The organism is Cupriavidus sp. H18C1, assembly GCF_049311595.1.
Taxonomy (GTDB): domain Bacteria; phylum Pseudomonadota; class Gammaproteobacteria; order Burkholderiales; family Burkholderiaceae; genus Cupriavidus; species Cupriavidus cauae.
Map to the genome: position 1 here is coordinate 758,155 of NZ_CP186008.1, position 56,637 is coordinate 814,791.

The following is a 56,637-nucleotide window of genomic DNA, read 5'->3' on the forward strand; positions in this document are numbered from 1 at the left end:
GGCGCAAAGCATCCGGGCCGCGTCGTCGGCTATCACTTCTTCAACCCGGTGCCGCTGATGAAGGTAGTCGAGGTGATCGACGGCCTGTCCGGCGATCCGGCGGTCGGCGATGCGCTGATGGCGCTGTCGCGCCGCATGGGCCATACGCCGGTGCGCTGCAAGGACATGCCGGGCTTCATCGTCAACCATGCCGGCCGCGGCATGAACATCGAAGGGCTGAAGGCCGCGCAGGAAGGCGTGGCCGAGTTCGCCGACATCGACGCGATCATGCGCGAGCAGGCCGGCTTCCGCATGGGCCCGTTCGAACTGATGGACCTGACCGGGCTCGACGTCTCGCACCCGGTGATGGAGTCGATCTACAACCAGTTCTACCAGGAGCCGCGCTACCGCCCCTCGCCGATCACGGCGATCCGCCAGGTCGGCGGGCTGCTGGGCCGCAAGACCGGCGCCGGCTTCTACCGCTACGCCGATGGCCAGAAGCAGCTGCCCGCCGCCGCGCCGGCGCCGGACGCGCGCCCGGCCAGCGTCTGGGTCAGCCGCGACAGCGAGCGTGGCCATGCGATGGTGGTGAAGCTGCTGACCGCGATGGGCGTCACGCCCGAGGGCGGCAACGCCCCGTCGGCCGATGCGCTGATCGTCGTCACGCCGCTGGGACTGGATGCCACCACCTGCGCGCTGCAGCAGGGCCTGGACGCCAGCCGCGTGGTCGCCATCGATACGCTGCTGCCGTTCGAGGCCACCAAGCGCCGCACGCTGATGACGACGCCCGCCACCAGCGCGGCCATGCGCGATGCCGCCCACGGCCTGTTCGCCAGCGACGGCGTGCCGGTCACGGTGATCCGCGATTCGGCCGGCTTCATCGCCCAGCGCATCGTCTCGTGCATCGTCAATATCGCCTCCGATATCGCGCAGCAGCGCATCGCGACGCCGTCGGACATCGACCTCGCCGTCAACCTGGGCCTGGGCTATCCAAAGGGCCCGCTGGCGCTGGGCGATGCGATCGGCCCGCAGCTGGTGCTGGAGGTGCTGCGCAATATGGAGCGGCTGACCGGCGACATGCGCTATCGCCCGAGCCCGTGGCTGTGGCGCCGTGCCAGCCTGGGCCTGTCGCTGCTGACCGAAGAAGCCTGACGCTTCCGGGTTCTCCCTTCCCTACCATCACGCCACCGAGCCGCCATGCCTGCCCAACTGCTGTCCGAACGCGTCGATGCGACGCTGGTGCTGACCATCTCCAATCCGGAAATGCGCAATGCGCTCGGCCCCGAGATCTACCTCGCGACCAAGGAAGCGCTGCAGGCGGCCGAGCAGGACAGCGGCATCCGCTCGGTGGTGCTGACCGGCGCCGACGGCATGTTCTGCGCCGGCGGCAACCTGAACCGGCTGCTGGGCAATCGCGCGCAGCCGCCGCAGGTGCAGGCCGACAGCATCACGATGCTGCATGCCTGGATCGAAAGCCTGCATGCCTTTCCGAAGCCGATCATCGCGGCCGTCGAGGGCGCGGCGGCCGGAGCCGGCTTCTCGGTGGTGCTGGCCTGCGACTTCGTGGTGGCGGCCAGCAATGCCAAGTTCGTGATGGCCTACGTGAAGGTCGGCCTGACGCCCGACGGCGGCGGCTCGTATGAGCTGGCACGCGCGCTGCCGCGCCAGCTGGCCTCCGAGCTGCTGATCGAAGGCAAGACCGTCGACGCGCAGCGGCTCGCGCAGTTCGGCCTGGTCAACCGCGTGACCGAGCCGGGCGAGGCACTCAGCGAAGCGCTGCGCCTGGGCCAGTCGCTGGCCGCGCAGTCCTCGCACGCGATGGGCCGCATCAAGGGGCTGATCAACCAGGCCGGCACGCTGTCGCTGAACGCGCATCTGGCGCTGGAGCGCGAGAACTTCGTCGCCGCGCTGCATCACGACGACGGCGGCGAAGGCATCAGCGCCTTCCTGGAGAAGCGCAAGCCGACCTATCGTTGAAGCCCCTGGCCCGGCGCGGCCGACCGCGGTCCACCCGCACCGATCCCGATAAAAAAGATACCGGAGACAGCATGAGCAGCAATCTTTCCCAGTTCGAGGGCACGCGCCCGGTCGCCGACCAGCAGCGCTTCGATACCGCCGCGCTCGAAGCCTGGCTGCGCGACCATGTCGAGGATTTCGCCGGGCCGCTGACGGTCGAGCAGTTCAAGGGCGGCCAGTCCAATCCCACCTTCAAGCTGATCACGCCGGGCCGCACCTACGTGATGCGCGCCAAGCCGGGACCGAAGTCGAAGCTGCTGCCGTCGGCGCACGCGATCGAGCGCGAGTACCGCGTGATGGCGGCGCTGGCGAACACCGACGTGCCGGTCGCGCGCATGTACGCGCTGTGCGAGGACGAGGCCGTGATCGGCCGCGCCTTCTACATCATGGAGTACGTCAACGGCCGCGTGCTGTGGGACCAGTCGCTGCCGGGCATGAGCCCCAGCGAACGCGCCGCGATCTACGACGAGATGAACCGCGTCATCGCCGCGATGCACACCGTCGACTACCAGGCCATCGGGCTGGGCGACTACGGCAAGCCGGGCAATTACTTCGCGCGCCAGATCGAGCGCTGGACCAAGCAGTACAAGCTGTCCGAGACCGAGAAGATCGACGCGATGGACGCGCTGATGGACTGGCTGCCGCACCATATCCCGGAGGAAGACCAGGACCTGACCAGCATCGTCCATGGCGACTACCGGCTCGACAACCTGATGTTCCACCCCACCGAGCCGCGCGTGCTGGCGGTGCTGGACTGGGAGCTGTCGACGCTCGGCCATCCGATGGCCGACTTCGGCTACCACTGCATGAGCTGGCATATCGCGCCGGGCCAGTTCCGCGGCATCGCCGGGCTCGACTACGCGGCCCTTGGCATCCCCGATGAGGCCACCTATCGCCGCATGTACGAGCAGCGCACCGGGCGCCAGATCACCGGCGACTGGAACTTCTACCTGGCCTTCAGCATGTTCCGCATCGCCGGCATCCTGCAGGGCATCGCCAAGCGCGTGGTCGACGGCACGGCATCGTCGGCGCAGGCGGTCGACGCCGGCCGGCGGGCGCGGCCGATGGCCGAGATGGGCTGGCAGTACGCGCAGAAGGCGAAGCAGCGGATCGCCTGAGCCGGGACGACATACGATCGAGGCAGACCTGACAAGGGCTGGCGCGGCGATGAGCCGTGCCAGCCCTTTTCCTTTGGACGTCATCCGGCTGAAGCCCCGCAGTATTGTCCGACGACATATAACCGACACTGACGCCGCCACCCCCGGGATTTCCCTGAATCCGGCAAAATTTCCCTAGTTTCCCGCTAGACGGCCGGGTATTTCGGCTCTTATGATGGCGACCATTGTTGTATGACGACTGACAAATAACCCGTTCCGGAGACATCATGCACGCACGCCGCCGCTTCCTCAGACTGGCCTCCACCGCCGCCCTCGCCGCTGCCGCCGCCCCGCTGGCGGCCCCCGCCCTCGCCGCCGATGCCTGGCCGAACCGGCCGATCCGGCTGGTGGTGCCCTATCCCGCCGGCGGCTCGTCGGACATCATCGCCCGCCTGATCAGCAAGCAGCTGGGCGAGGCGCTGGGCCAACCCGTGGTGGTCGACAACCGTCCGGGCGCCAACGGCAACGTCGGCGCCGCCTTCGTCGCGCAATCCGGCGGCGACAACCACACGCTGCTGCTGTGCGATGTCGGCGCGCTGGCAATCAGCCCGTCCGTCTACACCAAGCTGACCTTCGATCCGGCCAAGGACCTGAAGGGTGTCGGCATGCTGGCCTACTCCCCGCACATGCTGGTGGTCAACCCGTCGGTGCAGGCCAATTCGCTGAAGGACCTGGTCGAGATGTCCAAGCGTGGCGAGCTGAATTTCGCCGTCACCGCGATCGGCAGCGCCCCGCACCTGGCCGGCGTGGCCGTGCAGCAGGCCACCGGCGCCAAATGGCAATACGTGCCGTACAAGGGCGGCGCGCAGGCAATTGCCGATACCGTGGGCGGCACCGCGCAGGTGCTGATGAACGGCATGCTGGCCACGCTGCCGCATGTGCAGAGCGGCAAGCTGAAGGCGATCGCGGTGTCCAAGCGCACCCGCATGCCGCTGGTGGGCAATCTGCCGACCATCGCCGAACAGGGTGTGGCCAACTTCGAATCGGGCACCTGGCAGGGCGTGATGGCGCCGGCCAAGATGCCGGACGCCGCGGTGACGCGCCTGAACGCCGAGCTGGTGCGCATCATCCGTTCGCCCGAAGTGCGCGCGCAGCTGGCCGGCCAGGGCGCCGAGGTGGTGACGATGACGCCCGCCGAGACCAACCGCTTCTTCGCGGCCGAGAAAACCCGCTGGGCCGCGGTGGTCAAGCAGGCGGGCATCAAGCTGGACTGACGGCGGCCAGCCGGGAGGCTTTCGGCACTCCCCTCCCGGCCCGGATGAGCCCGGGCGTGGCCCAGGCGGCAAGCGTATACTGGCCGTTGCTATCGATTTTGACCGGTTCACGCTGTCCGCTACCTTGTCCGCCGCTGTGTCCGCCCCCCTCCCCCTCACTCTCACGACGATCCCCGCCCGCTGCCGCCCAACCGGCCCGACGACGACGCCTGTTGCGGCAGCGGCTGCAGCCCCTGCATCTTCGATTTCTATTACGAGGAAATGGAGCGCTACCGGCAGGAACTGCGCGCCTGGCTGGCGCGGCATCCCGAGGAGGCGCCCTCGCCGTGACGGCCATGATCACCGCGGCGATGCCGGGCGCTGCCGCGCCAATCGCGGTCGACGGTCCGCCGCATGGCGACGACGACGCGCTGATCGGCTTCGTACGCCGGCACCCGCGCCTGCTGGTGCTTACCGGCGCCGGCATCAGCACCGATTCGGGCATCCCCGGCTATCGCGATGCCGATGGCAACTGGCGTGCGAGCACGCCGATCCAGCATCGCGAATTTCTCGAATCGCACGCGCGCCGCCAGCGCTATTGGGCGCGCAGCATGGTGGGCTGGCCGATCATGTCGCGCGCCTTGCCCAACGACGCCCACCGCGCGCTGGCCCGCCTGCAACAGGCCGGGCACGTGGAAGCGCTGGTCACGCAGAACGTCGACGGCCTGCACCAAGCGGCGGGCAGCACCGGCGTGATCGAGCTCCATGGCAGCCTGAGTTCGGTCGTCTGCCTGTCCTGCGGCGAACGTCACCCCCGCGCCGACATCCAGCACGAACTCGAAGCGGCCAACCCGGCCATCGTGGGCTTGTCGGCCGTGCCGTCGGCCGATGGCGACGCGCATCTCGAGCCCGACGACCTGGACGGCTTCACCGTGCCGCATTGCCGCCGCTGCGCCGGCATCATCAAACCCGACGTGGTGTTCTTCGGCGATTCGGTACCGCGCGACCGCGTGTCCGCGGTCCACGAGGCATTGCAGCGCGCCGACGCGCTGCTGGTCGCGGGCTCCTCGCTGATGGTCTTTTCCGGATACCGCTTCTGCGTCGCCGCCGCGCAGGCCGGCAAGCCGGTCGTCGCGATCAATCTCGGCCGCACCCGCGCCGATCCCCTCCTCACCATGAAGGTCGCCGCGCCCTGCGGCGCCACGCTGACGCACCTGGACGCCGCGCTGGGCAACATCGCTGTCTGACTTCGCAGCAAATTCGATACGAATAAGTCGCAAATCGGAAACGGCCGTAAACGACCGACAGTTGAGACACCAATTCAGTAGCAGCATGTGACCCGTCGTTGGTTGTGGCGCGGGCGCGGACAGTGGAATTTTGTCGCGACAGCCACCACCGCCACGACCGCGAAGAATCTGGGGCAGGCACTCGGCGATGCCGGCCCCGGCCATGAAAATCTCCCCGTCACAGGCGAACACCATGACCGTCTCCTATTTGAGTTCGATGTCGGCTCGACAAAGCTATGCGGCCAAAACCTTGTTCGAAGGACAAATCAGTGTCCCACCGCTGACCCCGCAAGCCCTACCCGCCTTCATTGAGAACGCTGAACGACTTTTTCTGACGGAACACGTCAAGCTCGAAATCGACGGAAAGGCCCTCGATTTCCGCGATCTGGTCAGCCGCAGCGATAACAGGGGAGGGTGCGACCATTCTGGAGGCGATCGCCAACAAGCTGGCGGGCGCATTTACCGGCCCCGAGGATCGGCGCGTGATCGAGCTTGCGCACTACGAGGTCGCCGGCCTCGTTTCCAGCCCGGACTTCTGGGACGCCGTGGAAAGCGCCCTCCGGGAAACGGTCAACCGCGACGCGGTTGGCGGAGAGCTTCGCCTGGAAAGCGTGTCGCAGCTCGGCATGAATATCGTTCTGGCGAAAGACGGAAAAAACCTGGAATGCCATCTCATTGCCAACTGGAGGGAATACAGGCAAGGCAACGAATGGCATGCAATGTCCGATCTCAGCCCGGTGCTGAAGGCGCGCGCAAGGATATTGATCGGACTGAAGCCGGGGCGCGGCGGCCATCGCCTGGAGGCGAGCTTCGTCCATCTGCATGCCAATAGTCCGCTGCCCGAGATCCGGCAGCGGTTGCTCGACCGCCAGCCGACGCTCGGCCAGAAGCTGCTGAACGCGCTGGCCAGCATCCCTTTGCTGGGCCGGCTGTTCCGCGGCACGCAAATCAAGCTGACGATCGGGGGAAGATCTGCGGAGTCGTCGGATCGCATATTTGCCTGCGCTGCCCAGCGACCTGCACTGGCTCGGTACCGCGCACGAACGGCACCAGACCGATGAACGGACGCTCGGCAGGCATGTCATCGTCAAGAAGCTCAAACACAAACCGAACTGGGTCCGCACCCTCCCTCTCGGCGTATCGCAGATCGGAGCGGACAACCTGCCGGAGAATCAGCCGGCGCCATTGAAGACGCTGCTGGATCATCGACCGCAAGATCTGCAACGGAAGGCCCAAGTACTGCAGGCGTTGGACCAGAATGCTCAGCAACCGCGGGGGTACATCCCCGATGCGCCGGCGAATATTCCGCCACTGGCAGACAATCAAGCGCGAATTGCCGAGCTCGAATCGCAGCTGCAAGCAATGCAACAAGAATTGGAAGCGCAACGCCAATTGCGCGAGCAATCCGAGGCAGAGCGGGACACCGCCCGCTCGGACGCTGCAAGCCTGCACCAACGCGTAGCGGTCGCAGAGAGCGAGCGCATCGAAGTGAGCGGCGAACTCGAGCGTGTGAGAAGCCAATACCAGGAAGCGCAACAGAGGATCCAGGACCAGACAGCGCAACTTGCAAGACACGAAGCGAAGCGCGCCGCCAAAGCCATCGCAGCATCCCCGGTTGAACGAGTGATCCACCAACAGATGGTCGCTGCGGGCAAGGCGCCCCAGCGCAGCCGCGCGACGACATTGCCGGGGCCGAACGCTTCCTCTTCGAGCACAGTCGCGAACAACGCCGCCGAGAGCGACGAGTCGCAAGACCGGCCAGCTGCTGGCCGTGTGGCCGCGCCACAGCGGCATTCCGATTGACCGTCGGCCGCACTCCGGAGGCGGGATAGAACCTCGCTGTTGCGGCATCCGCGTGCGCAATTCCGGTTCCCGCCCGGTCAGCGGCGCATTCCCAATACCGATCGCCACCGTCCGCCATGCCATTCTCCAAACCTGTTATCGATCCCTCTGCCATGCTGCATGCCGTCACGCATGCGCCGATGCCCATTCCGACGGCTCCCCCGGAGCGCATCGCGCGCTCCAATTTCGGCATGGCCTTTGCCCAGACCGCATGGAAATTATTCGAAGAGGACCGCTGCCGCATCGAATTCGCGGGCGCGAGCCATGTCAATTCCGACAATCTCGTCGAACAAGCCAGGCTGAACAGTCGAATCCGCGACAGGCATGCTCAGTGCGCGGACGCATACAGCAGGACTCAGGCCGGCCACGAACTGATTGCCGCGATTGCGCGCGAATTGAAGGCGCAGGCGGCGCCTGGACAGAACATCGACCATGTGGCACACGCCTATACCGCCGCGGCGACCCTTTGCACCGACGAGTTCTGGAAGGCCGAGGCGATGGCGCTGCGAACGATATCCCTGCGCAACGGAATCAATCTGCCGCTGCTGCCTTCGGTGGTCAGCGCGCGCATCACACCGCTGGAAGACGGCACCGGCTGGCGCATCAACAAGCTGATGAAATGGCATTCCTACACCGGCCCGGGCGGCAACATCCATTACATGTCGAATCTGCGCCCCGTCCTCAAGATCGACCATCAGATCGAATTCCGTTGCGATGCCGACGACCCGCCATGGCGCAGCATGTTGAACTGGATCCAGGGGCGGGACCCCACACGATACAAGGTGGGCGACTGCTCTGACGCCATTCACGTGGCATGCCTGGCGCCGGCACTCGACCAGGCCCTGACGACGATGCAGCCGGGGGAGCGGCAATCCCTTGATACGCCTGTTGTCCCGGCTTTTCGACTACCTTTCCGACCTCTTTCACGACATGCTCGACGAGTGCCGCCGCCGCGAGGGGGTGGCCTACCGCAGCATCGCGGCCGGCGAGGCGGAGCCCTTCCGGCACGAGCGCCCCAGCGGAATCGGACAGTATCGGAGCGATACCGCGACCGCGGATCAGTCGCTGACGCCGATCCAGCTGCATCGGCAACGTGAGGCGGGGGGACAGGGGTCTCATACCGGTCGAATACAGACGCGCCAATGAACGCCACTATGTCGCCCGCAGGACGGACGATCGGATGAACGGCTCCGGCTGCTTTGTGTTCGAAGCGGTCGACGCCGAGCACCATGTCATGCGGCAATCGACCGCCGACGGCGATCTGCGGCCTTCGATGCAATCGGTTCTGCACGACTCGCGCGGCATGGAGCCGCCCAAACCGGTGCGCGGCGAACCGCCGCCGGACGAAGCGTCGGACTTCAGCGACGATGACGGCGAGGAGCGCGCCGGCGGCCAGCCGTGCGCAAACGACGTCGCCGAACGGGAATCCGCCCCCCTTGCCGACATCCCGGATGATCGGGCCCCCATCCCCGACTCGCGCATCGCCGCCGCCGAACCCCGGCTGCTTTCGCCGCTTGGTGCCAGCTGGATCATGATTCCTGGAATGACCACCTGAGAAGCGTAGGAGCGGCCGGCGCGACGGATCAGGAGGCGCCCGGCGCGCCGCTCTCCAGCCCCGCCATCACCGCCATCAACTGCTCGCGCAGCCACCGGTTCGCGCCATCGTTCTCCCCGCCCGCATGCCAGTACAGGTGCAGCTCGAGCGTGGGCACCTTGAACGGCAGCGTCAGCAGCCGATTGCCATAGGCCTCGTTGGCAATGCGCGCATAGCGCAGCGGCAACGTCGCGAGCAGGTCGGTGCAGCTCACGATGCGACAGGCTGCGGCGTAGTGCTGGCAGCGCAGCCGCACCCGCCGCGTCATGCCCATCCGGTGCAGCGCCTGGTCCTCCAGCCCCGCGCCGCGCCGCCGCGACGACACGTGCACGTGTTCGGCGGCCAGATAGCGCTCCAGCGTCAGTTCTTTCTTGACCAGCGGATGGTCGCGCCGGGCCAGCACCACCATTGGATCGGCCATGAACTGCGCGTGGTGGATCGCCGGCGAGACCGGCAGCAGGATGTCGATCGCGGCATCGAGCGTACCGGCCAGCAGCTCCGACTCCATCTCGCGGCGATCGAAGCGCACCGCGGCGATGTCGACGTGCGGCGCCACCGCGGCGACGCGCGACATCAGCGGCGGCAGCAGCGTCGACTCCAGCGCGTCGCGCATGCCGATGGTGAAGCGCCGCACCGTCGCGGCCGGATCGAAATGCGGCGTGTCCTGCAGCGTGCGCGCGAACGACTGCAGCGCGGTGCGCACCTCCCCGGCCAGCGAGCGCGCCAGCGGGGTCGGCGCCATGCCCTGCCCGCGCCGCTCGAACAGCGGATCGTCGAACAGCGTGCGCAATCGGCCGAGCGCATGGCTGACCGCCGGCTGCGTCAGGTTCAGCTGCCGGGCGGCCGCCGTGATGCTGCCTTCGGTGTAGATGGCGTCAAACACGACGAACAGGTTCAGGTCGATGCGGGAGAGCTGCATGCCGGCGATTGTGTCATGGAATGCAGCATATTGATACCGTCGAATCCAGAAAATTCATTTTTCATATTCCATCGAATCGGATAGAGTGCCCTCAGTCGGCGTATATCGCGCCCGCCCGCCGCCTGCCGGTCCGCTGCCCTGCGGTGGTCCGGCATCAGCGGCGGGGCCAAATCGCAGGGGTTGTGAGGAGACACCATGGATTTCGAATACTCACCCAAGGTCAAGGAAATGCGCGCCAGGCTGCTGGCCTTCTTCGACCAGCACATCTATCCGAACGAGAAGCGCTTCCACGCCGAGATCCAGGCCAACCGCAAGGCCGGCAACGCCTGGGTGCCGAGCAAGCTGATCGAGGAACTGAAGCCGCTGGCGCGCGAGGCCGGCCTGTGGAACCTGTTCCTGCCGCGCTCGCCGCGCGCGCCCGAGGGACTGTCCAACCTGGAATACGCGCCGATGTGCGAGATCATGGGCCGTGTGCCCTGGTCGCCGGAAGTGTTCAACTGCGCCGCGCCCGACACCGGCAACATGGAAACGCTGGAGCGCTACGCCTCCGAGGAGCTGAAGGACAAGTGGCTGGAGCCGCTGCTGCGCGGCGAGATCCGCTCGGCCTTCCTGATGACCGAGCCGGACGTGGCCTCGTCGGATGCGACCAATATCCGCTGCCGCATCGAGCGCGATGGCGACCACTACGTGATCAACGGCACCAAGTGGTGGTCGTCGGGCGCCGGCGACCCGCGCTGCAAGGTCTATATCGTGATGGGCAAGACCAATCCCGATGCGGGCCGCCACGAGCAGCAGTCGATGATCGTGGTGCCGGCCGATACGCCGGGGATCACCGTCAAGCGCCACCTGCCGGTGTTCGGCTATGACGACGCGCCGCACGGCCACATGGAGATCGAACTGAAGAACGTGCGCGTGCCGGCGGACAACATCCTGCTCGGCGAAGGCCGCGGCTTCGAGATCGCGCAGGGCCGCCTCGGCCCGGGCCGCATCCACCACTGCATGCGCAGCATCGGCGTGGCCGAGCGCGCGCTCGAACTGATGTGCAAGCGCAGCCTGGACCGGGTCGCCTTCGGCAAGCAGATCGCCCGCCATGGCGTCACGCAGGAACGCATCGCCGAGGCACGCTGCGAGATCGAGATGGCGCGCCTGCTGACGCTGAAGGCCGCGTACATGATGGACACGGTCGGCAACAAGGTGGCCAAGGCCGAGATCGCGATGATCAAGGTGGTGGCGCCGAACGTCGCGCTGAAGGTCATCGACTGGGCGATCCAGGTGCATGGCGCCGCCGGCGTGTCGGAAGACTTCCCGCTGGCCTCGTGGTGGGCGCACCAGCGCACGCTGCGCCTGGCCGACGGTCCGGACGAGGTGCACCGCAACGCGATCGCCAAGCTGGAACTGGCCAAGCATATGAGCCTGAATCCGGACGAGATCCAGATGCCGGTCACGCGCGGCGGCTGATGCCGTCGTCCCGATAAAGAACATCCGGCGGCCCTCCGGCCGCACGACTCCAGGGCAGCTGCGCCGGCAGCGAGCCATCCACGCGCAGCCTGTCTGCGCGTTTTTTTCTTCTGTGATTAAATGCGTCGGTCCATTCAACCGGCGCTCCGCTCCGCTGGCGAGTCGGCGGCGCCCTCTCCCGTCCAGGAGCTTGCTCGATGATCGATGTCTACAGCTGGGCCACGCCCAATGGCCACAAGGTTCATATCATGCTGGAAGAGTGCGGCCTGCCCTACCAGCTGCACCCCATCAATATCGGCGCCGGCGACCAGTTCGGCGAGGCATTCCTGAAGATCAGCCCGAATAACAAGATCCCCGCCATCGTCGACAGCGAAGGGCCGGACGGCAAACCGATCTCGCTGTTCGAATCGGGCGCGATCCTGGTGTATCTGGCCGGCAAGACCGGCAAGTTTCTGCCCGAGGACGTGCGCGGCAAATACGAAACGCTGCAATGGCTGATGTTCCAGATGGGCGGCGTCGGGCCGATGCTGGGCCAGGCGCACCATTTCCGCATCTATGCGCCGGAGAAAATCGAATATGCGGTCAACCGCTATACCAATGAAGCGCGCCGCCTCTATGGCGTGATCGACAAGCAGTTGTCCGGCCGCCCCTGGCTGGCCGGCGACGAATATACGATCGCTGATATCGCGACCTTCCCGTGGCTGCGCAGCTGGCAGAACCAGGGCGTCGAACTCGACGACTATCCCCATCTGAAGCGCTGGTTCAATACGATCGCCGAACGGCCCGCGGTCAAGCGCGGCGTCGAGGTACTGGCGCGAGAACGCAAGCCGCTGCATACCGAGAAGGAGCGCGAGATCCTGTTCGGCGCCACGCAATACGCCCGCCGTTGAGCCGGGCGGCGCCGCGGACCACGCTCGCGGCGCCGTCTTCCTCGCGCGCTGCGCAGTCCTCTCGCCGGCCGTCCCGCGGCCGGCTCCCGCCTCACTCCTGTCTTTGCCGGCGTCCCCACGCTGCGGCAACCGTCTCCCGCCACGCCGGCTGCCTCAGCGCCTGATTTGCGGCTCCCGATTTCGCCAGATTAACGCGCAACCACGAACTTATCGTTTTCGGACACGCGGATTCAGGTGAATACCTGTATGACATTCGCTCGTGTCCATGCGAAAACAGTGCATCCCGGTTCTCGTTCCGCCGTCGTCCATCCGATTTTCGACAGTAAATGCAACCTATAGGGTGAGTCCACACACTTTATGTTGGCTGACACCGATTGTGCGACGGACTCTAGGATGTCGAGTCGACCGGGCCAATCCCTTAACTTCCTTCGAGTTCACATCTTGTCCAAACCATGGTCGGCGATCCTCTCAAGCAATTTGGCCAACGCCTGACGGCCCTGCGCAAGCAAAGGGGCTGGTCCCAGGAAAAGCTCGCCCTCGAAAGCGGAATGGCGCGTTCCTATCTCAGCGGCATCGAACGCGGACTGCGTAATGTCGCGCTGATCAACATCTGCACCCTGGCCGATACCCTCGGCGTCCCTCCCGGCGAAATGTTGAAGTTCGATGGCGAAAACGCGGTGTTGACAGTCGAGGAATTACGCGTTCCATTTGGCGGCGAGGAAACCACCGCGCAACGCAATGCGCGGCGTTACATGGCAAGGCTCGATAATGACGACCAGGACCTGGTCGCCTCGGTGGCACGAGCCCTCGCCCGCAAGCGCAACAACCACACCTAGCACGCGCGCTCGACGGCGCCGCACATCGCGGCTACATCACGGCTATCGCGGCTACATCGCCAGCATGCCCTGCCGCTCGATGAAGCGGATCACCGCGTCAAGACCCTGCCCCGACTTGACGCTCCCCATCACGAAAGGCCGTTCCCCGCGCATCTTGCGCGCATCGCTTTCCATCACGTCGAGGTTGGCGCCGACATACGGCGCGAGATCGGTCTTGTTGATCACCAGCAGATCCGACTTGGTGATGCCCGGCCCGCCCTTGCGGGGAATCTTCTCGCCGCCGGCGACATCGATCACGTAGATCGTCAGGTCGGACAGCTCCGGGCTGAATGTCGCCGCCAGATTGTCGCCACCGGATTCGATGAACACCACGTCGGCATCGGGAAAACGCGCCAGCATGCGGTCGACCGCCTCGAGGTTGATCGACGCGTCCTCGCGGATCGCCGTGTGCGGGCAGCCGCCGGTTTCCACGCCCATGATGCGCTCGGCCGGCAGCGCGCCGGAGATCGTCAGCAGGCGCTGGTCCTCCTTCGTGTAGATGTCGTTGGTGATCGCCACCAGGTCGTAGCGCTCGCGCATGGCCTTGCACAGCATCTCCAGCAAGGTGGTCTTGCCGGAGCCGACCGGGCCGCCGACGCCGACGCGCAGCGGAGGGAGTGTCTTGGTACGGGTCATGATGTCTCGTCCGATTCGATGAGTAGCTGCGAATGTGTGGCCGCGGATGTTTGGCTGCGGATGTTTGGCTGCGGATGTTTGGCTGCGGATGTGTGCCTGCGGAGTGCGGCTGCGCTTACGAGCGGAACAGCCGCGAATACTGCGTTTCGTGGCGCGCCGACAGCAGGCCCAGCATCGGCGACAGCGTCGACAGAGCGGGCGGTTCGACATCGGCGCGGCGCGTTGCCTCGGCCACGGCGTCGAGCACGCAGCCATGCATGCCGCGCAGAATCTGCTGGCCCGCCACCTGCCCCAGCGGCACTGCCTTGATCGCCGCGGCGATCTGGTTCTCGGCCCAGTTGAAACAGTAGGCCGCCAGCCCATCGCCCTCGTCGACCTGCAGCGCGACGCAGGCGGCGGCGAACGCGGTCGGCAGGCACACCGGCGACATCGCCGCCAGCGCATCGCGCAGCGCGGGCTCGCCCCATGCCATCTGCCCGACCAGCCGCGCCAGCGACCATCCCATCTGCTCGGTCTCCAGCCGCAGCTCGGCGCTCTCGCGGCTGCCGTGGAACCAGTCGTTCCAGTAGCGCACGCCCTCGCGGTCGCCGGCACGCCAGGCGCGATGCAGCAGCAACCACAGCGGCGCTTCGGCATGCGCCTGCACGTGCAACAGACTGTCGCGAATCCACTGCCCCGCACTATCGGCATCCCGCACGATGCCGCAGTCGATCGCCGCCTCCAGCCCCTGCGAATAGCTGAACCCGCCGATCGGCAGCGCCGGCGAGGCCAGATGCAGCAGCGAGAGCAGTTGGGCAAGGCGGGTCATGGCAGCGCGATCGAGTCAGTGCCGGTGGCAGCAGCCGGCATGGTGCCCGTGATCGCCATGCGAATGATCATGGTCATGCGGGTGACCATGATCATGCGGGTGATCAGGGCCATGCGGATGCTGGTGCGGATGTGAGTGCGAGTGCGAGTGCGAGTGCGAGCCCCCATGATGCTCATGAAACACCGCCTGCGCCGCCGCATAGTCCTCGGCGAAGGTTGCGTCGTGGCCGTGCTTGTGGCCGCCGCCGTAGGCGCCGGCCTCCGGTTCGAACGGCAGCTCGGCGCGCTCGGCCTGCACTCCCAGGCGCATCAGCATGTCGGCCAGCACCGGATCGTATTCGAGCCGCAGATAGTCGCGGCCGATCTCGACCGGCGTGTGGCGGTTGCCCAGGTGATAGGCGGCGCGCATCAGCGCGTGCGGATTGTCGGCACGCACCTGCAGCACCGATTCCGCGGCCGCCTGCACCTCGACGAACGTGCCGTCGGCGCTCACCAGCAGATCGCCGCCGCGCAGCACCGTGCCGCGCGGCAGGAAGATCGCGGCTTCCTCGCCGTTGTCGAGCACGGCGCGCAGGCGGCTCTTGCTGCGGTCGCCGAAGGGCAGCACCAGCTTCGGCGCGCGGCGCACCAGCACCGGCGCGATGCCGTGCGGCGCGGGAAGATGCTTGTCGATCTTGTGCATGGTCAGAACAGGAAATAGCGCTGCGCCATCGGCAGCGAGGTGGCCGGCTCGCAGGTCAGCAGCTGGCCGTCGGCGACGACCTGATAGGTCTCCGGATCGACGGTGACGGTCGGCTGCCAGTCGTTGTGGACCATGTCGCGCTTGCTGACCGTGCGCGTGCCGCGCACCGCGGACAGCGTCTTCTGCAGCCCGTAGCGCTCGCCCACGTTCGCGGCCAGCGCGGCCTGCGACACGAAGGTCAGCGACGAGCGGTGCAGCGCGCCGCCGGCGCTGGCGAACATCGGCCGATAGTGCACCGGCTGCGGCGTCGGGATCGACGCGTTCGGATCGCCCATCGCCGCGGCGGCGATCATGCCGCCCTTCAGGATCAGGCTCGGCTTGACGCCAAAGAACGCCGGCTTCCACAGCACCAGGTCCGCCCACTTGCCGACCGCGATCGAGCCGACCTCATGCGCGACGCCGTGCGTCAGCGCCGGATTGATCGTGTACTTGGCGACATAGCGCTTGACGCGGAAGTTGTCGTGCCCGCCGCGCGCATCGTGCGGATCGCCGGGCAACTTGCCGCGCTGCACCGCCATCTTGTGCGCGGTCTGCCAGGTGCGCAGGATCACCTCGCCGACACGCCCCATCGCCTGCGAGTCGCTGGAGATCATCGAGAACGCGCCGAGGTCGTGCAGGATGTCCTCGGCCGCGATGGTCTCGCGGCGGATGCGGCTTTCGGCGAAGGCGATGTCCTCGGCGATCGACGGATCGAGGTGATGGCAGACCATCAGCATGTCCAGGTGCTCGTCGATCGTATTGATCGTGTAGGGCCGCGTCGGATTGGTCGAAGACGGCAGCACGTTGGCCTCGCCGCAGACCTTGATGATGTCAGGGGCGTGCCCGCCGCCCGCCCCTTCGGTGTGATAGGTATGGATGGTGCGACCCTTGAACGCGGCGATGGTCGCCTCGACGAAGCCGCCCTCGTTCAGCGTGTCGGTATGGATCGCGACCTGCACGTCGGTCGCGTCGGCCACCGACAGGCAGGTATCGATCGCCGCCGGCGTGGTGCCCCAGTCCTCGTGCAGCTTCAGCCCGATCGCGCCGGCCTCGACCTGCTCGACGATCGGCTGCGGCAGGCTGGCGTTGCCCTTGCCCAGCAGGCCGATATTCATCGGATAGGCATCCACCGCCTGCAGCATCCGCTCCATATGCCAGGGGCCGGGCGTCACCGTGGTCGCATAGGTGCCGGTGGCCGGGCCGGTGCCGCCGCCGATCATCGTGGTGACGCCGCTCATCAGCGCCTCCTCGATCTGCTGCGGGCAGATGAAGTGGATATGGCTGTCGATGCCGCCGGCGGTCACGATCATGCCCTCGCCCGCGATCACCTCGGTGCCGGGGCCGATCACGATCGTCACGCCCGGCTGGATGTCCGGATTGCCCGCCTTGCCGATGCCGGCGATGCGCCCGTCCTTGATGCCGATGTCGGCCTTGACGATGCCCCAATGGTCCACGATCAGCGCATTGGTGATCACCGTGTCGACGCAGTCGCGCGCCAGCCGCTGGCTCTGTCCCATGCCGTCGCGGATCACCTTGCCGCCGCCGAACTTGACCTCCTCGCCGTAGATCGTGAAATCCTTCTCGACCTCGATCACCAGCGCGGTGTCGGCCAGCCGCACGCGGTCGCCGGTGGTCGGGCCGAACATCTCGGCATAGGCCTGCCTTCCGATTGTCAACGCCATCACAGCGCTCCCATGATCTTGCCGTTGAAGCCATAGACGATGCGGTCGCCATCGAGGGCGACCAGCTCGACGGTGCGCGACTGCCCCGGCTCGAAGCGCACCGCGGTACCGGCGGCGATATTGAGCCGGAAGCCGCGCGCGGCATCGCGATCGAAGTCCAGCGCGGCGTTGGTCTCGTGGAAGTGAAAATGCGAGCCGACCTGGATCGGCCGGTCGCCGGTATTGGCGACCGTCAGCCGTATCGTCGCGCGGCCCGCGTTCAGTTCGAGCTCGCCGTCGGCGGGCATCAGTTCACCGGGGATCATGGCGTCTCCTGTCGTGCTGTCGTGCTGTCGTGCTGTCGTCTGTCGGCCATCGGCTGCGGGATCAGGCCACCATCAGCCCGACGCCATACAGCGCGACACCGGCGCCGGCCGCGCGCGCGAGCCACGGCGCATGCCGGCGCAGCAGCGTGCCGGCGGCGATGCCGGCCAGATGCAGCGCCATGGTCGCGACCGCAAAGCCACCGACATACGCGAGCACCGCCGGCAGCGCGCCGGCGCTGGCCGGCAGTTCGGCGCCGTGCGCGTAGCCATGGAACAGCGCGAAGCCGCCGACCAACGCCATCGCCGCGCCTGCCGGCAGCGGCGCGCGCAGCGCGACCAGCAGGCCGACGACGAGCAGCGAGGCGGCGATCATCGGCTCGACCGCGGGCAGGCCAACGCCGGCGAGGCCGAGCGCGGCACCGACCAGCATCAGCGCGACGAAGGTCAGCGGCACGCGCAGCACGCCACCGCCCGCGCGGACCGCGCCGCGCGCGCCGACCGAGCCGACCGAGCCGACCGAGCCGACCGAGCCGACCGAGCCGAACGAGCCGAACGAGCCGAACGCACCCGCCGTGCCGACCGCCAGCGCGCTCCAGACGCCGACCGCCACCATCGCCAGCATGTGGTCGGCGCCGGTCAGCGGATGCAGCAGGCCCGAGGCCAGGCTGGCGCCGACACTGGCGACGTCGTGGCCCGGGTGGGCGAGCGCCGGCGCGCTGGCCAGCACGGCGGCCGTGGCTGCCAGATGCGTGGTGATGCGCGCCCGGCCGCGCGGCATGGCTTGCTGGAAGGAAAGGGAGCGAATGAAACCGGCCATGTTTGTCCTCGGTGGAATACGGAAAATTCAGTCAGCGGCTGGGATGCCCGCCATGCTTGGGATGCTTGCCTGCTTGCCTGCTTGCCTGCTTGCCTGCTTGCCTGCTTGCCTGCTTGCCGGCGTGCGATGCGCGCATGCGTTGCGATACGCCGGTAGTGCGTCAGACGATCGGCTGATGCACGGTGACCAGCTTGGTGCCGTCGGGAAAGGTCGCCTCGACCTGGATCTCGGGGATCATCTCGGCGACGCCGTCCATCACGTCCTCGCGCGACAGCACCGTGGTGCCGGCATGCATCAGTTCGGCGACGGTGCGCCCGTCGCGCGCGCCCTCCATGATGGCGGCGGTGATCAGCGCCACCGCCTCGGGATAGTTCAGCTTCAGCCCGCGCGCGCGGCGGCGCTCGGCCAGCAGCGCGGCGGTGAAGATCAGCAGCTTGTCCTTCTCTCTTGGCGTCAGTTCCATCGCCTGTCCTCGGTGTTTGCTTCGTTGTCTTTCGGTTCGCGCGGCACGCAGGCCATCGCGTTCACCGGTACGGCCGCCATGACGGCCGCCTGACGTTCGCCAATACGTCCGCCATAGCGTCCGCCATAGCGTCCGCCATTACGTTCGTCATCACCTCCGCCCTTACGCCGGCCATCGCGTCGGCCCTCACGTCCGCCATCGCGTCGGCCATCGCGTCGGCCATCGCGTCGGCCATCGCGTCGGCCATCGCGTCGGCCATCGCATCGGCCATCGCGTCCGTCATCACGTCGACCACAGCCGCAGCGGCCGCGCCGCTACCCCATGGATCGGCATGCGCAACGCGCTCCATGCCGCCACCATCAGCTCGCGCACCGGCTCGATGCGCGCGCCCAGCACGCGCAGCAGCAGCATCGGCTGCTCGGGGTCGGTGAGGCACGTCACGCCGGCGCGCAGATCGGCGCGATACGGCAGGCTCTCGGCAAGCCGCTCGGCCAGCTCCTGCGTCGCGCCCGCGCCGACGGCCCACAGCGTGCCGAGCACCGGCAGGCCGTCCAGCCCCACGCGCGCGTGGCGCAGCGGCGAATCGGCGTCGAGGCGGGCGTGCTCGCGCCACAGCGTGCGCGTGCCCTGCCCGATGCGCGTATCCATCCACGCGGTGCCGCGCCGCCACTGCTCGCCGGAGGCCTGCCGGCCGAGCACCAGCGCGTCCCAGCCGATTGCGCTGGCGCCGGGCGCCACCTCCACCGTGGTCGCGAGCCGCGCGCGCATCGTCGAACACGATGTTTTCCTGCGGCAGCCAATCGAGCCGCGCGCCGGCCGCGACGGAAACGTGCACGCGCTGGCTGGCGTCGCGGCCGAGCGACTTGTACCACTTGGTCGCGCCCGGCGTGGCCAGCACCGCGTGCGCGCCGGGCTCGATGTCGATCTCGATATCGAGCACGTCGCCGCCCGCGATGCCGGCCGGCGGATGCAGCACCACCGCATGGCAGATGCCGCCCTCCGGATACAGCGGCTTCTGCACCATCAGCGGCCCGGCATGCCGCCGCTCGACCAGCCCGCTGCGCTCGCCGCGCACCGCGAAGCGCAGGCGCAGGCTCGCGTGCCACGCGGCCGGCATGGCGAGCGTCGCGGCGGGATCGTCGGCGGGGAAATCGGGATGGCGCATGGACTCGGCGAAAACGGGAGAGAGAGAAAGAGAGAGGCGGCCTAGACCGCGATCATCTCCCGCACGCCCTCGTCTTCCATCCGCTCGCCCTCGCCGCTGGCCACCACCTCGCCGCGGCTCATCACCACATAGTGATCGGCCAGATGGCGCGCAAATTCGTAGTACTGCTCGACCAGCAGCACCGTCATGCCGAACTCGTCGACCAGCAGCCGCAGCGCGCGGCCGATGTCCTGGATGATCGACGGCTGGATGCCTTCGGTCGGCTCGTCGAGAATCAGCAGCTTCGGCTCGCTCATCAGCGCGCGTCCGATCGCCAGCTGCTGTTGCTGCCCGCCGGACAGGTCGCCGCCCGCGCCGCTGCCGCATCGTGCGCAGCACCGGAAACAGCTGGTAGATGCGATCGGGCACGCCGGCCGGCTTGCCGCTGCTTGCGGCGCCGATCAGCAGGTTCTCCTCGACGGTCAGCCGCGGAAAGATCTCGCGCCCCTGCGGCACATAGGCCAGCCCGGCGGCGACGCGCTCGTAGGGCGGCGCCTTGTCCAGCGTCCGGCCATTCCAGCGGATGCTGCCGCTGCGCGTCGGCACCACGCCCATCAGGCATTTCAGCAGCGTGCTCTTGCCCACGCCGTTGCGGCCGAGCAGCGTCGTCAGCCGGCCCTCGGGCACCTCGAAGCTGACGTCGCGCAGGATATGGCTGCCGCCGTAGTACTGGTTCAATCCGCTGACTTGCAGCATCGGCTTTCCCTTTTGCGTTCCCATTCAGCGCCGCAGTTCAGCGCCGCTGTTCGGCGCCCGAATTCAGCGCCGAAATTCACCGCCCCAAATACGATTCGATCACGCGCTCGTCGCGCTTGACCGCGTCCAGCGTGCCCTCGGCCAGCACGCTGCCTTCCGCCAGCACCGTGACCTTGCCGGACTCGCCCGCCAGCGCGGCGACGAATTCCATATCGTGTTCGACCACCATCATCGAGCAGCTGCCGCGCAGGCCATCGAGCAGCTTCGCCAGTTGCATGGTTTCCTCGTCGGTCATGCCGGCTACCGGTTCGTCGAGCAGCAGCAGCTGCGGCTGCTGCATCAGCAGCATGCCGATCTCGAGGCGCTGCTTCTGCCCGTGCGACAGCAGCCCCGCCGGCCGGTAGGCCTCGTCTTCCAGGCCCGTCAGCGCCAGCGTCTGCTCGATGCGGTTGCGGCCGTCGGCGTCGAGCCGCGCGCGCAGCGACGACCACCAGCGCTTGTCGGCCTTCATCGCGAGCTCCAGGTTCTCCCACACCGCGTGCTGCTCGAACACGGTGGGCTTCTGGAACTTGCGGCCGATGCCGGTCTGCGCGATGGTCGGCTCGTTCAGCCGCATCAGGTCGATGCTCTGGCCGAGAAACACGCGGCCGCTGACCGACGCATTGCGCGGCCCGGTCTTGCCGGTGATCACGTCCATCATCGTGGTCTTGCCCGCGCCATTCGGGCCGATCACGCAGCGCAGCTCGCCGTGGTCGATCGACAGCGTCAGCTTGTTCAGCGCGCGGAAGCCGTCGAACTGCACGGTGACGTCCTCGAGGTAAAGGATCGGGCCGTGCGAGACATCGATGGTGCCGCGCTCGAGCACGCGGCCCAGGCCGGTGGCATCGCCGCTTTCCGCCTGCGCGGCGTCGGGGCGTGGCGTCGGGTTTCGATTCGGGTTGGTGGCGGCGCTCATGCTTTTCCTCCGCTGCTGGCGGCCGGGGCCGCGATCGGTGCGGCGGGCGTCGTCGGCGACGCGGATGAAGAGGGTGACGCGGATGCAGCGGGCGACGCGGAGGCCGCTGACGGCGCAGACGCGCGCACACCGTCGGCACGGCGCAGGCGCGCCAGCAGCCCCACCACGCCATTCGGCAGATACAGCGTCACCAGCACGAACATCGCGCCGAGCAGGAACAGCCAGTACTCGGCGAAATGCGCGGTGAACAGCGTCTTCGCGCCATTGACCAGGAACGCGCCGATCACCGGACCGATCAGCGTGCCGCGCCCGCCGACCGCGACCCAGACCGCCATCTCGATCGAATTCGCAGGCGACATCTCGCCCGGATTGATGATGCCGACCTGCGGCACATACAGCGCGCCCGCGATGCCGCACAGCACCGCCGAGAAGGTCCAGACGAACAGCTTGTAGCCGAGCGGGTTGTAGCCGGAGAACATCACGCGCGTCTCGGCATCGCGCACGGCGGTGACCACGCGCCCGAGCTTCGAGGTCACGATATAGCGGCAGGCGATCAGCCCGCCCAGCAGCGCGAAGGCCGTCAGCACGAACAGCACGGTGCGCGTCTCGGGCGCGGCGATGGCGAAGCCCGCGATGCGCTTGAAGTCGGTGAAGCCGTTGTTGCCGCCGAAGCCGGTCTCGTTGCGGAAGAACAGCAGCATCGCGGCGTACGTCATCGCCTGCGTGATGATCGACAGGTAGACGCCCTTGATGCGCGAGCGGAAGGCGAAGAAGCCGAACAGCCAGGCCAGCACGCCGGGCACCAGCACCACCAGCAGCAGCGCATAGCCGAAGTGTTCGGTGCCGTGCCAGAACCACGGCAGCTCCTTCCAGTCGAGGAACACCATGAAGTCGGGCAGCTCGCTGCGATAGACGCCGTCGCGGCCGATCGCGCGCATCAGGTACATGCCCATTGCGTAGCCGCCCAGCGCGAAGAACAGCCCGTGACCCAGGCTCAGGATGCCGCAGTAGCCCCACACCAGGTCGAGCGCGATCGCCGCCAGCGCGAAGCACATGATCTTGCCGATCAGCGTCAGCGCATAGGCGGACAGATGCAGCGGATGGGTGTCGGGCAGCACCAGCGCGCACACCGGCACCGCCACGGCCGCGAGCAGCGCGACGATGGCGAGCGCCAGCCAGCCCCGCACGGAAAACAGCGGCTGGCGCGCGGGAACCGCCAGCGTGAAGGCACGCGTGCCGGGATCGATCGAGCTTTGCATCATGCCTCCGCGCTGCGCCCCTTGAGCGCGAACAGTCCCTGTGGCCGCTTCTGGATGAACAGCACGATCAGCACCAGGACGATGATCTTGGCCAGCACCGCGCCGTAGAACGGCTCGATGAACTTGTTGATGATCCCCAGGCCGAAGGCACCGACGATGGTGCCGGCCAGCTGCCCCACGCCACCGAGCACGACCACCATGAAGGAATCGATGATGTAGGCCTGCCCCAGGTCGGGGCCGACATTGCCGATCTGCGACAGCGCGCAGCCGCCCAGGCCCGCGATGCCCGCGCCGAAGGCGAAGGCATAGCTGTCGACCTTCCAGGTGCGCACGCCGACGCAGGCGGCCATCGTGCGGTTCTGCGTGGTGGCGCGCACGAACAGGCCCAGCCGGGTGCGGTTCAGCACGGCCCAGGCGATCGCCACCACGGCCAGCGCGAACACCACGATGACGATGCGGTTGTACGGGATCACCAGCCCCGGCATCCACTGCACGCCGCCGCTCATCCAGCTCGGATTGGCGACCTCGACGTTCTGCGCGCCGAACAGCATCCGCACCGCCTGCATCAGCAGCAGGCTGACGCCGAAGGTCGCCAGCAGCGTTTCCAGAGGCCGGCCGTACAGATGGCGCAGCACCAGCCGCTCCAGCACGAAGCCGACCGCGGCGGCGGTAAGGAAGGCCGCGGGCAAGGCCGCCGGCAGATACCAGTCGAAGGCGTCGGGCAGATAGGTGCGGAACAGCGACTGCACCAGCCACGTCGCATAGGCGCCGATCATCAGGAATTCGCCGTGGGCCATGTTGATCACGCCAATCAGGCCATAGGTGATGGCCAGGCCCAGCGCGGCCAGCAGCAGCACGCTGCCCAGGCTCAGGCCGGCGAACAGGTTGCCGATCAGCTCGGCCTGGCGCTCGCTCGCTTGCAGGTTGTCGAGCGCCTGCTGCGCGGCGGCGCGCAGTTGCGCGTCGGGCTCGCGGTATTGGCCGCCCTCGTCCCGTTCGACCAGCGGCTGCAGCCGCTGGCGCGTGGCCGGATCGCTGTCGCGGCCGAGAATGCGGATCGCTTCGAGCCGTTCGTCCCGGCTGCCGTCGGCCAGCACGGTATTGGCCCAGATCACGTCGAGCTGGGCGCGCAGCGCGGTGTCGGCCTCCGACTGGCGCGCGGCGGCGACGGCCTCGCGCGGCGCGTCCTCGGGGCGCTCGAGCAGCGCGGCGATCGCCTGCGCGCGCACGGTGGCGTCGGGCGAGGACAGCAGCAGGCTGCCAGCCGCGCCGTCCACCTGCGCGCGGAGGCTGTTGTTCAGGGTCAGCGATTGCAGCGCGCCGGCATCGACCTCGACCGGCTTGCCGGTGATCGCGTCGACCGCGCGCTCGCCCTCGACGCGCACCATGCCGACGCCGGGCGCGAACTGCAGCGTGTCGTCCTGCAGCGCCTGCAGGATCGGGCCGGCCTGCTTGGGGTCGGCCTTGGCCAGCGCGACGATGGCGGCGCGCTTGGCATCGAAATCGTCTTCGGCGAGGGGCTGCAGATCGGCCTGGGTCAGCGCGGCGGCCGCCCACAGCGCGGGCGCCGCCATCAGCAGCAGCACGGCGAGCGTGGCGCGCCACCAGGGCGCGCGGGGCAGCATGGGTCGGGACATGGAGATGGGTGGTGGTTGGATCAAGGCGATGGCCATCGAACGAACGGCAGCGGAACAAGGGACGCCGCTGCCGTCCCCCCTCTGCGGAATGCGAGAACCGACTGTGTCCCCCCTCTCCCCCTCGAGGAGGAGAGGGTCGGGGAGAGGGGGCGGGATTTGCCCCCCAACGACAGCCCTTACATCACCTTGTCCGGCTTGCCCTCGTTGCCCGCGATGAACGGGCTCCACGGCTGCGCGCGCAGCGGCTTCGGCGTCTTCCACACGACCGAGAACTGCCCGTCGCCCTTGACCTCGCCGATCATCACCGGCTTGTACAAATGGTGGTTCTCGCCCATCGTCAGCGTGAAGCCGCTCGGCGCCTTGAAGGTCTGGCCGATCATCGCGGCGCGGACCTTGTTCGGATCGGTGGACCCAGCCTTCTTGACCGCCTGCGCCCACATGTGGATGCCCACGTAGGTCGCTTCCATCGGATCGTTGGTCACGCGCTTGTCGCCGCCCGGCAGGTTGTTCGCCTTGACCCAGGCCGCCCACTGCTTGCGGAACGCGTCGTTCTCCGGATTCTTGACCGACATGAAGTAGTTCCATGCGGCCAGATGGCCGACCAGCGGCTTGGTGTCGATGCCGCGCAGCTCTTCCTCGCCGACCGAGAACGCGACGACCGGCACGTCCTTGGCCTTCAGGCCCGCGTTGCCCAGTTCCTTGTAGAAGGGCACGTTCGAATCGCCGTTGATCGTCGAGATCACCGCGGTGCGGCCGCCCTGCGAGAACTTCTTGATGTTGGCGACGATGGTCTGGTAATCGCTGTGGCCGAACGGCGTGTAGACCTCCTCGATATCCTTGTCGGCCACGCCCTTGCTCTTCAGGAAGGCGCGCAGGATCTTGTTGGTGGTGCGCGGGTACACGTAGTCGGTGCCCAGCAGGAAGAAGCGCTTGGCGCCGCCGCCCTCCTTGCTCATCAGGTACTCGACCGCGGGAATGGCCTGCTGGTTCGGCGCGGCGCCGGTGTAGAAGACGTTCTTCGACATCTCCTCGCCCTCGTACTGCACCGGATAGAACAGCAGCGCGTTCAGTTCCTCGTAGACCGGCAGCACCGACTTGCGCGACACCGAGGTCCAGCAGCCGAAGGTCACCGCGACCTTGTCGTTGCTGATCAGCTGGCGCGCCTTCTCGGCGAACAGCGGCCAGTTCGACGCGGGATCGACGACCACCGGCACCAGCTTGCGGCCCAGCACGCCGCCGCTCTTGTTGATCTCGTCGATGGCCATCAGCGCGACGTCCTTCAGCGACGTCTCCGAGATCGCCATCGTGCCCGACAGCGAATGCAGCACGCCCACCTTGATCGGCTCTTTCGATTGCGCGATCGCCAGCGGGCTGGTACCGATCATCGCCGCGGCGGCCACCGCCGACAGCTTCAACACCTCACGTCGTTTCATTGCAGCTCCCTAGCTCTGTTTGTGTTCGAGGAAGAACGCACCCCGGGAGCACTTCTGCAACTAGCGTGCCACAAAAAAGAACGCGGCCTGGGGCCGCGCGGGAGACTGCATTGGCATGACAGCACCGTGGCGGTGCGCCGGCGCCTTGCATCACGATGGTGCGATGATGCAAAGCGGTGCGACGCACCGCCCCGGGGCGTCAGGAGTAGCGGCGGCTGATCGATTCCGCGACGCAGACCGGACGGTCGCTGCCCTCGCGTTCGATCGTGACCTCCCAGGTCGATTGCGCGCCGACCAGGTCCGGGGCATTGGGCGGCGGCGCGATGCGCTCCACCTTCAGCAGCTTGATGCGCGCGCGCAGCCGGCTGCCGACCGGCACCGGGGCGGTGAAGCGCACGCGGTTCAGGCCGTAGTTGACGCCGATCTTGACGCCCGGCATCTGCATCGCGCTCTGCATCAGCGCGGGCAGCAGCGACAGCGTCAGGAAGCCGTGCGCGACCGGCGCGCCGAACGGCGATTCGCGCCGGGCGCGCTCGGGATCGACGTGGATCCACTGATGGTCGCCGGTCGCCTCGGCGAACAGGTTGACCTGGTGCTGCGTGATCTCGGTCCAGTCGCTGACGGCGACCTCCTGCCCCTGCAGGCCCTCGAGCTCTTCCAGCGAAGCGATGGTGCGCATCTTCTCTCCTTGTCCTATGTCCGGTCGGAACGACGTCCCGGTTCGATTCAGGGATTCAGGCCGGCCGGCGGCCGTACATGCCCATGCCCTTGACGGTGCAGACCAGCTCGCCGCGCTGGTTGACCGCCTCCCACTGCGTGTGCACGACGCCGCGGTCGGGCTTGGACTGCGACGGCCGCTTGTCCAGCACCGACACGAAGACGGTCAGCGTATCGCCGGCATAGACCGGCTTGAGCCAGCGGATCTCGTCGACGCCGGGCGAGCCCATGCTGGCCGACTTCGACGTCATGTTATCGACCAGCATGCGCATCATCACCGCGCAGGTCATCCAGCCGCTCGAGATCAGGCCGCCGTAGATGCTGCGCCGGGCGGCCTCCTTGTCGACGTGGAAGGGCTGCGGATCGTATTGCGTCGCGAAGCTGACGATCTCGTCCTCGGTGATCAGCCGCGAACCGAGCTCGCGTCGGCTGCCGACGACGAAGTCTTCGAAATACATGGTGTCGGACATGGGGTCTCCAGTCTGCTGGGTTGTTCTGGTCCACCAAAGCAAAAAAACCGCGCCGGACGTTGACGCCCGAGCGCGGCTTGCATTGCCTCAACGGCTGGCCATCATGCCGCCTGCTGGAATTCCGGCAGGCTGGCGAAGCGGCCAAGATGGTGGTCGACGTCGCCGAAGGTGGTGTTGATCAGCGTCAGCCGCTTGAACATGTGCGCGGCCGGCAGTTCGTCGGTCACGCCCATGCCGCCGTGGATCTGCACCGCTTCCTGGCCGACCGTGCGCGCGGCCTGGCCGACCCGCGCCTTGGCCGCGGACACATAGCGGCGGCGCTCCTCGGGGCTGGCCTCGTCGAAGCGGGCCGCGGCCAGCAGCGTGATCGAGCGCGACTGCTCGGCATGGATGAACATCTCGACCATGCGGTGCTGCAGCGCCTGGAAGCGCGCGATCGGCACGCCGAACTGCTGGCGCGTCTTGGCGTACTCGATGGTGGCGGCGGTCAGCGTGTCCATCACGCCCACGGCCTCGGCGCACAGCAGCACCGCGGCGTAGTCGGCAACCTGCTCGAGCAGCGCCCAGCCCTGCCCTTCGGCGCCCAGCAGTTCGCCGGCGGCGTCCTGGAAGGTGATATCGGCCGCGTGCAGATTGTCGATGGTGCGGTAGTCGCGGATGGTGACGCCCGGCGCCCTGGCATCGACCAGGTACAGCGAGATGCCGTCCTGGTCGGCGTTGCCGCCGCCGGTGCGCGCCGACACCACCAGCTTGTCGGCCTGGCCGCCGTGGACCGCCACGACCTTGGTGCCGTTCAGCTTGCCGCCCTTGGCGGTCACACGCACGTCGTTCAGCGTGTAGCGCGCCTCGCGCTCGTTGAACGCGGTGGCCAGCTTGATCTCGCCGCCGGCAACCCGCTCCAGCACGGCGTCCTGGCCGCCGGCCTGCTTCACCGCGTAGGCGGCCGTCACCGTCGCCAGATACGGCTCGACCACCAGGCCGCGGCCCAGCTCCTGCATCACCACCATCATGTCGATGGCGGTGCCGTTGAAGCCGCCCTGCGCCTCGGGCACCGGCAGCGCGGTCAGGCCGAGCTCGACCAGCGCGTTCCAGGCCGCTTCGCTGTAGCCGGTCTCGCCCTTGTAGGCCTTCTTGCGGGACTCGAAATCGTAGCTCTTGTCGATGAAGCGGCGTACCGCGTCAGCCAGTTGCTTCTGCTCGTCGCTGAGATTGAAGTTCATGGTTCCTGTCTCCTCACAGCCCCAGGATCATCTGGCTGATGATGTTCTTCTGGATTTCGTTGGATCCGCCGTAGATCGAGGTCTTGCGGAAGTTGAAGTAGTACGCGGCCAGCGGCGCGGCATCGTCGTAGCCGGTCACCGCATGCTCGGTCTCGCATTCCAGGTAGTCGCGGTCGAACGGCTGCGCGTACGGGCCGACGGCTTCGACCATCAGCTCGGTCAGCATCTGCTGGATCTCCGTGCCCTTGATCTTCAGCAGCGAGGCCTCGGGGCCGGGGCCCTTGCCCGCGCTCTCGCTCGACACCACGCGCAGCACGGTGATTTCCAGCGCCATCAGCTCGATCTCGAGCGCGGCGACCTTGGCGCCGAACACCGGGTCCTCCAGCAGCGGCTTGCCGTTCTTCTGCTGCTGGCGCGCGACGCGCTTCAGGAAGCCGAGTTCGCGCTTGGAATTGCCGACGCGGGCGATGCCGGTGCGCTCATGGCCGAGCAGGTACTTGGCATAGGTCCAGCCCTTGTTCTCCTCGCCGACGCGGTTCTCGACCGGCACCTTGACGTTGTCGAAGAAGACCTCGTTCACCTCGTGGTCCTCGTCGAGCATGATGATCGGACGCACGGTGATGCCCGGCGTCTTCATGTCGATCAGCAGGAACGAGATGCCCTCCTGCTTCTTGGCTTCGGGGTCGGTGCGGACCAGGCAGAAGATCATGTCGGCGTGCTGGCCGAGCGTGGTCCAGGTCTTCTGGCCGTTGACGATGTAGTGCTTGCCGTCCGGGGGTCAGTTCGGCGCGGGTCTTCAGCGAGGCCAGGTCCGAGCCCGAGCCCGGCTCCGAATAGCCCTGGCACCACCAGTCGGTGCAGTCCAGGATGCGCGGCAGGTAGTACGACTTCTGCTGCTCGTTGCCGTACTTCATGATCACCGGCGCGACCATCGCCACGCCGAAGGGCAGCACGCCGGGCGCGCCGACGCGGGCATTTTCCTCATCCCAGATATGGCGCTGGGTCGCGTTCCAGCCGGTGCCGCCGAATTCGACCGGCCAGTGCGGCGCCGACCAGCCCTTGCCCGCCAGGATCTTGTGCCAGCGCACCAGATCGTCGCGGTTGGGCCGGCGGTGATTCAGAATCTTGGCGCGAATGTCCGCCGGCAGGTTGGCTTCCAGCCAGCTGCGCACTTCCTCGCGGAAGGCGTTGTCGGCCGCCGTGTAATTGAGATCCATGCCCGTCTCCAGTGATGCCGGCTGCGGCCGGCAAATTGTTCTGGCCAACGCGCCCTCGCACCGGCGCGAAGGCGGGCACGGGACACGATTCAGTGAGCCGTCTGCTTCAGCGCATCCGGCACCACGAGCGGAAACGTTTCGATGCCCTCTTCGGCGAGCGCCTGCACTTCCTCCGGCGACGCCGTCCCGCGGATGCCGCGTTCCGGTGCCTCGTCGTAATGCATGCGCCTGGCCTCCTCGGCAAAGCGCGGCCCCACGTCCTCGGTCTGCGCCAGCACCTGCCTGACCGCCTTCAGATACAGCGATTGCAGAGCCTGCGCCGCCTGCGGGACCGCCTGTGCCTGCTGCGTCGGCGCCTGTGGCGTCGGCGCTCGCTCGGCCGCGCCGGACAGATTCAGGCGCGGGGCGCTCGGCAGCCGCGTCACCGCGCGGTCGCCGCAGACAGGACACTGAACGAGATCGCGCGAAATCTGCGACTGCGCATCGTCCTCCGAAGCAAACCAGCCTTCGAACCGATGGTCATGCGCACAGCGCAGGTCGAGCACCTTCATGATGTTTCCAGCCCGTCAAAGCAATATTAGCCGTGAATCGCAAATTTGTGAACGGTCGTTCTAATTTTTCCTGACCGGTGCCAGCCCGGAGGCTGGCCTGTCGGGAAGATGGTAGCGCTTCGGCGAATTTAAAGGTGGGCGGCGCTCAGCCCGGCACCTTCTGCTCGCCCGGCTGCCAGGCGCCCGACAGCACCTTTTCCAGCCAGAACGCGCCGATGATGGTCTTGACGTCGGTGATGCGTCCCTGGCGAACCCAGTCGATCACCTGCCCCGCCGGCACGATCAGCGTCTCGAGGAATTCGCCGTCGTCCAGCGCCGCCTCGCCGGCGGTCAGGTCGCGCGCCAGGAACACGTCGATGAATTCGGTCGAGTACGAGATCACCGGGTGAATGCGCGTCAGGTAGTCCCAGCGCGCGGCGCTGTAGCCGGTTTCTTCGCGCAGCTCGCGCTCGCCGCAGCGCTGCGCCCCTTCCTGGGGGTCGAGCTTGCCGGCCGGGAATTCGAGCATGACCTCGCGCACCGCGTAGCGGAACTGGCGCTCCACCAGCACGGTGCCGTCGTCGAACAGCGGGATCATCATCACCGCGCCCGGGTGCTCGACATACTCGCGCCCGGCCTGCTTGCCGTCGGGCAGCCGCACGATGTCCTGCTTCAGCGTCAGAAACTTGCCCCGGTGCAGCGTCGCGGACGCCAGGGGGACTTCCTTCAGATGGTCGTCGCCGCCGGCGTCGGGCGCTTCGGGACAGACCAGGGAGGCGGCTTTCGAATGGGATGACGACATGAACCCTCCGGGATGGCGAGGCCGCCGAAGGTCATGCCGGGTTCGGCGTCAGCTCGCGCGATGTTTGACCAGGTACTGCCAGGTGTAGCCGGGGAAGGCGAACACCAGCATCAGGCAGGCGGTGATCGCGTAGAACTGCCAGCCCTGGGCAAAGCGGTTGCCCAGGCCGGCCTCGACCGCGAACCCGACCGCGCCGACCAGCAGATAGTAGACGATCAGCTCGGCGAGCCGCACCCAGAACGGCTTGCGCGGCTTGCCGAGCGGAATGACCGCGAACAGGCGCTGGTTGACGAACGGCAGGTTGGCACAGGCCAATGCCAGCAGGATGACAAACCAGCCGCCCGCGGATGCGCTCATTGCGGTTTGGGTGGTATTCGCTTGGTGTGCGCGTCGGCCGGGCGCTCAGGCGCCCAGCGTGGTGCGCACGACCTGGTAGCACAGGTTCATCAGCGCGGCCGGGAAGATGCCCAGCGCGACGATCACCAGGCCGTTCAGGCTCAGCAGCGAACGCAGGCCGCCCGACGCTTCCAGCGTTTCCTCGCCGGCCGGCACGTCGAAATACATCAGCTTGACGATGCGCAGGTAGTAGAACGCGCCGATCAGCGAGAACAGCACCGCCACCACGGCCAGCCACGACATGCCCGCGGCGACCACGGCCTCGAGCACGGCCAGCTTGGCGTAGAAGCCCACGGTCGGCGGGATGCCGGCCAGCGAGAACATCATCACCAGCATCAGCAGCGCGAACCACGGGTTCTTGCGCGACATGCCCTTCAGGTCTTCCAGCGTCTCGGCCTCGAAGCCCTTGTTGGTGCGCAGCAGGATGATGCCGAAGGTGCCCAGCGTGGTCAGCACATAGGTGACCGCGTAGAACATCGCCGAGCCGTAGGCGCTGGCGGCGCCGTCGGTCTGGCCGCCGGCCACGCCCGACAGCATGCCGAGCAGCAGGAAGCCCATGTGCGAGATCGTCGAATACGCCAGCATCCGCTTCAGGTTGCTCTGCACGATCGCGGTCAGGTTGCCGATCGCCAGCGACACCACCGCCAGCACCGACAGCATGACCTGCCAGTCCACCGCCAGCGGCAGCAGGCCTTCGACCAGGATGCGCAGCGTCATCGCGAAGGCGGCCAGCTTCGGCGCACCGGCGATCAGCAGCGTCACCGCCGTCGGCGAGCCCTGGTAGATGTCCGGGATCCACATGTGGAACGGCGCGGCGCCCAGCTTGAAGGCCAGGCCGGCGACCAGGAACACCACGCCGAAGGCCAGCATCGTCGTGTTGACGCGGCCGGACTCGACCACGCGGAACACTTCGCCCAGGTTCAGCGAAGCGGTGGCGCCGTACATCATCGACATGCCGTACAGCAGGAAGCCCGAGGCCAGCGCGCCCAGCACGAAGTACTTCATCGCCGATTCGGACGTCACGCGCGAATCGCGGCGCAGCGCGACCAGCGCGTACGACGACAGCGACAGCAGTTCCACGCCGAGGTACAGCGTCAGGAAGTTGTTGCCGGTGATCATCACGATCTGGCCGCCCAGCGTGAACAGCGCCAGCATGTAGAACTCGCCGGCGTACAGGTCACGGTCGCCGAGGTAGCGGCGGGTGTAGACCAGCGTCACGAACAGCGCCAGCGCCGAGAACGAGGCCAGCACGTTGGCCATCGGGTCGATCACGGCCAGGTTCGAGAAGGCGTAGTGCGTCTCGCCGTTGGCGGCGTTCAGGCCGAACCAGACGGTCAGTACCAGCGTGATCAGCAGCGACAGCGGATAGGCGACGCTCGGGCGGTTCTTGCCGCGCGCGAGGTCGATCCAGTTGACCGCCGCGATGGCGATCGCCAGGAAGATGATCGGGGCGACAGGCGCCCAAGTCGTGGTCGATTCCATGATTCGTTCTCTCCCTGCTTACAGCTTGGACTGCGCCACGTGCGACAGCAGGTTGACCACCGATGCGTGCATCACATCGGTAAAGGGTTTCGGATGCAGGCCCATGTACAGCGTCATCGCGGCCAGCAGGCCCAGCATGACGAACTCGCGCTTGTTCAGGTCGACCAGCTCGGCGACGTGCTGGTGCTTGATATCGCCGAACACCACGCGCTTGACCATCCACAGCGAATAGGCCGCGCCGAGGATCAGCGAGGTGGCCGCCGCCAGGCCGATCCAGAAGTTGTACTGGACGCCGCCCAGGATCACCATCCACTCGCCGACGAAGCCCGAGGTGGCCGGCAGGCCGCTGTTGGCCATCGCGAAGAACACCGCGAAGGCCGCGAACTTCGGCATCGTGTTGACCACGCCGCCGTAGTCGGCAATCTGGCGCGAGTGCACGCGGTCATAGAGCACGCCGATGCAAAGGAACATCGCGCCCGAGATGAAGCCGTGCGAGATCATCTGCACGATGCCGCCCTCGATGCCGATCTCGCTGAAGATGAAGAAGCCCAGCGTGACGAAGCCCATGTGCGCGATCGACGAGTATGCGACCAGCTTTTTCATGTCGGCCTGCACCATCGCCACCAGGCCGATGTAGATCACGGCCACCAGCGAGATCGCGATGATGAACGCGGCCAGGCTGTGGCTGGCGTCCGGCGCGATCGGCAGCGAGAAGCGCAGGAAGCCGTAGGCGCCGAGCTTCAGCATGATCGCGGCCAGCACCACCGAGCCGCCGGTCGGCGCCTCGACGTGGGCGTCGGGCAGCCAGGTGTGGACCGGCCACATCGGCACCTTGACCGCGAAGGCCAGGAAGAACGCCAGGAACAGCAGCACCTGCTCGTTCATCGACAGCTTGGCCTGATGCCATTGCAGGATCTCGAAGCTGCCGGTCTTGTTGTACAGGTACAGCAGCGCGATCAGCGTCAGCAGCGAGCCCAGCAGCGTGTACAGGAAGAACTTGAAGGCCGCGTAGACCCGGTTCGGACCGCCCCAGACGCCGATGATGATGTACATCGGGATCAGCGTGGCCTCGAAGAACACGTAGAACAGCATGCCGTCGAGCGAGGCGAACACGCCGACCATGATGCCCGACAGGATCAGGAACGAGGCCATGTAGGCCGCCACGCGCTCGGTGATGACCTCCCAGCCGGCGATCACGACGATCACCGTGATGAAGGCGGTCAGCACCACGAACCACATCGAGATGCCGTCGACGCCGAGGTGGTAGTTGATGTTGAAGCGCTCGATCCACGAGTACTTCTCGACGAACTGCATCTGCGCGGTGCCGCGGTCGAAGTGCAGAATCAGCGGCAGCGTGACCAGGAAGCTGACGATCGAGCCGAACAACGCGGTCCAGCGGACGAAGCCCGGGCTGCGATCCGAGCCGAAAGCCAGCACCAGCAAGCCGAAAAAGATAGGCAGCCAGATAGCGAAAGAGAGAACCATTTTCGTTGTATTCCTTACTTGGCGCCCACCGCGCTAGCCGAGCCGAAGATCGTGATCGACAGCAGCACCAGCATGCCCAGGATCATCGCGAATGCGTAGTGATAGATATAGCCGGACTGCACGTAGCGGCTGACCGAGGCGACCCAGCCGACCACGCGCGCGGCGCCGTTGACCAGCAGGCCGTCGATCAGGCCCTGGTCGCCGCCCTTCCACAGGCCCGTGCCAAGCAGGCGCGCACCGCGGGCGAACACCGCCTCGTTGATGGCGTCCATGTAGTACTTGTTGTCGAGCAACTTGTACACGCCGCTGAAGCGCTGCTGGATGGCGGCCGGGATGTCCGGGCGCTTCATGTAGAAGAACCACGACAGCACCACGCCGGCCAGCGCGAGCCACAGCACCGGGGTCTGCAGCGAGTGGATGCCCATCGCGACCCAGCCGTGGAACATCTCGGCCAGCTCACGCATCGCGTGATGGTTCTCGCCGACGAAGATCACGTTCTGGAAGGCCACGCCGTTCTTGAAGAAGTCGCCGAACAGCATCGGCTCGATCGCGATCGCACCGATCACCACCGACGGGATCGCCAGCAGCACCAGCGGTAGCGTCACCACCCACGGCGACTCGTGCGGCTTCTCGCCCGGGGCCAGGCCATGGTGATGGTCGCCGCCATGCGCCTCTTCCTCTTCCTCGGCGTGGTCGTGGTGCAGGTGCGGCTTGCCGAAGCGCTCTTCGCCGTGGAACACCAGGAAGTACATCCGGAACGAGTAGAACGCGGTGACGAACACACCCGCCATCACGGCGAAGTAGGCGAAGCCCGAACCGGCGATGTGCGACTCGGCCACGGCCTCGATGATCGAGTCCTTCGAGTAGAAGCCCGAGAAGAACGGCGTGCCGATCAGCGCCAGCGAACCGACCAGCGAGGTGATCCAGGTGATCGGCATGTACTTGCGCAGGCCGCCCATGTTGCGGATGTCCTGGTCATGGTGCATGCCGATGATCACCGAGCCTGCGGCCAGGAACAGCAGCGCCTTGAAGAAGGCGTGGGTCATCAGGTGGAACACCGCGACCTGGTAGGCCGAGGCGCCCAGCGCGACCGTCATGTAGCCCAGCTGCGACAGCGTCGAGTACGCGACCACGCGCTTGATGTCGTTCTGGATGATGCCCAGGAAGCCCATGAACAGCGCGGTGATCGCGCCGATCACCAGCACGAAGGACAGCGCGGCGTCGGACAGCTCGAACAGCGGCGACATGCGGCTGACCATGAAGATGCCGGCGGTCACCATGGTGGCCGCGTGGATCAGCGCCGAGATCGGGGGTCGGGCCTTCCATCGAGTCCGGCAGCCACACGTGCAGCGGGAATTGCGCCGACTTGCCCATCGCGCCGATGAACAGGCAGATGCATGCCACCGTCAGCATCATCCAGTCGGTGCCCGGGAAGGTCACGGTCGCCAGCTGGTCGCGCGCGGCGAACACCTCGGTGTAGTTCAGGCTGCCGCTGTAGGCCAGCAGCAGGCCGATGCCGAGGATGAAGCCGAAGTCGCCGACGCGGTTGACCAGGAAGGCCTTCAGGTTGGCGAAGATCGCGGTCGGACGGGTGTACCAGAAGCCGATCAGCAGATACGAGACGAGGCCCACCGCTTCCCAGCCGAAGAACAGCTGCAGGAAGTTGTTGCTCATCACCAGCATCAGCATCGAGAAGGTGAACAGCGAGATGTAGGCGAAGAAGCGGTTGTAGCCGGGGGTCGCCCTGCATGTAGCCGACGGTGTAGATGTGCACCATCAGCGAGACGAAGGTCACCACCACCATCATCATCGCGGTCAGCGAGTCGACCAGGAAGCCGACCTCCATCTTCAGCGGATGGCCGTTGAACGGCAGCACCATCCACTCATAGACGGTGGCGTTGAAGCTGGCCCCATCCACCATCACGTCGCGCAGCACGAGCAGCGACAGCAGGCAGGCGATCGCCACGCCGAGAATGGTCACGGTGTGGGCGATGGCGCGGCCGGCGCGCGTCTCCGACGAGAACGATCCGAAGAACTTGGTGCCGAACAATCCCGCGATGGCCGCGCCGGCGAGCGGCGCCAGCGGAATCGCGAGCAGCAGGTTGGGGTTGAGCGTGGTTGCCATAGGACGCTTGTTGGTGTGCGGTCGGGTGCGGTCGGTTGGGTGACGTGTTTCGACAGGATCGGCTCGCGGGCATCAGCCCTTGAGCGCGTCCAGGTCGTCGACGTTGATCGTGTCCAGATTGCGGAACAGCACGACCAGGATTGCCAGACCGATCGCCGACTCGGCGGCGGCCACCGTCAGGATGAAGAAAACGAAGACTTGGCCTGCCAGATCGCCCAGATAGTGCGAAAAGGCGACGAAGTTCATATTGACCGCCAGCAGCATCAGCTCGATCGCCATCAGCAGCACGATCACGTTCTTGCGGTTCAGGAAGATGCCGACGATGCTGATCGCAAACAGGATCGCACCGAGCACCAGGAAATGGGCGAGAGAGAGCACGTCGTTCCCCGATCTTCAGTTCTTGTTGGCGGCGTCGGCTTGCTCGCCGGCGGCTTGCGCGGTCTGTGCCGGCATCGAGACCAGCCGCACGCGGTCGGCGCGGCGGGTGCGCAGCTGTTCGGACACGTCCTGCGCCTTGGTGTCCTTGCGGCGGCGCAGCGTCAGCGCGACCGCGGCGATGATGGCCACCAGCAGGATGATGCCGGCCACCTCGAAGGCGTAGATGTAGTCGGTGTAGATGACCTGGCCGAGCGCGCCGGTGTTCGAGTAGTCGGAGCCCTGCGGCATCGGCTTGAGCGGCTGCGTGGTGCCGATGAAGTTGCGCACCAGCACGATCGCCATCTCGGCGATGATCAGCGCGCCCACCACCGAGGCCAGCGGCACATAGGTCCAGAAATCGCGCCGCAGGTGCTCGATATCGATATCGATCATCATCACGACGAACAGGAACAGCACCATCACGGCGCCGACGTAGACCAGCACCAGCAGGATGGCGAGGAATTCGGCCTGCAGCAGCATCCACAGCGCGGCTGCCGTGAAGAACGACAGCACGAGGTACAGCGCCGAGTGCACCGGGTTCTTGGCGGTGATGACTTTCAGTGCGGAGAGCACCAGCACCACTGCGAAGACGTAGAAGATGGTGGTCGTGAATTCCATGGTTCTCGTCGTGCCGCACGGCACAGGCCACCCCCGGCGGCCTGCCCTTGCGGCATCCTTCTAGTGCCCCTCGCGGGGCCCGATTCAATATGAAGCCTTGCGGCCCGATGCGCGCGCCCGGCGCGATCAGCGGTACTTCGCGTCCGCCGCCTTGGCCGCCGCGATCTGCGGCTCGTAGCGGTCGCCCACCGCGAGCAGCATGTCCTTGGTGAAATACAGGTCGCCGCGCTTCTCGCCGTGGTACTCGAGAATCTGGGTTTCGACGATGGCGTCGACCGGGCAGGCTTCCTCGCAGAAGCCGCAGAAAATGCATTTGGTCAGATCGATGTCGTAGCGCGTGGTACGGCGGGTGCCGTCGGCGCGCACGTCCGACTCGATCGTGATGGCCAGCGCCGGGCAGACCGCTTCGCACAGCTTGCAGGCGATGCAGCGCTCCTCGCCGTTCGGATAGCGGCGCAGCGCGTGCAGGCCGCGGAAGCGCGGCGAGATCGGCGTCTTCTCCTCGGGGAACTGCACCGTGATCTTGCGGGCGAAGAGATAGCGGCCGGTCAAGGCCATGCCCTTGAAGAGTTCCTTCAGGAGCAGGCTGTTGAAGAAGTCCTTGATGGCGAGCAGCATGACGATTGCTTCCTAGTAATTCCACCGGGCGCGGCGCGTGCGCCGCGGCCCGGTTTGGCCCGTCCCGGCCGGCTTCGTGGCCGGGATCGGCGGCGATTTCAGTGCCAGATGTTCCAGGGCGACTTGATCCAGATCGCCACGATGATCAGCCATGCGACGGTCAGCGGAATGAAGACCTTCCAGCCCAGGCGCATGATCTGGTCGTAGCGGTAGCGCGGGAACGAGGCGCGGATCCAGATGAACACCGACAGCAGCAGGAACACCTTGATCAGCAGCCAGAAGAAGCCCGGGATCGCGTTGGTGACCACGCTGTCGACAGGGGGCGCCCAGCCGCCGAGGAACATCAGCGCGGTCATCGTCGAGATGATGATCATGTTGATGTATTCGGCCAGGAAGAACAGCGCGAAGCCCATGCCCGAGTACTCGATCATGTGGCCCGCCACGATTTCCGATTCGCCTTCCACCACGTCGAACGGGTGGCGGTTGGTTTCGGCCACGCCCGAGATGAAGTAGACGCCGAACATCGGCAGCAGCGGCAGCCAGTTCCACGACAGGATGTTCAGGCCCATGTTGGCGAAGTAGCCGGTGTTCTGGCCGTTGACGATCGCCGACAGGTTCAGGCTGCCCGACACCATCAGCACCGTGACCAGCGCGAAGCCCATCGCGATTTCGTACGACACCATCTGCGCCGCGGCACGCATCGCGCCGATGAAGGCGTACTTCGAGTTCGAGGCCCAGCCGGCCAGGATCACGCCGTAGACGCCGACCGAGCTGATCGCCATCACATACAGCAGGCCGGCGTTGACGTCGGCCATCACCACCTCGGCCTGGAACGGGATCACCGCCCAGATCGCCACGGCCGGCATCAGCACCATCAGCGGCGCGATCAGGTACAGGCCCTTGCTGACCTGCGAGGGCGTCATCACTTCCTTGAGCAGCAGCTTCAGCACGTCGGCGATCGGCTGCAGCAGGCCCAGCGGGCCGACCCGGTTCGGGCCGATCCGCACGTGCATCCAGCCGATCAGCTTGCGCTCCCACAGGATCAGGTAGGCCACGCACAGCAGCAGCGGCACCACGATGACCACGGCGCGAATCAGGATCCACAGCGGCGTCCATGCGCCACCGAAGACGGCCTGTCCCTGCGAGGTAATCCAATCGATCATCTTTCTCTCTCGCCTGTCGTATTCGCTTCTTTAAGCCGCGGCCACCGGGGCCAGTTCCACCGCCTTTTCCACCAGCACGGTGCCGAACATCGGCCCCAGGCCGACGGCGGCCGGCGTGGCCGCCGACACGCGCACCGTATTGGCGGGCAGACCTTCTTCAAGCACGGCCGGCAGCACCACGCTGCCCTGCCCTTGCGTCACGCGCACCGGATCGCCGGCGGCCACGCCGAGCGCGGCGAACAGGTCGGCCGACAGGCCCACCTGCATCGCGCGGCGCGCGGCAGCGGTCAGCTGCAGCGAATCGGCACGGCGCACGATCGCATCCGAGTGGTAGATCGGCACGTCGGCGACGCGCTCGATCGCCGGCACGGCGCCGTTGGCCGACGGCGCGGCGACCTGGATCGCGGCGGACGTGCGGTTGTTCAGGCGCGGACCGATCGCTTCGGCCAGCGCTTCGTCGCGGACCGACTCGGCGGTCTCGTAGTCGAAGCCCGGCACGTCGAGCAGATTGCCCAGCACGCGCAGCACCTTCCACGCCGGACGGGTCTCGCCCAGCGGACGCACCACGCCGTTGAAGCTCTGCGGCACGCCTTCGCAGTTCACGTAGGTGCCCGAGGTCTCGCTGAACGGCGCGATCGGCAGGATCACGTCGGCATATTGCAGCGCGGCGTCGGAGCGGAACGGCGACAGCACGATCACGGTGCCGGCCTGGCTCAGCGCGGCCAGCGCGCGTTGCGGGTCGGCGGTGTCGAACTCGGGTTCGGCGTTCAGCACCACATAGGCCTTGCGCGGCGACTCCAGCATGGCGCGGGCATCGGCCCCGCCCTGGCGCGGCAGCGCGCCGACCAGATGCGCGCCGACGGTGTTGGCCGCTTCGGTCAGGAAACCCAGCGTGGCGCCGGTGTTGTCGGCGATCCATTGCGCCAGCGCGTGCAGCGCGGCGAATTGCGGATGGCGGACCGCCTCGTTGCCGAGGAAGACGGCACGGCGCTCGCCCGACAGCAGGGCCTGCGCGGCCGCCTCGGCCAGCGCGCCACCGTCGAAACCGTCCGTACCGGCCGGAGCGGCGACGCCCTTGGCGGCCGCGACCGCGCGGGCCACGCCGGCCAGCGCGGCGGCCCAGGCCGACGGCGCCACGGCGATGCGCGCCGCCAGCGGCATCAGCAGATCTTCGGGGCTGGCGCCCAGCACGGCGACGCGTGCACCCTTCTTGGCAGCCTGGCGCAGGCGCGAGGCCAGCAGCGGCTGATCCTTGCGCAGCGAGGCGCCGATCACCAGCGCGCCCTGCAGCGTCGACACGTCCGCGATCGGCATGCCGAGCCACGGTGCGCCCGCTACCGGCGCCGAGAAATCGGCCTGGCGCAGGCGGAAGTCGATATTGTCGCTACCGAGGCCGCGCACCAGCTTGCCGAGCAGATAGAGCTCCTCGACGGTGGCGTGCGGGCTGGCCAGCGCGGCGATCTGGTCGGCGCCATGCTCGCGCTTGATGCCGGCCAGGCCGTTGGCGACGTATTCGAGCGCGGTCTGCCAGTCGGTCTCGAGCCACTGGTTGTCCTGCTTGATCATCGGCCGCGTCAGGCGATCGGCGCTGTTCAGGCCCTCGTACGAGAAACGGTCGCGGTCCGACAGCCAGCATTCGTTGACGGCTTCGTTGTCCAGCGGCAGCACGCGCATCACGCGGTGGTTCTTCGACTGGACGATCAGGTTCGCGCCCAGGCCGTCGTGCGGCGACACCGACTTGCGGCGGGACAGTTCCCACGTCCGCGCGGTGTAGCGGAACGGCTTGCTGGTCAGCGCGCCGACCGGGCACAGGTCGATCATGTTGCCCGACAGCTCGGAGTCCACCGTCTTGCCGACGAAGGTCGTGATCTCGGAGTGCTCGCCGCGGTTCAGCATGCCCAGCTCCATCACGCCGGCCACTTCCTGGCCGAAGCGCACGCAGCGGGTGCAGTGGATGCAGCGCGTCATCTCTTCCATCGAGATCAGCGGGCCCACGTTCTTGTGGAACACCACGCGCTTCTCTTCCTTGTAGCGCGATTCCGAGGCGCCGTAGCCGACCGCCAGATCCTGCAGCTGGCACTCGCCGCCCTGATCGCAGATCGGGCAATCGAGCGGGTGATTGATCAGCAGGAATTCCATCACCGACTTCTGGGCCTTGACCGCCTTCTCCGAATTGGTGAAGACCTTCATGCCCGCGGTGACCGGCGTGGCGCAGGCCGGCAGCGCCTTCGGCGCCTTTTCGACCTCGACCAGACACATGCGGCAGTTGGCCGCGATGGACAGCTTGCGGTGATAGCAGAAGTGCGGGATGTAGGTGCCCAGCTTGCGGGCCGCTTCCATCACCAGGCTGCCTTCCGCAACCTCAACCTTCTTGCCGTCGATTTCGAGTTCAACCATGTTCTGCCACGCTTAGATGTAGGCCGGAACCATGCACTGCTTGTGTTCGACGTGATATTCGAACTCTTTCCAGTAGTGCTTGAGCATGCCGCGGACCGGCATCGCCGCCGCATCGCCGAGCGCGCAGATGGTGCGGCCCATGATGTTTTCGGCAACGTTGTTGAGCAGTTCCAGGTCTTCCTGGCGGCCTTCACCATGCTCGATGCGGTTCACCATGCGGTAGAGCCAGCCGGTGCCTTCGCGGCACGGCGTGCACTGGCCGCACGATTCTTCGAAGTAGAAATAGGACAGGCGCAGCAGCGAGCGAACCATGCAGCGCGTCTCGTCCATCACGATCACCGCGCCCGAGCCCAGCATCGAGCCGGCCTTGGCGATCGAGTCGTAGTCCATGTCGGACGCCATCATCAGGTCCGCCGGCACCACCGGCGCCGACGAGCCGCCCGGGATCACGGCCTTGAGCTTCTTGCCGCCGCGCATGCCGCCGGCCAGTTCCAGCAGCGTCGCGAACGGCGTGCCGAGCGGAATCTCGTAGTTGCCGGGACGCTCGACGTCGCCCGAGACCGAGAAGATCTTGGTGCCGCCGTTGTTCGGCTTGCCCATCTTCAGGTAATTCTCGGGACCGACGGCCAGCAGGAACGGCACCGCGGCGAAGGTCTCGGTGTTGTTGATCGTGGTCGGCTTGCCGTACAGGCCGAAGCTGGCCGGGAACGGCGGCTTGAAGCGCGGCTGGCCCTTCTTGCCTTCCAGCGATTCGAGCAGCGCGGTTTCCTCGCCGCAGATGTAGGCGCCATAGCCGTGGTGGGCATGCAGCTGGAAGCTGAAGCCCGAGCCCAGGATGTTGTCGCCCAGGAAGCCGGCCGCGCGCGCCTCTTCGAGGGCTTCCTCGAAGATCTTGTATTCGTTCCAGATCTCGCCGTGGATGTAGTTGTAGCCCACGGTGATGCCCATCGCGTACGCGCCGATGGCCATGCCCTCGATCAGCGCGTGCGGGTTGTAGCGGATGATGTCGCGATCCTTGAACGTGCCCGGCTCGCCCTCGTCGGTATTGCAGACCAGGTACTTCTGGCCCGGAAACTGACGCGGCATGAAGCTCCACTTCAGGCCGGTGGGGGAAGCCCGCGCCGCCGCGGCCGCGCAGGCCCGAGGCCTTGACGTCGGCGATCACCTGCTCGGGCGGCACCTTCTCGGTCAGGATGCGCTTGAGCTGCTGATAGCCGCCGCGCTTGACGTAGTCTTCCAGATGCCAGTTCTTGCCATCCAGCCCGGCCAGGATCAGCGGCTGGATATGGCGGTCGTGCCGACAGGTCATATTACTTGTCCCCCTTGGCAGCGGCTTCGGCCTTGAGCTCGTCGACCAGCGCGTCGAGCTTGGCGTCGCTCATGAAGCTGCACATGCGGGTGTTGTTGACGATCATCACCGGGGCGTCGCCGCAGGCGCCCATGCACTCGCCTTCCTTCAGCGTGAAGGTGCCGCACGGGGTCGTCTCGTTGTAGTCGATGCCCAGCTTGCGCTTCAGGTACTCGCCGGCACGCTCGCCACCGGACAGTGCGCAAGGCAGGTTGGTACAGACGGCCAGCTTGTAGCGGCCGACCGGCTTGGTGTCGTACATGTTGTAGAAGGTGGCCACTTCCTCCACCCACACCGGCGGCATGTCGAGGTACTTGGCCACGAATTCCATGACTTCCGGGGACACCCAGCCCACTTCGCCCTGCGCCACGGCCAATGCCGCCATCACGGCCGATTGCTTCTGGTCGGCCGGATACTTGGCGATCGCGCGATCGATTTCCTTGAGAGCTTCTGCTGATAGCATGGTCGTTGCCGTGGTGTTGCCTAATGCGCCGATATACAAGCGAAGCGCGCCAGCCGGTGGCGCGGTCCGCATCAGTTGCAGCCGTCGCTGCGTTGTCCTCGCAGGCATGAGCCCCATGCCGGCTTGCCGCGGTCGGTCCGGATCGTCGTCCGGCGGCGGCACGTCGTTAGCGGTCGATCTCGCCGAACACGATGTCCTGCGTACCGATGATCGTCACCGCGTCCGCGATCATGTGGCCCTTGGCCATTTCGTCGAGCGCGGCCAGGTGGGCGAAGCCCGGTGCGCGGATCTTCAGGCGGTACGGCTTGTTCGCGCCGTCGGAGATCGCGTAGATGCCAAACTCGCCCTTCGGGTGCTCCACCGCCGCGTAGGTCTCGCCCTCCGGCACGCGAATGCCTTCGGTGAAGAGCTTGAAATGGTGGATCAGCTCTTCCATGTTCGACTTCATGTCGACGCGCGACGGCGGCGTGACCTTGTGGTTGTCGCTCATCACCGGGCCCGGATTGCGGCGCAGCCAGTCGACGCATTGCTTGATGATGCGGTTGGACTGGCGCATTTCTTCCACCCGCACCAGATAGCGCGCATAGCAGTCGCCGCCCACGCCGACCGGCACGTCGAAGTCGAGCTTGTCGTAGACCTCGTAGGGCTGCTTCTTGCGCAGGTCCCACTCGATCCCCGAGCCACGCAGCATCGGGCCGGTAAAGCCCATCTGCAGCGCGCGTTCCGGGCTGACCACGCCGATGCCGACCAGGCGCTGTTTCCAGATCCGGTTGTCGGTCAGCAGCGTCTCGTACTCGTCGACGTACTTCGGGAAGCGGTTGGTGAAATCCTCGATGAAGTCGAGCAGCGAGCCGGAGCGCGCCTCGTTCATCGCCTTGATCGCCCGCTCGTTGTGGACCTTGGACGCCTTGTATTGCGGCATCGTGTCGGGCAGGTCGCGATAGACGCCGCCCGGACGATAGTAGGCCGCGTGCATCCGCGCGCCGGAGACCGCCTCGTACATGTCGAACATGTCCTCGCGCTCGCGGAACGCGTACAGGAACACCGCCATCGCGCCGACGTCGAGCGCGTGCGAGCCGATCCACATCAGATGGTTCAGCAGGCGCGTGATCTCATCGAACATCACGCGGATGTACTGCGCGCGGATCGGCACGTCGATGCCGACCAGCTTCTCGATCGCCATCACGTAGGCGTGTTCGTTGGCCATCATCGACACGTAGTCGAGACGGTCCATGTACGGCACGCTCTGGATCCAGGTCTTCTGCTCGGCCAGCTTCTCGGTGGCACGGTGCAGCAGTCCGATGTGCGGATCGGCGCGCTGGATCACTTCGCCGTCCAGCTCCAGCACCAGGCGCAGCACGCCGTGCGCCGCCGGGTGCTGCGGACCGAAGTTCAGGGTGTAATTCTTGATATCTGCCATCGCGGGTTCTCAGTGCCGGTCAGTGCTTCAGGCCGCCGTAGTTTTCCTCGCGGATCACCCGTGGCGTCAGCTCGCGCGGTTCGATCGTGACCGGCTGATAGATGACGCGCTTCTGCTCGGGGTCGTAGCGCATCTCGACATAGCCGGACACCGGGAAGTCCTTGCGGAACGGATGGCCGACGAAACCGTAGTCGGTCAGGATGCGGCGCAGGTCCGGATGGCCTTCGAAGATGATGCCGAAGAAGTCGAACGCCTCGCGCTCGAACCAGTTGACCGAGTTCCACACGTCGATCAGCGACGGGATCACCGGCATGTCGTCGTCCGGCGCGAACACGCGCACGCGCAGGCGCCAGTTATGCGTCAGCGACAGCAGATGCGAGATCGCGGCGAAACGCGGACCGTCCCAGGCGCCGTCGCCATAGGTGGAATAGTCGACGCCGCACAGGTCGATCAGCTGCTCGAACCGCAGCGACGGATCGTCGCGCAGGATGCGGGCCACCTCGAGGTAGTCGTCGGCCTTGACGATCAGCGTCAGCTGGTCGAACGACTCCACCAGCTTGCCGATGCGATTGCCGAGCGCCTTCTCCAGCGCGGTCTTCAGGGTATCGAGCTTGGCCATGTCAACCCTTGCGCGCGATGGTGTTGGTGCGGCGGATCTTGTTCTGCAGCTGGATGATGCCGTAGATCAGCGCTTCGGCCGTCGGCGGGCAGCCCGGCACGTAGATGTCGACCGGCACGATCCGGTCGCAACCGCGCACCACCGAATACGAGTAGTGATAGTAGCCGCCGCCGTTGGCGCACGAGCCCATCGAGATGACCCAGCGCGGCTCGGCCATCTGGTCGTACACCTTGCGCAGAGCGGGGGCCATCTTGTTGCACAGCGTGCCGGCCACGATCATCACGTCCGACTGGCGCGGCGACGGGCGGAAGATCACGCCGAAGCGGTCCATGTCGTAGCGCGCGGCGCCGGCATGCATCATTTCCACGGCACAGCAGGCCAGGCCGAAGGTCATCGGCCACAGCGACCCGGTGCGGGTCCAGTTGATCAGCTTGTCAGCGGTAGTCGTGACGAAGCCTTCGTTCAGAACGCCTTCGATTGCCATTTCACATCACTCCCAATCGAGCGCGCCCTTTTTCCAGATGTAGACGAAGCCCACGATGAATTCCAGCAGAAACACGCCCATGGCGATGAAACCCGGCCAGCCGATGTCCTGCAGGGCGACGCCCCACGGGAAAAGGAAAGCGGTTTCGAGATCGAACAGAATGAAAAGGATGGCGATGAGGTAATAGCGCACGTCGAACTTCATGCGCGCGTCCTCGAACGCTTCGAAGCCGCACTCGTAAGGCGAGAGCTTGGCGGCGTCGGGCTTGTTCGGACCCAGGATCCGGCCGATCGACATCAGCGCGAGGCCGAGCACCACGCCGAAGATGATGAAGATGAGAACGGGGAAATAGGCTTCGAGATTCAAGGTACGGCCAGCCTTATCTGGAATGTTGTCAACAGCACCAGCTGAAGCGGCGTCCTGTTGCCCACCCCAAGCGCCCAACGCCATTGCGCAGACATCACGGCGCCGCCTTGCGGACTGCCGGAGCCCCTCACCGGGGCATTGCCCGGGAGCAGACTCCGATCAAGTTGTTTGGTGCCGACGGCGAGACTCGAACTCGCACAGCTTTCGCCACTACCCCCCTCAAGATAGCGTGTCTACCAATTTCACCACGTCGGCTGGGGGAGAAACAATATTGCCTGGCGCCGGGTTTCAAGCCCTTCGGTATGCTGGTTTTGCGGCCATTTTTGCTATTTGGCTGCACCGCCAGGAACCGTCGCTGGGGAATCGTTTCAAGCCCTGCATTCTAACCCATGATCGCCACTTTGTTCAATGCACAAGTGCAAAATGTTCGGCAATCCCGGGCGCGAATGCCGGATTATTTCGGCACGGCGGGAGCCGCCGGCGCCGATGCGGCAGCGGCCGGGGCCGATGCAGCCGGCACCGAGGCGGCCGGGGCCGGCGCGGTCTGCGGAGCCGCGCCCATCACGCCCAGCGAGGCCGACGGACGATAGTTGCCCAGCAGCGTCAGCGCCAGCGTGCAGACGAAGAACAGCGTGGCCAGCACGGCCGTGGTGCGCGACAGGAAGTTGGCCGAGCCGGTGGCGCCGAACAGGCTGCCCGAGGCGCCCGAGCCGAACGCCGCGCCGACGTCGGCGCCCTTGCCGTGCTGCAGCAGCACCAAGCCGATCACGCCCAGTGCCGACAGCACCTGCGCGACCATCAATAGAGTTTTCAGAATTGCCATGGATTCGATTCGCTTGCCTGATTCAGACGGTCGGTGCGGCCGGCATCAGGCGTTGCCGATCGCGAGAAAATCTTCGGTTTTGAGCGAGGCGCCGCCGATCAGGCCGCCGTCGATATCGGCCATCGAGAACAGCTCGGCCGCATTGTCCGGCTTGACGCTGCCGCCGTACAGGATCGCCATGCGCTGCGCCACGCCGGCGTCGCGCGCGGCGACCTGGGCACGCAGGAAGGCGTGCACGGCCTGGGCCTGCTCCTTGCTGGCGGTCTTACCGGTACCGATCGCCCAGACCGGCTCGTAGGCCAGCACCACGCGGCCCAGTTGCTCCACCGACAGCGCTTCCAGCACCGCCTGCAGCTGCCGGCCGACCACGGCCTCGGTCTCGCCCGCTTCGCGCTGCGCCAGCGTCTCGCCGACGCAGATCACCGGCACGATGCCGAATTCGAGGGCCCGCAGCGCCTTGGCGGCGACAGCGGCATCGCTCTCGCCATGATAGGTGCGGCGCTCGGAATGCCCGACCAGCACGTAGCTGGCGCCGAATTCGGCCAGCATCGATGCCGCCACCTCGCCGGTGAAGGCGCCGCGCGCCTCGGCCGACACGTCCTGGGCACCCCAGGCGACTCGGCTGCCCGCCAGCAACGCCTGGCACTGCGCCAGATAGGGGAACGGCGCACACACCGCGAGGCTCGCACCCGCAGGGGCGCCAGCCTTGATACCGTTCAGCAGGGCCTCGTTGGCAGCCAGGCTGCCATGCATCTTCCAGTTGCCGATGACGAGCTTTTGTCTCACGAAAGCGCCTCTCAAAATCAAACCCGCTATTCTACCGTGCGCCGGGACCGGGCGCTACGCCGATCGGGCGGAAAGCGCGCGTCGTCCGCCCCCACCAGTCTCGCCCAGTTGCCCGGTAGCCTAGTCTCGCCCGGCCCCACCCGCCCGGTCCGGCCGGGGGGCCGAGCCGGACCGTGACAGGCCGTGCCGCCTGTCACCAGGTCAGCACGATCTTGCCGACATGCTCGCTCGACTCCATCAGGCGATGGGCGTCGGCAGCCTGCGCGGCCGGGAACACCTGGTGGATCACCGGCTTGATGCTGCCGTCGGCCAGCCGCGGCCACACGTGCTCGTGCAGCGCGCGGGCGATCTCGCCCTTGAACGAGGCCGGGCGCGGACGCAGCGTCGACCCGGTGACGGTGATGCGGCGGCGCAGGATGTCGCCGAGCGGGATCTCCGCCTTGGCGCCGCCGAGCAGCGCGATGATCACGATGCGGCCATCGTCGGCGATGCACGACAGCTCGCGCGCCAGATACGGGCCGGCCACCATGTCCAGGATCACGTCGACACCGCGGCCGCCGGTCAGCGTCTTGACCTCGGCGGCGAAGTCCTGCGTCTTGTAGTTGATCGCGTGGTCGGCGCCGAGGTCCTCGCAGGCGCGGCACTTCTCGTCGCTGCCGGCGGTGACGAAGACCTTGTGGCCGAGCGCCTTCGCGATCTGGATCGCGGTCGTACCGATGCCGCTCGAACCGCCCTGGATCAGCAGCGTCTCTTCCTTGCCGCGCGGGCCGCGACCCAGATAGCCGCGGTCGAACACGTTGCTCCACACCGTGAAGAAGGTCTCGGGCAAGGCCGCCGCCTCGATATCGCTCAGCCCCTGCGGCACCGGCAGGCACTGCGCCAGCGGCGCGGTGCACAGCTGCGCGTAGCCGCCGCCCTGCACCAGCGCGCAGACGCGGTCGCCGACCTTCAGGCCGAAGCGATTATCCGGATGCGACAGATCGCCGCCGACGATCTCGCCCGCGACCTCGAGACCGGGCAGATCGGAGGCCCCCCGGCGGCACCGGATAGTTGCCGGTGCGCTGGAACACGTCGGGCCGGTTGACGCCGGCCGCGGCAACGCGGATCAGGACTTCACCGGGACCGGGCGCCGGATCGGGACGTTCGGTCGGCTGCAACACGTCGGGGCCGCCGTATTCGCGGATCTCGATGGCTTGCATGCTGGCTCCTTGAAAACTGAAACCGCGCCTGGCGCGCGGTAGGGATGCGGAAAGGGGAAAAAGAAAGCGCGAACGAACGCGCCTGCCCTGAGGGACTGGCGGCAGTGTAAACAAAAAACGGCCGGGCATCGCCCAGCCGTTTTTCCGCATGCATTGCGCCCGCCGGAGACACCGTCGCCCCGCTGGCGCGGGAACGGCGGCTCCGGATCGGCTTACTGCTGCTCGCCGCCCGTCGGTTCGGCCGGCGCTGCCGGCGCTTCCGCGTTGGCCAGCGGCGCGATCGAACCGCCCTCCTCGGCCATCGCCGCCTTCAGCGACAGACGCAGGCGGCCCTTCTCGTCGGCCTGGATCAGCTTGACGCGGACCTGCTGGCCTTCCTTCAGCCAGTCCTTGATGTCCTTGACGCGCTCGTTGACGATCTCCGAGATATGCAGCAGACCGTCCTTGCCCGGCAGGATGTTGACGATAGCGCCGAAGTCCAGCAGCTTCAGCACGGTGCCGTTGTAGATCTTGCCCACTTCGGCTTCCGCGGTGATGCCCTCGATGCGGCGCTTGGCCTCGGCCATGCCCTCGGTCGAGGTCGACGCGATCGTGATCGTGCCGTCTTCCTGGATGTCGATCGTGGTGCCGGTTTCCTTGGTCAGCGCCTGGATGGTCGAGCCGCCCTTGCCGATGACCTCGCGGATCTTGTCCGGATGGATCTTCATCGTGATCATGCGCGGCGCGTGCTCCGACAGCTCGGTGCGCGCATGGCCCATCGCCTCCTGCATCTTCGACAGGATATGCAGGCGGCCTTCCTTGGCCTGCGCCAGCGCGACCTGCATGATCTCCTTGGTGATGCCCTGGACCTTGATGTCCATCTGCAGCGCGGTGATGCCGTTGTCGGTACCCGCCACCTTGAAGTCCATGTCGCCGAGGTGGTCCTCGTCGCCCAGGATGTCGGTCAGCACGGCAAACTTGTTGCCTTCCAGGATCAGGCCCATGGCCACGCCGGCCACGTGCGCCTTGACCGGAACGCCGGCGTCCATCAGCGCCAGGCAGCCGCCGCAGACCGAAGCCATCGACGACGAACCGTTCGACTCGGTGATTTCCGAAACCAGGCGGATCGTGTAGGCGAACTCGTCCTCGGCCGGCAGCACCGGAATCAGCGCGCGCTTGGCGAGACGGCCGTGGCCGATCTCGCGGCGCTTGGGCGAACCCACGCGGCCCGTTTCGCCGGTGGCGAACGGGGGCATGTTGTAGTGGAGCATGAAGCGGTCGCGGTATTCGCCGGCCAGCGCGTCGATGATCTGCTCATCGCTCTTGGTGCCCAGCGTGGCCACCACCAGCGCCTGCGTCTCGCCGCGGGTGAACAGCGCCGATCCGTGCGCGCGCGGCAGCACCGACGAGCGGATCTCGATCGGGCGCACGGTGCGCGTGTCGCGGCCGTCGATGCGCGGCTCGCCGGCCAGCACCTGACCACGGACGATCTTGGCTTCCAGATCGAACAGGATGTTGCCGACCTCGACCTTGTCGAACTCGACGCCGGCTTCGGCCAGACGGGCCTCGACCGCGGCGTAGGCTTCCTTGACCTTCTGCGAACGCGCCGACTTCTGGCGGATCTGATAGGCCTCCTGCAGCAGCGGCGAGCCGACCTCGGCAACCTTGGCGATCAGCGCCTCGTTCTTCGGCGCCGGCGCCCAGTTCCACTCGGGCTTGCCGCCCTCGCGCACCAGCTCGTGGATCGCGTTGATCGCGACCTGCATCTGTTCGTGGCCGTAGACCACGGCGCCCAGCATCACGTCCTCGGACAGCTGGTTGGCTTCCGATTCGACCATCAGCACGGCACGCTCGGTGCCGGCAACGACCAGGTCGAGGTCCGAGCTGGCCAGCTGGCTGCGGGTCGGGTTCAGCAGGTACTGGCCGTTCTGGTAGCCGACGCGCGCGGCGCCGACGGGACCGTTGAACGGAATGCCGGAAACGGCCAGCGCGGCCGAGGCACCGATCAGCGCCGGGATATCGGCCGGCACTTCGGGATTCAGCGAGACGACGTGGATCACCACCTGCACGTCGTTATAGAAGCCTTCCGGAAACAGCGGGCGCAGCGGACGGTCGATCAGGCGCGAGGTCAGCGTCTCGTTCTCCGACGGACGGCCTTCGCGCTTGAAGAAGCCGCCCGGGATCTTGCCGGCGGCATAGGTCTTCTCGATGTAGTCGACCGTCAGCGGGAAGAAATCCTGGCCCGGCTTGGGCTGCTTGGCGGCCACCACGGTGGCGAGCACCACGGTGTCCTCGACATCGACGAGCACCGCGCCGCCGGCCTGGCGGGCGATTTCGCCGGTTTCCATGCGGACCGTATGCTGGCCCCACTGGAATTGCTTGACGACCTTATTGAACATGGACATGAGCGTTCCCCTGTGTGCTTGCACGGCGACGGACCATCGGGCCCGCCGGCGTGCCGGCGCCCGCGTGATGCAGCCGCGGGCATTGCTGCCGGATCGCTGTCAGGCGCGGTCGCAGGGAAGTGCTATGCCATTCCAGCGCGTCACCGCGGTCGCCGCCGCGGCATCGATGCACAACGATCGATGCACAGCGATCAAGGTGAAACGATCGCTGCCGATATTCGATGAGGCGCTGGAATGACACAAGGCCCTGTTTCCTTGCCGGACTCCGGTGTCATGAATGAAAAGAACGAATTAACTTACTCCGTTGCGCATCGTGGCGCAACGGCAACGGCGCCCGGGCAGGCCGGCCGCCCGCGGCGTCATTCGGCTTCGCGGCATTGGCCGCCACCGCCGATTCGGCGCCGCAAAAAACAAAATGCCTGCATCAGCAGAGCTGACGCAGGCATCCTGGCGTCACGCCGGGGCGTGCGGTGCGAGGACCGACAGTGCCGACCATGCCGGCATCGGCATCGCCATCCTCTTCCCTTCCCCCGATCCGAGCAGCCTGGCGCAATTTACTTGCGCAGACCCAGCTTCTCGATCAGCGCGCGATAACGATCGGCGTCGTTCGACTTCAGGTAGTCCAGCAGGCGGCGACGGCGGCTCACCATGCGCAGCAGACCGCGGCGGCTGTGGTGATCCTTCATGTTGGCCTTGAAGTGGGGGGGTCAGTTCGTTGATGCGCGTGGTCAGCAGAGCGACCTGCACTTCGGGGCTGCCGGTGTCGTTGGCGCCGCGGGCGAACTGCTTGATGACTTCGGACTTGTTGATATCGGCTACGGACATGATGTTTCCTTTCACTTGCGAACGTCGCAGCGCCAGGGCCGCGAACGTCGTGCGGGATAAACGTGCGGCTTGCGCCGCACACTGCCTTGCCGCCCGGTGCGCCCGCGTTACCGCGAGTGCCGCCTGAACGACAGCCGCGCATTATAGCGCAACTGGAGTGGCCGGGCAAAAGCGACCGGCCGGGGCCTGCCCCGTATCCTTCCCGACCCCTACGGGCGCTCCATCTTGCAGGTGGTGGCCCGCGTGGTCTGGGCCGACTTCAGCCGCTTGACCGTGCGGAAGCCGTAGCCGGAGCCCTCGTTGTCGAAGCGCACTTCCCCGCCCTGGCGCTCCATCATCGACACATAGAGCGGCTGCAGCACCTGGTGGTCGTCCGCGCGCACGGTGGCGTCGTGGAAATCGTTGACGTAGCGCATGCCCTCGAGCGCCCGGGCGACCTTGACCGCATCGATGGACCCGGCCTGTTCGATCGCGCGCGCCAGCATCTCGATCATCATCTGCATGCGCAGATGCACGTAGTCGTCCTTCGGCTCGGGATAGCGGCTGCGGAAGGCCTGATAGAAGGCATCGGAGGCGGCGCCGCCCACGTTCGGATGCCATTCCGCCACCGCCAGCACGCGGCCCACGCCGGCATCGCCCATCGCCGCCGGGGCGCCCAGGCCATTGCCGTAGAACGTATAGAACTTGGCGCCCAGGCCGCCCTCGCGGGCCGCCTTGACCATCAGCGTCAGGTCGTTGCCCCAGTTGCCGGTGATCACCGCGTCAGCGCCGCTGGCCTTGATCTTGGCGATATACGGCGCGAAGTCCTTGATCTTGCCGATCGGGTGGAACTCGTCGCCGACGATCTTCACATCGGGCCGCTTGGCCGCCAGCATGTCGCGCGCCAGCCGCGAGACCTGGTGGCCGAAGCTGTAGTCCTGCGCGATCAGGTAGACGCGGCGCACGCTGGCGTCGGCGCGGATGACCTCGGTCAGCGCCTCCATCCGCATGTCGGCGCCGGCATCGAAGCGGAAATGCCAGAAGCTGCAGTTCTCGTTGGTCAGGGCCGGATCGACCGCCGAGTAATTCATGAACAGCACGCGCGCGTCGGGCTGGCGCGCGTTGTGGCGGTTGACCGCGCCGACCAGCGCGGCGGCGACCGCGGAGCTGTTTCCCTGCAGCACGAACGGGATGCGGCGGTCCACCAGCGCGCGGAACTGGATCAGGCTCTCGTCGACATTGCCCTTGCTGTCGAAGGTGACGAGCTCCAGCGGGCGCTGCCCTTCCGCGGTGCGCACGCCGCCGCGGGCATTGACGCGGTCGATGGCGAGCCGCAGATTGCGCACCACCGCTTCGCCGGCATTGGCGAACGGGCCCGACAGCCCGTCGATCATGCCGAGCCGGATCGGCTCCTGTGCCGACGCGGCTCCCGCCGCCAGGGCCAACAGGCAAGCCCCCAGCCACCCCTTCCCAACCATCGAACGACCTCCGCGAAAGCGCAGCATGGTAAGCCAGCGCTCACCGCCTTGCAATCGTGCCGGCGGTGCCATGCGGCGCCTGCGGCGCTACACTGCCGCTATCCGTTGCCATGAAGGATCGAGGATCGCAATGAAAGCACTGAAGAGCATTGGCCGCTGGCTGGCGCTGGGCGCGGCCGGCGCGCTGTTGACGGCATGCGTCATCCTGCAGCCGGTACAGGAGGCGCAGAAGCTGATCGGCGCGCCGGAGAGCACGGTACGCGCGACCTTCGGCGAGCCCACCGACATCTACCGGCTCGACGACGGCACGGTGCGCTGGATCTATTCGAAGCAGCCGCTGGGTCGCCAGGCCTATGCGGCCGACTTCGACACCAGCGGCAAGCTGACGCGCTTCCGCCAGATGCTGACCACCACGGAGCTGTACAAGGCGCGGATCGGCACCTGGACCAAGCGCGACGTCGCCGAGCATTTCGGCCTGCCGCGGGAGCCGACGCAGTATTTTCCGCTGATGCGCCGCGATGTCTGGTCGTACCGCTTCCTGCACGAGGAGAACTGGCCGTCGCTGTTCCACTTCTATTTCGACGACGCCGGCGTGCTGCGGCAGACCCAGATCACGCCGGATCCGCTGGCCGATCCGCGCGAGACGATCCGCTAGGCGCGCTCAGGGCGCGGACAGCGAAAGCCGGGAAGGAGATGGCCAGCGCGGGTCCGGGTGTTTCAAGCCTGGGCCGGCATCCCGCGCCTGCGGTGCATCGCGCCGCGCCCCGGCAGACTGCTCCGGCGGCAGCGGCGCCTCGGCGGATGACGGCGCCCCCGCGAACCTGCGGACCATGGCCTCGATCTCCGGGTCTCTCCGTTCCCGCGCGACATCCAATACGGTCTTGCCCGCGACGTTGCGCCCCAAGTCGAAGTCGAAGCGAAACTGCGCCGCCTCCTGAAGGAAGCGTTGCACGGTTCTCCTGTCGGCGTGCTGCACGGCGTAGTGGAGCGGCGTATTGCCCTCGTAGTCCGTGGCCACGATCGGCGGCACGAATCTGTCCTCGCCGCCCGGCAGGTACCAGCCGCCCTCCAAGGCAGCCCTGCCAGTGCTCTGGAACAGCTGATCGAGGACCGGTGCCGCCTGCAGGTTCTTGTTCATCGCGACATGGTGGACCACGGACCTCCCATCGCTATCCTGGTGGCGCATGCCGTCCCGCTCGAAGCGCAGGAACTGCATGACCGCGTGGGGGATTGGCAATGCGCTGGTGGAAGGCCATGGCCGCGTGCGGGTCCGCGGATGCGGCCCCGGTCGTCGCCGCCGCCCGTTGCGCTTCGATGGACTCCCTCCTGGCCTTGACCTGCGCCGCCGGCAAATAAGCGTCCAGCTGCCGCCGGCACTCCCGCTCCTTCCTTCTCGCGGCGCGACCGCCGGGGGTCAGGCACGCCAGGAAATCGCGCAACGCACACAGCGCCGGCCAACGGGATTCGCTGATCGCTGCCCATTCCGCCTTGCCGCGCTTGTCCACCACCACGGCGAACGACTTGCCGCCGGCCTCGCCCTCCAACCGCAACAGGCCGCCCGCGGCAACATGCTCGATGGCCGCCTGGCGCGCCATCGAGGCACGGCTCGCCCGGACATCGACCGCCAGGTCGGCCCGCCTGATCTCCCTGGTCAGCTGATCCGGCAATCGCCCTTTCAGGCCGGCCGCCAGCATTTTTTCCTGCTGCCGATCCCTGCCCACGCCTGCGCCCGCACCCGGCGCGAACAGGCACTTCAGTTCGGCGCGGGCGTGCGCCTTGTCCCAGCGGACGGAGTAATACCGCTGCCCGATGGCGATCGGGGTACCCAGCGCGACGCGCTGCATGTCCGCATCGGACAGTCCTTTCAGGTCCTGCGCATCGGCAATGCGCACCGGCCGGGCAAATTCGCTTACATCAAATGACATCAATATCCCACTTCATCAAAGGTACGGTGACGGCGTTTAAAAAAGGAAACGCCCGATTCCGATCGAATCGGGCGGGCGATCATTGCGCACCGTGCGGAAAGCCGCTTCCGCGTTTTCCTGTCAGATATAGCTTTTGCCTCTTCCCGCTAATGCCTGCCGCGAAGATCTGGTGCGCCAGTCCGAAATCCCATAAAAAAACGCCGGACGTCCGCGAGTCGTGCTCGCGAACGTCCGGCGTTGCGGTGTGGCGCGCCCGCAGGCGACGCGATCAGATCTGCGGATTGATCTTCTGCACCGCCTTGTCGTGCAGCTTGTTCAGCGCGGCCAGATAGGCCTTGGCCGAAGCCGCGACGATGTCCGGATCGGTGCCGACACCGTTGACGATGCGGCCGGCCTTGGACAGCCGCACCGTGACCTCGCCCTGTGCCTGCGTGCCGGTGGTGATCGCGTTGACCGAATACAGCACCAGCTCGGCGCCGCTGTTCACCTTGCCTTCGATCGCGTGCAGCGTGGCATCGACCGGGCCGTTGCCCTCGCCTTCGCCGGTGTACTCCTGCCCGTCCATGTTGAACACCACGCGCGCATGCGGCCGCTCGCCCGTTTCCGAACGCTGCGACAGCGAGATGAAGCGATAGTGCTCGTTGGCGTCATGGGCCTCGTCCGAGACGATGGCCATGATGTCCTCGTCGAAGATCTCGGCCTTCTGGTCGGCCAGCTCCTTGAAGCGGGCGAAGGCGGCATTGACCTCGCTTTCGCTGTCGAGCTCGATGCCCAGTTCCTGCAGGCGCTGCTTGAACGCGTTGCGGCCCGACAGCTTGCCCAGCACGATCTTGTTCGCGGTCCAGCCCACGTCTTCGGCCCGCATGATCTCGTAAGTGTCGCGCGCCTTCAGCACGCCGTCCTGGTGGATGCCGGACGCGTGCGCAAAGGCGTTGGCGCCGACCACGGCCTTGTTCGGCTGCACCACGAAGCCGGTGATCTGCGAGACCAGCTTCGAGGCCGGCACGATCTGCGTGGTATCGACGCCCACATCGAGATTGAAGTAATCGCGCCGCGT

General features: G+C 66.7%; 52 protein-coding genes, 1 tRNA gene and 7 pseudogenes (2 of these 60 cut by a window edge). 14 read left to right on the forward strand and 46 right to left on the reverse strand.

Features of this window, described 5'->3' with window-relative positions; translation table 11 throughout:
- The 10 genes from OJJOAM_RS03525 to OJJOAM_RS03570 form a co-directional block, all read left to right on the forward strand.
- Positions 1-1,131 carry the 3' portion of a 3-hydroxyacyl-CoA dehydrogenase gene (locus OJJOAM_RS03525; protein WP_422648883.1) on the forward strand. It extends 393 nt beyond the left edge of the window, so the window shows 1,131 of its 1,524 coding nt (coding positions 394-1,524); its start codon lies beyond the left edge, outside the window; the stop codon is at positions 1,129-1,131.
- Between the two features lie 45 nt (positions 1,132-1,176).
- Positions 1,177-1,956 (forward strand): oxepin-CoA hydrolase, alternative type, encoded by a 780-nt coding sequence (locus OJJOAM_RS03530; RefSeq protein WP_422648884.1) that lies wholly within the window; start codon positions 1,177-1,179, stop codon positions 1,954-1,956.
- 71 nt (positions 1,957-2,027) lie between these two features.
- Entirely contained in the window at positions 2,028-3,113 is a 1,086-nt protein-coding gene (locus OJJOAM_RS03535) for a phosphotransferase (RefSeq protein ID WP_422648885.1), read from the forward strand.
- Between the two features lie 266 nt (positions 3,114-3,379).
- Entirely contained in the window at positions 3,380-4,366 is a 987-nt protein-coding gene (locus tag OJJOAM_RS03540) for a Bug family tripartite tricarboxylate transporter substrate binding protein (RefSeq protein ID WP_422648886.1), read from the forward strand.
- Between the two features lie 180 nt (positions 4,367-4,546).
- On the forward strand, positions 4,547-4,696 hold the full coding sequence (locus OJJOAM_RS03545; RefSeq protein ID WP_149319435.1) for an oxidoreductase-like domain-containing protein: 150 nt from the start codon (positions 4,547-4,549) through the stop codon (positions 4,694-4,696).
- Between the two features lie 20 nt (positions 4,697-4,716).
- Positions 4,717-5,592, forward strand: coding sequence for an NAD-dependent protein deacetylase (locus OJJOAM_RS03550; protein WP_422649483.1), 876 nt, complete (start codon positions 4,717-4,719; stop codon positions 5,590-5,592).
- A gap of 521 nt (positions 5,593-6,113) precedes the next feature.
- Positions 6,114-6,692, forward strand: a complete 579-nt coding sequence (locus OJJOAM_RS03555; RefSeq protein ID WP_422648887.1) for a hypothetical protein — start codon at positions 6,114-6,116, stop codon at positions 6,690-6,692.
- Positions 6,628-7,434 (forward strand): hypothetical protein, encoded by an 807-nt coding sequence (locus OJJOAM_RS03560; protein ID WP_422648888.1) that lies wholly within the window; start codon positions 6,628-6,630, stop codon positions 7,432-7,434. Before OJJOAM_RS03555 ends, OJJOAM_RS03560 begins: the two co-directional genes overlap by 65 nt.
- Before the next feature lie 152 nt (positions 7,435-7,586).
- Positions 7,587-8,570: a hypothetical protein gene (locus tag OJJOAM_RS03565; protein WP_422648889.1), complete on the forward strand. Its 984-nt coding sequence runs from the start codon at positions 7,587-7,589 to the stop codon at positions 8,568-8,570.
- A gap of 83 nt (positions 8,571-8,653) precedes the next feature.
- Positions 8,654-9,028 (forward strand): hypothetical protein, encoded by a 375-nt coding sequence (locus OJJOAM_RS03570; RefSeq protein ID WP_422648890.1) that lies wholly within the window; start codon positions 8,654-8,656, stop codon positions 9,026-9,028.
- A 28-nt stretch (positions 9,029-9,056) separates the two neighbouring features.
- On the opposite strand, the gene OJJOAM_RS03575 is transcribed toward OJJOAM_RS03570, so the two are convergent.
- Positions 9,057-9,986: a LysR family transcriptional regulator gene (locus tag OJJOAM_RS03575; protein WP_422648891.1), complete on the reverse strand. Its 930-nt coding sequence runs from the start codon at positions 9,984-9,986 to the stop codon at positions 9,057-9,059.
- 195 nt (positions 9,987-10,181) lie between these two features.
- On the opposite strand from OJJOAM_RS03575, the gene OJJOAM_RS03580 reads away from it, so the two are divergent.
- From OJJOAM_RS03580 to OJJOAM_RS03590, 3 genes are all read left to right on the forward strand, one after another.
- Positions 10,182-11,444, forward strand: coding sequence for an acyl-CoA dehydrogenase family protein (locus OJJOAM_RS03580; protein WP_149319357.1), 1,263 nt, complete (start codon positions 10,182-10,184; stop codon positions 11,442-11,444).
- Between the two features lie 197 nt (positions 11,445-11,641).
- Positions 11,642-12,334: a glutathione binding-like protein gene (locus OJJOAM_RS03585; RefSeq protein ID WP_422648892.1), complete on the forward strand. Its 693-nt coding sequence runs from the start codon at positions 11,642-11,644 to the stop codon at positions 12,332-12,334.
- A gap of 452 nt (positions 12,335-12,786) precedes the next feature.
- On the forward strand, positions 12,787-13,170 hold the full coding sequence (locus OJJOAM_RS03590) for a helix-turn-helix domain-containing protein (RefSeq protein WP_149319359.1): 384 nt from the start codon (positions 12,787-12,789) through the stop codon (positions 13,168-13,170).
- A gap of 51 nt (positions 13,171-13,221) precedes the next feature.
- Here the strand turns inward: OJJOAM_RS03590 and ureG are convergent, their stop codons facing one another.
- From ureG to OJJOAM_RS03800, 42 genes and pseudogenes are all read right to left on the reverse strand, one after another.
- Positions 13,222-13,845, reverse strand: coding sequence for an urease accessory protein UreG (gene ureG, locus OJJOAM_RS03595; protein WP_006578011.1), 624 nt, complete (start codon positions 13,843-13,845; stop codon positions 13,222-13,224).
- A 115-nt stretch (positions 13,846-13,960) separates the two neighbouring features.
- On the reverse strand, positions 13,961-14,653 hold the full coding sequence (locus OJJOAM_RS03600; RefSeq protein WP_422648893.1) for an urease accessory protein UreF: 693 nt from the start codon (positions 14,651-14,653) through the stop codon (positions 13,961-13,963).
- Between the two features lie 15 nt (positions 14,654-14,668).
- The gene (gene ureE, locus OJJOAM_RS03605) at positions 14,669-15,334 is read right to left on the reverse strand and encodes an urease accessory protein UreE (protein WP_422648894.1); all 666 of its coding nucleotides are present in this window, start codon (positions 15,332-15,334) and stop codon (positions 14,669-14,671) included.
- Positions 15,335-15,336: 2 nt separating this feature from the next.
- Entirely contained in the window at positions 15,337-17,055 is a 1,719-nt protein-coding gene (gene ureC / locus OJJOAM_RS03610; RefSeq protein ID WP_422648895.1) for an urease subunit alpha, read from the reverse strand.
- Positions 17,055-17,360, reverse strand: a complete 306-nt coding sequence (locus OJJOAM_RS03615; RefSeq protein WP_174108083.1) for an urease subunit beta — start codon at positions 17,358-17,360, stop codon at positions 17,055-17,057. The genes ureC and OJJOAM_RS03615 overlap by 1 nt, the downstream gene beginning before the upstream one ends.
- A gap of 61 nt (positions 17,361-17,421) precedes the next feature.
- Positions 17,422-18,138 (reverse strand): HupE/UreJ family protein, encoded by a 717-nt coding sequence (locus OJJOAM_RS03620; RefSeq protein ID WP_422649484.1) that lies wholly within the window; start codon positions 18,136-18,138, stop codon positions 17,422-17,424.
- A 199-nt stretch (positions 18,139-18,337) separates the two neighbouring features.
- On the reverse strand, positions 18,338-18,640 hold the full coding sequence (locus OJJOAM_RS03625) for an urease subunit gamma (RefSeq protein ID WP_006579911.1): 303 nt from the start codon (positions 18,638-18,640) through the stop codon (positions 18,338-18,340).
- 61 nt (positions 18,641-18,701) lie between these two features.
- Positions 18,702-18,935, reverse strand: coding sequence for a hypothetical protein (locus OJJOAM_RS03630; RefSeq protein WP_422648896.1), 234 nt, complete (start codon positions 18,933-18,935; stop codon positions 18,702-18,704).
- Positions 18,923-19,805: pseudogene (locus tag OJJOAM_RS03635) on the reverse strand (urease accessory protein UreD). Before OJJOAM_RS03635 ends, OJJOAM_RS03630 begins: the two are co-directional and overlap by 13 nt.
- 41 nt (positions 19,806-19,846) lie before the next feature.
- Positions 19,847-20,540 (reverse strand): annotated as a pseudogene (gene urtE / locus OJJOAM_RS03640) (urea ABC transporter ATP-binding subunit UrtE).
- 76 nt (positions 20,541-20,616) lie between these two features.
- Entirely contained in the window at positions 20,617-21,495 is an 879-nt protein-coding gene (gene urtD / locus OJJOAM_RS03645; protein WP_422648897.1) for an urea ABC transporter ATP-binding protein UrtD, read from the reverse strand.
- A complete protein-coding gene (urtC, locus tag OJJOAM_RS03650; RefSeq protein WP_422648898.1) occupies positions 21,492-22,757 on the reverse strand; it encodes an urea ABC transporter permease subunit UrtC in 1,266 nt (421 codons plus the stop codon). The genes urtD and urtC overlap by 4 nt, the downstream gene beginning before the upstream one ends.
- Positions 22,754-24,391 carry an urea ABC transporter permease subunit UrtB gene (gene urtB, locus OJJOAM_RS03655; RefSeq protein ID WP_422648899.1) on the reverse strand — a complete coding sequence of 546 codons (1,638 nt, stop codon included), beginning with the start codon at positions 24,389-24,391 and terminating at the stop codon, positions 22,754-22,756. Before urtB ends, urtC begins: the two co-directional genes overlap by 4 nt.
- Before the next feature lie 176 nt (positions 24,392-24,567).
- Positions 24,568-25,824: an urea ABC transporter substrate-binding protein gene (urtA, locus tag OJJOAM_RS03660; RefSeq protein ID WP_422648900.1), complete on the reverse strand. Its 1,257-nt coding sequence runs from the start codon at positions 25,822-25,824 to the stop codon at positions 24,568-24,570.
- Between the two features lie 199 nt (positions 25,825-26,023).
- Positions 26,024-26,503 (reverse strand): MaoC family dehydratase, encoded by a 480-nt coding sequence (locus OJJOAM_RS03665; RefSeq protein WP_006576677.1) that lies wholly within the window; start codon positions 26,501-26,503, stop codon positions 26,024-26,026.
- A gap of 55 nt (positions 26,504-26,558) precedes the next feature.
- Positions 26,559-27,011, reverse strand: a complete 453-nt coding sequence (locus tag OJJOAM_RS03670; protein ID WP_422648901.1) for a MaoC family dehydratase — start codon at positions 27,009-27,011, stop codon at positions 26,559-26,561.
- Between the two features lie 101 nt (positions 27,012-27,112).
- On the reverse strand, positions 27,113-28,231 hold the full coding sequence (locus OJJOAM_RS03675) for an acyl-CoA dehydrogenase family protein (protein ID WP_422648902.1): 1,119 nt from the start codon (positions 28,229-28,231) through the stop codon (positions 27,113-27,115).
- Positions 28,232-28,244: 13 nt separating this feature from the next.
- Positions 28,245-29,448, reverse strand: a pseudogene (locus OJJOAM_RS03680) (acyl-CoA dehydrogenase family protein).
- 89 nt (positions 29,449-29,537) lie between these two features.
- On the reverse strand, positions 29,538-29,999 hold the full coding sequence (locus OJJOAM_RS03685) for a DUF1178 family protein (protein ID WP_422648903.1): 462 nt from the start codon (positions 29,997-29,999) through the stop codon (positions 29,538-29,540).
- 145 nt (positions 30,000-30,144) lie between these two features.
- Positions 30,145-30,780 carry an NUDIX domain-containing protein gene (locus tag OJJOAM_RS03690; protein ID WP_422648904.1) on the reverse strand — a complete coding sequence of 212 codons (636 nt, stop codon included), beginning with the start codon at positions 30,778-30,780 and terminating at the stop codon, positions 30,145-30,147.
- Positions 30,781-30,828: 48 nt separating this feature from the next.
- Positions 30,829-31,137 carry a DUF2818 family protein gene (locus tag OJJOAM_RS03695; protein WP_053821445.1) on the reverse strand — a complete coding sequence of 103 codons (309 nt, stop codon included), beginning with the start codon at positions 31,135-31,137 and terminating at the stop codon, positions 30,829-30,831.
- A gap of 45 nt (positions 31,138-31,182) precedes the next feature.
- Positions 31,183-32,658, reverse strand: coding sequence for an NADH-quinone oxidoreductase subunit NuoN (gene nuoN / locus OJJOAM_RS03700; RefSeq protein ID WP_422648905.1), 1,476 nt, complete (start codon positions 32,656-32,658; stop codon positions 31,183-31,185).
- Between the two features lie 18 nt (positions 32,659-32,676).
- The gene (locus OJJOAM_RS03705; RefSeq protein WP_422648906.1) at positions 32,677-34,143 is read right to left on the reverse strand and encodes an NADH-quinone oxidoreductase subunit M; all 1,467 of its coding nucleotides are present in this window, start codon (positions 34,141-34,143) and stop codon (positions 32,677-32,679) included.
- 14 nt (positions 34,144-34,157) lie between these two features.
- Positions 34,158-36,268, reverse strand: a pseudogene (gene nuoL / locus OJJOAM_RS03710) (NADH-quinone oxidoreductase subunit L).
- Between the two features lie 72 nt (positions 36,269-36,340).
- A complete protein-coding gene (gene nuoK, locus OJJOAM_RS03715) occupies positions 36,341-36,646 on the reverse strand; it encodes an NADH-quinone oxidoreductase subunit NuoK (RefSeq protein ID WP_006576687.1) in 306 nt (101 codons plus the stop codon).
- A 15-nt stretch (positions 36,647-36,661) separates the two neighbouring features.
- Positions 36,662-37,303 carry an NADH-quinone oxidoreductase subunit J gene (locus OJJOAM_RS03720; protein ID WP_149319378.1) on the reverse strand — a complete coding sequence of 214 codons (642 nt, stop codon included), beginning with the start codon at positions 37,301-37,303 and terminating at the stop codon, positions 36,662-36,664.
- A gap of 126 nt (positions 37,304-37,429) precedes the next feature.
- Positions 37,430-37,921 carry an NADH-quinone oxidoreductase subunit NuoI gene (nuoI, locus tag OJJOAM_RS03725; protein ID WP_149319379.1) on the reverse strand — a complete coding sequence of 164 codons (492 nt, stop codon included), beginning with the start codon at positions 37,919-37,921 and terminating at the stop codon, positions 37,430-37,432.
- Between the two features lie 98 nt (positions 37,922-38,019).
- Positions 38,020-39,084, reverse strand: coding sequence for an NADH-quinone oxidoreductase subunit NuoH (gene nuoH, locus OJJOAM_RS03730; protein ID WP_053821440.1), 1,065 nt, complete (start codon positions 39,082-39,084; stop codon positions 38,020-38,022).
- A 30-nt stretch (positions 39,085-39,114) separates the two neighbouring features.
- Positions 39,115-41,481: an NADH-quinone oxidoreductase subunit NuoG gene (nuoG, locus tag OJJOAM_RS03735; RefSeq protein ID WP_422648907.1), complete on the reverse strand. Its 2,367-nt coding sequence runs from the start codon at positions 41,479-41,481 to the stop codon at positions 39,115-39,117.
- A 12-nt stretch (positions 41,482-41,493) separates the two neighbouring features.
- Positions 41,494-42,790 (reverse strand): annotated as a pseudogene (gene nuoF, locus OJJOAM_RS03740) (NADH-quinone oxidoreductase subunit NuoF).
- 1 nt (position 42,791) lies between these two features.
- Positions 42,792-43,292, reverse strand: coding sequence for an NADH-quinone oxidoreductase subunit NuoE (gene nuoE / locus OJJOAM_RS03745; protein WP_422648908.1), 501 nt, complete (start codon positions 43,290-43,292; stop codon positions 42,792-42,794).
- Between the two features lie 166 nt (positions 43,293-43,458).
- A complete protein-coding gene (locus OJJOAM_RS03750) occupies positions 43,459-44,712 on the reverse strand; it encodes an NADH-quinone oxidoreductase subunit D (RefSeq protein WP_149319383.1) in 1,254 nt (417 codons plus the stop codon).
- A gap of 19 nt (positions 44,713-44,731) precedes the next feature.
- Positions 44,732-45,331 carry an NADH-quinone oxidoreductase subunit C gene (locus OJJOAM_RS03755; RefSeq protein WP_265632245.1) on the reverse strand — a complete coding sequence of 200 codons (600 nt, stop codon included), beginning with the start codon at positions 45,329-45,331 and terminating at the stop codon, positions 44,732-44,734.
- Between the two features lies 1 nt (position 45,332).
- Complete coding sequence (locus OJJOAM_RS03760) at positions 45,333-45,815, reverse strand: NuoB/complex I 20 kDa subunit family protein (protein WP_006156837.1); 483 nt, start codon at positions 45,813-45,815, stop codon at positions 45,333-45,335.
- A gap of 6 nt (positions 45,816-45,821) precedes the next feature.
- Positions 45,822-46,181, reverse strand: coding sequence for an NADH-quinone oxidoreductase subunit A (locus OJJOAM_RS03765; RefSeq protein ID WP_144828915.1), 360 nt, complete (start codon positions 46,179-46,181; stop codon positions 45,822-45,824).
- 169 nt (positions 46,182-46,350) lie between these two features.
- Positions 46,351-46,436, reverse strand: a tRNA-Leu gene (locus tag OJJOAM_RS03770).
- A gap of 199 nt (positions 46,437-46,635) precedes the next feature.
- Positions 46,636-47,004: a preprotein translocase subunit SecG gene (secG, locus tag OJJOAM_RS03775; RefSeq protein WP_149319385.1), complete on the reverse strand. Its 369-nt coding sequence runs from the start codon at positions 47,002-47,004 to the stop codon at positions 46,636-46,638.
- Between the two features lie 45 nt (positions 47,005-47,049).
- On the reverse strand, positions 47,050-47,757 hold the full coding sequence (gene tpiA, locus OJJOAM_RS03780; RefSeq protein ID WP_422649485.1) for a triose-phosphate isomerase: 708 nt from the start codon (positions 47,755-47,757) through the stop codon (positions 47,050-47,052).
- Positions 47,758-47,983: 226 nt separating this feature from the next.
- A pseudogene (locus tag OJJOAM_RS03785) lies at positions 47,984-48,989 on the reverse strand (NAD(P)H-quinone oxidoreductase).
- Positions 48,990-49,201: 212 nt separating this feature from the next.
- Positions 49,202-51,373, reverse strand: coding sequence for a polyribonucleotide nucleotidyltransferase (gene pnp, locus OJJOAM_RS03790; RefSeq protein WP_149319388.1), 2,172 nt, complete (start codon positions 51,371-51,373; stop codon positions 49,202-49,204).
- 554 nt (positions 51,374-51,927) lie between these two features.
- Positions 51,928-52,198, reverse strand: a pseudogene (gene rpsO, locus OJJOAM_RS03795) (30S ribosomal protein S15).
- A gap of 209 nt (positions 52,199-52,407) precedes the next feature.
- A complete protein-coding gene (locus tag OJJOAM_RS03800) occupies positions 52,408-53,655 on the reverse strand; it encodes a branched-chain amino acid ABC transporter substrate-binding protein (protein ID WP_422648909.1) in 1,248 nt (415 codons plus the stop codon).
- 130 nt (positions 53,656-53,785) lie between these two features.
- Between OJJOAM_RS03800 and OJJOAM_RS03805 the strand changes: the two genes are divergently transcribed.
- Positions 53,786-54,310, forward strand: coding sequence for a hypothetical protein (locus OJJOAM_RS03805; RefSeq protein WP_422648910.1), 525 nt, complete (start codon positions 53,786-53,788; stop codon positions 54,308-54,310).
- A gap of 6 nt (positions 54,311-54,316) precedes the next feature.
- Here the strand turns inward: OJJOAM_RS03805 and OJJOAM_RS03810 are convergent, their stop codons facing one another.
- The 3 genes from OJJOAM_RS03810 to OJJOAM_RS03820 all read right to left on the reverse strand — a co-directional run.
- Positions 54,317-54,871, reverse strand: coding sequence for a hypothetical protein (locus OJJOAM_RS03810; protein WP_422648911.1), 555 nt, complete (start codon positions 54,869-54,871; stop codon positions 54,317-54,319).
- On the reverse strand, positions 54,825-55,580 hold the full coding sequence (locus OJJOAM_RS03815; RefSeq protein ID WP_422649648.1) for a hypothetical protein: 756 nt from the start codon (positions 55,578-55,580) through the stop codon (positions 54,825-54,827). Before OJJOAM_RS03815 ends, OJJOAM_RS03810 begins: the two co-directional genes overlap by 47 nt.
- Before the next feature lie 268 nt (positions 55,581-55,848).
- A protein-coding gene (locus OJJOAM_RS03820; protein WP_006577032.1) for a 2-isopropylmalate synthase crosses the window boundary here: on the reverse strand, positions 55,849-56,637 show its 3' portion. The gene runs 750 nt beyond the window's last position; only the last 789 of its 1,539 coding nucleotides appear in the window; the start codon falls outside the window, past its right edge; it ends in the stop codon at positions 55,849-55,851.

Coding starts and splice junctions, on each gene's coding strand:
- OJJOAM_RS03530 (WP_422648884.1), top strand. CDS start 1,177: ATGCCTGCCCAACTGCTGTCCGAACGCGTCGATGCGACGCTGGTGCTG.
- OJJOAM_RS03535 (WP_422648885.1), top strand. CDS start 2,028: ATGAGCAGCAATCTTTCCCAGTTCGAGGGCACGCGCCCGGTCGCCGAC.
- OJJOAM_RS03540 (WP_422648886.1), top strand. CDS start 3,380: ATGCACGCACGCCGCCGCTTCCTCAGACTGGCCTCCACCGCCGCCCTC.
- OJJOAM_RS03550 (WP_422649483.1), top strand. CDS start 4,717: ATGCCGGGCGCTGCCGCGCCAATCGCGGTCGACGGTCCGCCGCATGGC.
- OJJOAM_RS03565 (WP_422648889.1), top strand. CDS start 7,587: ATGCTGCATGCCGTCACGCATGCGCCGATGCCCATTCCGACGGCTCCC.
- OJJOAM_RS03570 (WP_422648890.1), top strand. CDS start 8,654: ATGAACGGCTCCGGCTGCTTTGTGTTCGAAGCGGTCGACGCCGAGCAC.
- OJJOAM_RS03575 (WP_422648891.1), bottom strand. CDS start 9,986: ATGCAGCTCTCCCGCATCGACCTGAACCTGTTCGTCGTGTTTGACGCC.
- OJJOAM_RS03580 (WP_149319357.1), top strand. CDS start 10,182: ATGGATTTCGAATACTCACCCAAGGTCAAGGAAATGCGCGCCAGGCTG.
- OJJOAM_RS03585 (WP_422648892.1), top strand. CDS start 11,642: ATGATCGATGTCTACAGCTGGGCCACGCCCAATGGCCACAAGGTTCAT.
- OJJOAM_RS03590 (WP_149319359.1), top strand. CDS start 12,787: ATGGTCGGCGATCCTCTCAAGCAATTTGGCCAACGCCTGACGGCCCTG.
- ureG (WP_006578011.1), bottom strand. CDS start 13,845: ATGACCCGTACCAAGACACTCCCTCCGCTGCGCGTCGGCGTCGGCGGC.
- OJJOAM_RS03600 (WP_422648893.1), bottom strand. CDS start 14,653: ATGACCCGCCTTGCCCAACTGCTCTCGCTGCTGCATCTGGCCTCGCCG.
- ureE (WP_422648894.1), bottom strand. CDS start 15,334: ATGCACAAGATCGACAAGCATCTTCCCGCGCCGCACGGCATCGCGCCG.
- ureC (WP_422648895.1), bottom strand. CDS start 17,055: ATGGCGTTGACAATCGGAAGGCAGGCCTATGCCGAGATGTTCGGCCCG.
- OJJOAM_RS03615 (WP_174108083.1), bottom strand. CDS start 17,360: ATGATCCCCGGTGAACTGATGCCCGCCGACGGCGAGCTCGAACTGAAC.
- OJJOAM_RS03620 (WP_422649484.1), bottom strand. CDS start 18,138: ATGCCGCGCGGCCGGGCGCGCATCACCACGCATCTGGCAGCCACGGCC.
- OJJOAM_RS03625 (WP_006579911.1), bottom strand. CDS start 18,640: ATGGAACTGACGCCAAGAGAGAAGGACAAGCTGCTGATCTTCACCGCC.
- urtD (WP_422648897.1), bottom strand. CDS start 21,495: ATGAGCGCCGCCACCAACCCGAATCGAAACCCGACGCCACGCCCCGAC.
- urtC (WP_422648898.1), bottom strand. CDS start 22,757: ATGATGCAAAGCTCGATCGATCCCGGCACGCGTGCCTTCACGCTGGCG.
- urtB (WP_422648899.1), bottom strand. CDS start 24,391: ATGTCCCGACCCATGCTGCCCCGCGCGCCCTGGTGGCGCGCCACGCTC.
- urtA (WP_422648900.1), bottom strand. CDS start 25,824: ATGAAACGACGTGAGGTGTTGAAGCTGTCGGCGGTGGCCGCCGCGGCG.
- OJJOAM_RS03665 (WP_006576677.1), bottom strand. CDS start 26,503: ATGCGCACCATCGCTTCGCTGGAAGAGCTCGAGGGCCTGCAGGGGCAG.
- OJJOAM_RS03670 (WP_422648901.1), bottom strand. CDS start 27,011: ATGTCCGACACCATGTATTTCGAAGACTTCGTCGTCGGCAGCCGACGC.
- OJJOAM_RS03675 (WP_422648902.1), bottom strand. CDS start 28,231: ATGAACTTCAATCTCAGCGACGAGCAGAAGCAACTGGCTGACGCGGTA.
- OJJOAM_RS03685 (WP_422648903.1), bottom strand. CDS start 29,999: ATGAAGGTGCTCGACCTGCGCTGTGCGCATGACCATCGGTTCGAAGGC.
- OJJOAM_RS03690 (WP_422648904.1), bottom strand. CDS start 30,780: ATGTCGTCATCCCATTCGAAAGCCGCCTCCCTGGTCTGTCCCGAAGCG.
- OJJOAM_RS03695 (WP_053821445.1), bottom strand. CDS start 31,137: ATGAGCGCATCCGCGGGCGGCTGGTTTGTCATCCTGCTGGCATTGGCC.
- nuoN (WP_422648905.1), bottom strand. CDS start 32,658: ATGGAATCGACCACGACTTGGGCGCCTGTCGCCCCGATCATCTTCCTG.
- OJJOAM_RS03705 (WP_422648906.1), bottom strand. CDS start 34,143: ATGGTTCTCTCTTTCGCTATCTGGCTGCCTATCTTTTTCGGCTTGCTG.
- OJJOAM_RS03720 (WP_149319378.1), bottom strand. CDS start 37,303: ATGGAATTCACGACCACCATCTTCTACGTCTTCGCAGTGGTGCTGGTG.
- nuoI (WP_149319379.1), bottom strand. CDS start 37,921: ATGCTGCTCGCCATCAAGGACTTCTTCAACAGCCTGCTCCTGAAGGAA.
- nuoH (WP_053821440.1), bottom strand. CDS start 39,084: ATGATCGATTGGATTACCTCGCAGGGACAGGCCGTCTTCGGTGGCGCA.
- nuoG (WP_422648907.1), bottom strand. CDS start 41,481: ATGGTTGAACTCGAAATCGACGGCAAGAAGGTTGAGGTTGCGGAAGGC.
- nuoE (WP_422648908.1), bottom strand. CDS start 43,292: ATGCTATCAGCAGAAGCTCTCAAGGAAATCGATCGCGCGATCGCCAAG.
- OJJOAM_RS03750 (WP_149319383.1), bottom strand. CDS start 44,712: ATGGCAGATATCAAGAATTACACCCTGAACTTCGGTCCGCAGCACCCG.
- OJJOAM_RS03755 (WP_265632245.1), bottom strand. CDS start 45,331: ATGGCCAAGCTCGATACCCTGAAGACCGCGCTGGAGAAGGCGCTCGGC.
- OJJOAM_RS03760 (WP_006156837.1), bottom strand. CDS start 45,815: ATGGCAATCGAAGGCGTTCTGAACGAAGGCTTCGTCACGACTACCGCT.
- secG (WP_149319385.1), bottom strand. CDS start 47,004: ATGGCAATTCTGAAAACTCTATTGATGGTCGCGCAGGTGCTGTCGGCA.
- tpiA (WP_422649485.1), bottom strand. CDS start 47,757: ATGCATGGCAGCCTGGCTGCCAACGAGGCCCTGCTGAACGGTATCAAG.
- pnp (WP_149319388.1), bottom strand. CDS start 51,373: ATGTCCATGTTCAATAAGGTCGTCAAGCAATTCCAGTGGGGCCAGCAT.
- OJJOAM_RS03800 (WP_422648909.1), bottom strand. CDS start 53,655: ATGGTTGGGAAGGGGTGGCTGGGGGCTTGCCTGTTGGCCCTGGCGGCG.
- OJJOAM_RS03805 (WP_422648910.1), top strand. CDS start 53,786: ATGAAAGCACTGAAGAGCATTGGCCGCTGGCTGGCGCTGGGCGCGGCC.
- OJJOAM_RS03810 (WP_422648911.1), bottom strand. CDS start 54,871: ATGCAGTTCCTGCGCTTCGAGCGGGACGGCATGCGCCACCAGGATAGC.
- OJJOAM_RS03815 (WP_422649648.1), bottom strand. CDS start 55,580: ATGTCATTTGATGTAAGCGAATTTGCCCGGCCGGTGCGCATTGCCGAT.